Below are 57,267 nucleotides of genomic sequence, written 5' to 3'. Positions count from 1 at the left end.
GGCGCCGATCAGGTCGTGCTTGCGGTCGCCGATCATCAGGGTACTGCCCGGGTCCAGGCCTTCTTCGGCCAGCAGGTGGGCGATCAGCTCGACCTTGTCGGTACGGGTGCCGTCCAGCTCACTGCCATAGATCACCTTGAAGTGACGGGCGAAGTCGAAGTGACGGGCGATTTCCCGGGCGAAGACCCAGGGTTTGGAGGTGGCGATGAACAACTGGCGCCCTTGGCCGCCCAAGGTTTCCAGCAGTGGCATCACGCCGTCGAAGACCCGGTTTTCGTACAACCCGGTCACCTTGAACCGTTCGCGATAGAAATTCACCGCCTCCCAGGCCTTCGCTTCGTCGAAGTCATAAAACTGCATGAACGCCTGCAACAGCGGCGGGCCGATGAAATGCTCGAGGCGGGTCAGGTCGGGTTCGTCGATGCCCAGTTTGCTCAAGGCGAACTGGATCGAACGGGTGATGCCCTCGCGGGGATCGGTGAGGGTGCCGTCGAGGTCGAAGAGTACGGTTTGGTAATGCATGAACATTCCTGGGAGTGTCGGGCGATTCAGGCCTGGTCGTAGCCTTCGGCCAGGTGCAGGTCTTTGAGCTTCACGTAGTTCGCCGCGCTGTAGGTGAAGAACGCGCGTTCCTTGTCGGTCAGTGGCCGGGCCTGTTTCACCGGGCTGCCGACGTACAGGAAGCCGCTCTCCAGCCGCTTGCCCGGCGGTACGAGGCTGCCGGCACCGATGATTACATCGTCCTCGACCACGGCGCCATCCATGACGATGCTGCCCATGCCGATCAGCACCCGGCTGCCCACGCTGCAACCATGGAGCATGACTTTGTGGGCGATGGTCACGTCGTCGCCGACCAGCAACGGGAAGCCGTCGGGGTTGAACGGCCCGGCGTGGGTGATGTGCAGCACGCAGCCATCCTGGACGCTGGTGCGGGCACCGATTCGGATGCGGTGCATGTCGCCGCGAATGACGGTCAGCGGCCAGACGGAGCTGTCTTCACCGATCTCGACGTCGCCGATCACCACCGCGGTGCTGTCGACAAAGGCGCCCGGGGCAAGCCGCGGGCGGTGATTCTGGTACGTGCGAAGGGTCACGATAGGCTCTCTCTTATCGGCTGATAGGTGCTGCTAGCTGCGGTGAGCGTCGATTGTAATTAAGATGGCCCCATGTTTCTTCCAGCCAAGGTGCCAACCGTGAGCGTGAACAACCCTCTTTTGCAACCCTATGACCTGCCGCCATTCTCGGCGATCCGAGCCGAGCATGTGCAACCGGCCATCGAGCAGATCCTGGCTGACAACCGCGCCGCCATCGCGCAAATCCTCAAGAGCCAGGGGCAACAGCCGACCTGGACTGGCCTGGTCCTGGCGATGGACGAACTCAACGACCGCCTAAGCGCCGCCTGGAGCCCGGTCAGCCATTTGAACGCCGTGCGTAACAGCCCCGAGCTGCGTGAAGCCTACGAGGCCTGCCTGCCGGCCTTGAGCGCCTATTCCACCGAACTGGGCCAGAACCGCGAATTGTTCCAGGCCTTCGAAGCGCTGGCCAACAGCCCCGAAGCCGCCGGTTTCGATGTGGCGCAAAAAACCATCCTGGAACATTCCCTGCGTGACTTCCGCCTGTCGGGCATCGACCTGCCGCCCGAGCAGCAGAAGCGCTACGCCGAGGTGCAGAGCAAGCTGTCGGAGCTGGGCAGCCGCTTCTCCAACCAGTTGCTCGACGCGACCCAGGCCTGGACCAAGCATGTCACCGATGAAGCCGCCCTCGCCGGCCTCACCGATTCGGCCAAGGCGCAGATGGCGGCAGCGGCCCAGGCCAAGGGCCTGGACGGCTGGCTGATCAACCTGGAATTCCCCAGCTATTACGCGGTGATGACCTACGCCGAAGACCGCGCCCTGCGCGAAGAAGTCTACGCCGCCTACTGCACCCGCGCATCGGACCAAGGCCCGAATGCCGGCCAGAACGACAACGGCCCGGTGATGGAACAGATCCTCGACCTGCGCCAGGAACTGGCCCAACTGCTGGGCTTCGCCAATTTCGCCGAGTTGAGCCTGGCGACAAAGATGGCCGAGTCCAGCGACCAGGTCCTGAGCTTCCTGCGGGACCTGGCCAAGCGCAGCAAGCCGTTCGCGGCCCAGGACCTGGAACAGCTCAAGGCCTTCGCCGCCGAACAGGGCTGCCCCGACCTGCAAAGCTGGGACAGCGGCTTCTATGGCGAAAAACTGCGCCAGCAGCGCTACAGCGTCGCCCAGGAAGCCCTGCGCGCGTACTTCCCGATCGACAAGGTGCTGGGCGGGCTGTTCGCCATCGTGCAACGCCTCTACGGCATCGAGATCGCCGAGCTGAAGGGCTTCGACGCCTGGCACCCGGACGTGCGCCTGTTCGAGATCAAGGAGAATGGCCAGCACGTCGGCCGCTTCTTCTTCGACCTCTATGCCCGCGCCAACAAGCGCGGCGGTGCCTGGATGGATGGCGCCCGCGACCGTCGGCGCACCGCCGGTGGCGCCTTGCAAAGCCCGGTGGCGAACCTGGTGTGCAACTTCACCCCGGCTGACAGCGGCAAGCCGGCGCTGCTGACCCACGACGAAGTCACCACGCTGTTCCACGAGTTCGGCCATGGCCTGCACCACCTGCTGACCCGCGTCGAGCATGCCGGTGTGTCCGGCATCAATGGCGTGGCCTGGGACGCCGTCGAGCTGCCCAGCCAGTTCATGGAGAACTGGTGCTGGGAGCCCGAGGGCCTGGCGCTGATTTCCGGCCACTACGAAACCGGCGAACCACTGCCCCAGGACCTGCTGGAAAAAATGCTCGCGGCGAAAAACTTCCAGTCCGGCCTGATGATGGTTCGCCAACTGGAGTTCTCGCTGTTCGACTTCGAGCTGCACGCCACCCACGGCGACGGCCGCAGCGTGCTGCAAGTGCTCGAAGGCGTACGCGACGAGGTGTCGGTGATGCGACCGCCAGCCTACAACCGCTTCCCCAACAGCTTTGCCCACATCTTCGCCGGCGGGTACGCGGCGGGCTACTACAGCTACAAGTGGGCGGAAGTGCTGTCCGCCGATGCGTTCTCCAAGTTCGAGGAAGAAGGCGTGCTCAACGCCGACATCGGCCGCGCCTTCCGCGAAGCCATCCTCGCCCGGGGCGGTTCCCAGGCGCCGATGGTGCTGTTCGTCGACTTCCGTGGCCGCGAGCCGTCGATTGACGCACTCTTGCGCCATAGCGGCCTGAGCGAGGACGCGGCAGCATGAGCGAGGGGCCTGTGATCACCAAGCGTCGCTTCATTGCCGGGGCGGTCTGCCCGGCCTGCAGTGAACCGGACAAGCTGATGATGTGGAACGAAGACGGCGTGCCCCATCGTGAATGCGTGGCCTGCGGTTATTCCGACACGCTCAACGAACAAGGCCTGTCGGTGCCCAAGGAACTGGGCACCCGCGTCAACACCTCGGCGCCCAAGGCGGCGGATGCCAAGGTCCAGGCGGTGCAGTTCTTCCCCAACCCCAAGCTGAAGAAGAAACCCACGGAGTAATCCGCTGGCCGCAGGCGCGTCATCCGGCGCGCCTGCGATACCTATGTACCGCAAGACGCAAGGCCTTCCCGCGCAGACTGTCCACCACGACAGACTGACAGGAAGGCCCCATGCCCCTTGCCGACAACCCCCTGCTGCAGGCCTACGACCTGCCCCCGTTTGCCCATATCGAAGCCCGGCATTTTGCCCCGGCCCTCGACCGTATCCTCGCCGACAGCCGCGCCCAGGTGGCCCATGTCATCCAGACCCAGGCGGTGTTTCCCACCTGGGATGACCTGGTGCTGGCCATGGACGAGGTCCATGCGCGCTTGAAGACCTTCGGCTACGTGTTGGACCGCCTGACCTCCACCAGGACGGGAAGCGACTGGGCCCAGGCTTCGCTCGACTGCAGCGACCGCTTGCAGGATTTCCAGCGTTCCCTCGATGAACACCCCGGGCTGTTCCAGCTCTACCAGCGCCTGGCGGACAGCCAGATAGCCCAGCACTTCGCCCCGGCCAGGAAAAGAACCCTGGAAAAGATCCTCCGGCGCTTTCGCCTGGGCGGGTCCGGCCACCCATCACAGGCCGAGGTGAAGGACCTGGCGCTGCGTATCCAGGGCGGCCGGTACTTGTTCATGGAACACTTGCAAGAAGCCAACAAGGCCTGGAGCCAGGTCTTTGACGACGAGACGGCGTTGAACGGCCTGCCGGCGGCTTTCAGGCAGCGCATGGCCGACCTGGCGCGCGAGCAAGGGCACAAAGGCTGGCTGCTGACGCTCGACGAAACCTCGTTTCGCACCGTCACCCGCCATGCCGACGACCGGCTGCTGCGCCAACGCGTGTACATCGCCTACAGCACCCGCGCCTCGGACCAGGGCCCCCAGGCCGGGCAGTTCGACAATGGCGAAGTCCTCCGGCAGTTGCTCAGGGACCGCCACCAGTACGCGAGGTTATTGGGCTACGCCAGCTACGCGCACTTGGCGATCGAGCCGGAGCAGGCGCAGTCACCGGAACAGGTCTTGTCGTTCCTGCGGCGACAGCTCGCGCGGCAGAAAAAAACCTGGCCACAGGACACCGAGCAGCTCAAGGCATTTGCCTCGGCGCAGGGCTACGGCGCCTTGCAGCCATGGGATTATCCGTACCTGGCGGAGAAGCTCCGTCGGCAAGCGACGGGCGTGTCGGAGCAGTCCATCAGCGCCTGGTTTACGCTGGCGACCACCTTTGCCCGGATGAGGCAGATCGCGGGGGAGCTGCTCGGCGTGGAGATCATCGAGCGCCCGGAGGTGGCGAGCTGGGACGCCCAGGTGTGCCTGTTCGAAGTCCGCGAGTGGGGCGAAACCATCGGCTACTTTTATTTCGATCCGTTCGAGGACCCAAGCGAGGAAGGTTTCCCCCAGACCACCACCCTGCGCAACCGCCGCATCACCGCCGAGGGCCGGCCTCGGCACCCCATCGCAGTGCTGCATGGCTGGCTGCCGCGTCCTTCAGGTAAGCAACCGGTTTTGCTGGATCACCGGCAACTGCGGATTCTGTTTCACGAACTCGGCCATTGCCTGCACCACATCCTGACCCGCGCGGAGTATCGCGACGTGTCCGGGATCACGGAGCTTTCCCGGGACACGGCGGAGTTTGCCGGGGTGCTGTTCGAGCAATGGTGTTTTTCCATACCCTGCCTGATTCGACTGTCCAGCCATCACCAGACCGGCGCGCCCTTGCCGGAAAACATCGCCGATCAGTTGCTCGATTACCTCGACACCCAGGCCAGTTGGGAACAGGCGGCGTCCCTGCGCGAGGCTTTATTCGACCTGGAACTGCACCGCAACGACGGCGACGGGCGAAGTGCCCAAGAGATTTTCGACCAGGTCAGCGCACAAGTGGGGCATCTGCCCGCCTTCGCAGACGAACGCTGGCCCAATGGCCTGGATTACATGGTCACCGGCTATGCCGCCGGAATCTACGCCTATGCCTGGTCCAGGCAATTGGCCCACACCGTGTTCGAAGTGTTCAGGCGCAACGGGCTGTTCGACCGGCGAACAGGCCGGGCATTGCGCGAGACGCTATTCGGCCCGGGTGATTCTCGACCGCTCGCCGCCTCCATCGCGGCCTTCAGGCAGGCCTGCGATCAGCGCGGCGGCGTGACCGCCTGAGCGTCGAGGTGATGAAGGTTCGTCGTGCTGTTGACCCAGCTCTCCAGGGAACAGAGCGCGAAGACGCTGGTGCTGCAGTCGCCATTGGCCAATGCCGTGCGCAGTTTTTCCACATCGGCCTGCATCATGTAGCGAACGCCATCCTTGAAGTGATGACTGTCCCCGAAGCCGCCCTCGGTCATTTCGTTCAGCGCGTCTTCTTTGCTCCAGCCCTGTACCACCACGCGGTACATGGCCGCCACCAGGCCGGTGCGATCCGAGCCGTGCTTGCAGTGCATCAGCACCGGCCCCTTGGCTTCGGCGGCCTGGATGGCGCGCAGGGCGCGGAGTATGTCGCTGTCGTCGACGTGATTGGTGCGATAGGGCAACCGTACCTGTTCGATGTCGGGGGCGGAGAGCCAGCGCGCATCCGACGTCGGCAGGAACGTGATGACCGTGCCGATCCGCAGCTTCGCCAACAACGGCAGGGCCCCGCTGTCCGGCAAGGAACTGCGGTAGAGCGTGGGCGACATCTGGTACAGGTTGTAGTCCTTTTCCACAGGCTGGGCCCACTCGGCGGGCCGCGTCTGCACGGCATCCGCCGCCTGGGCGGGTATTTCAGCCAGACCGATCAGCAAGGCCAGGCAACACAGTGAACGGGAGCAGAGCTTGAGCATGCACGGACAACCGGAGACAAGAAGGTTCGAGGGTGCACAGTGTCGGCTCGCTCCGGTTAAAAACCCGTAAGCAGGACGTCAAAGTGTTGTGAATTGGGTTTGACGCCAGGGGCGCTTGCGGCCGGACCGCTGAATGGCACTGGTCCGAACGCAAAGCTCGCGATACTGTATGCACATACAGCATCGGAGTATTCCCCATGTCAGCCTCCCTGCCGCCACGTGGCCGTGGCACCGCTGCCAACCCCCACAATCGCTTCGCCCCGAGTCGCTCGGTGGTCGAGGATGACGGCTGGTATCAGGAAGTACCGCCGACCCAAGGCACCGAAGTGCGCTTCGAAACGGCGAAGACCATCATCACCCGCAACACCTCGCCGGACATTCCCTTCGATCGCTCGATCAACCCCTACCGCGGTTGCGAACACGGTTGCATCTATTGCTACGCCCGCCCCAGCCACGCGTATTGGGACATGTCGCCGGGGCTGGATTTCGAAACCCGGTTGATCGCCAAGAGCAACGCCGCCGACGTGCTGGAAGAACAGCTGTCCAAGCGAGGCTATCAATGCGCGCCGATCAACCTGGGCTCCAACACCGACCCCTACCAGCCCATCGAGCGCGAGCAACGCATCACCCGCAGGATCCTGGAAGTGCTGTTGCGCTACCGCCATCCGGTGACCATCGTGACTAAGGGCTCGCTGATCCTGCGCGACCTGGACCTGCTGGCGGAGCTGGCTCGCCAGCGACTGGTGGCGGTGATGATCAGCCTCACCACCCTGGACGATGAGCTCAAGCGCATCCTCGAACCGCGCGCGGCGGCGCCCAAGGCGCGGTTGCGGGCGATCAAGGTCATGCGCGAGGCCGGCATCCCGGTGGGAGTGCTGTGCGCCCCGATGATCCCGATGATCAACGACAGCGAAATCGAGGCGCTACTGGCCCAAGCCCATGCCGCCGGTGCCCAGACGGCTTCCTACGTCATGTTGCGCCTGCCCCTGGAGGTCGCGCCGCTGTTCGAGCAGTGGCTGCAAGCGCATTACCCGCAGCGGGCCGCCCATGTGCTGAGCCTTGTGCGCCAGAGCCGCGGCGGTGAACTGTACGACAGCCAGTTCGGCAACCGCATGCGCGGCGAAGGCCCCTTCGCCGACCTGCTGGCCCAGCGCTTCACCAAGGCGATCAAGCGGCTGGGGCTGGACCGGCGCGAAGGCTACGCGCTGGATTGCGACGCCTTCTGTCCGCCGGGCCGACAAATGTCCTTGATTTGAATACAGTGGAACCGTGGCACAACGTCCGCACGCCCGCGCCTGGGCGCGTCGAGTTGTGATTCATGCCTTGTAATCTACGTCCTAGAGCCATTGATTCAGTTTGAGTTAAGTTTCGACCGCTACCTTGTTCAACGAGTGACTGACGGGTCGGGCCTTCGACCTGGACGTTTTTTAACCAGCCACTGGCGTCAACCGTCAAAGAGGATGAATCATGAGTGACAAGGATAAACAGCCGTTGGCTGCGTCGGCTTCAGCCCAACCCGAGGCGGAGACCGCCGATGCAGCGCTGCAGCATATTGTTGACGGCTTTTTGCATTTCCATCACGAAGTCTTCCCGCAGCAGGAAGAACTCTTCAAGAAACTCGCCACCGCCCAATCCCCCCGGGCGATGTTCATCACCTGCGCCGACTCGCGCATCGTGCCCGAGTTGATCACCCACAGCTCCCCCGGCGACCTGTTCGTCACCCGTAACGTCGGCAACGTCGTTCCGCCCTACGGGCAGATGAACGGCGGCGTTTCCACGGCCATCGAGTACGCGGTGCTGGCCCTCGGCGTGCAGCACATCATCGTATGCGGCCATTCCGATTGCGGCGCCATGCGCGCGGTACTCAACCCGGAAACGCTGGAAAAGATGCCGACCGTCAAGGCCTGGCTGCGCCACGCCGAGGTGGCCAAGACCATGGTCCATGACAACTGCCCCTGCGGCGACGAAAAACAGACCATGCCCATCCTCACCGAAGAGAACGTGATCGCGCAGTTGCAGCACCTGCGAACGCACCCTTCGGTCGCCTCGCGCATGGCCAGCGGCCAGTTGTTCATCCACGGCTGGGTGTACAACATCGAGACCAGCGAGATCAAAGCCTTCGACGCGGACCGAGGTTGTTTCCTGCCGCTCGATGGTAGCCATCCGATCCCGGTCGCGACGCCCAAAGCGCGCTTCTAACCGCTCCTACCATCCTTGCGTGGAACAAAGCCTGCCTGCCATCCAGGCGGTCGGGCCTTGCCATGCCTGAAGAAACTTCGGGAGAGTCGCCATGCGTGCTGCTCAATTAAAAGCTGTCCTGCCACGGGAGCTGCTGGCTTCGGTGGTTGTGTTCCTGGTGGCGCTGCCCTTGTGCATGGGCATTGCCATCGCCTCCGGCCTGCCACCTGCCAAGGGCTTGGTCACCGGCATCGTCGGTGGCCTGGTGGTCGGCTTCCTCGCCGGCTCGAAATTGCAGGTCAGTGGTCCGGCCGCCGGCTTGGCGGTGTTGGTCTTCGAACTGGTGCGCCAACATGGCGTGGCGATGCTCGGGCCGATCCTGCTGCTGGCAGGGTTGCTGCAACTGCTGGCCGGGCGTTTTCGCCTGGGCTGCTGGTTCCGGGTGACGGCGCCGGCGGTGGTCTATGGCATGCTGGCGGGCATTGGCGTGTTGATCGTGTTGTCCCAGGTCCACGTGATGCTCGACGCGGCGCCCAAGCCGTCCGGGCTGGATAACCTGGTGGCCTTCCCCTCGGCGGTGGCCCAGGCGCTGCCGTCCTTCGGCTGGCAGGCCGGCCTGCTCGGCCTGTCGACGATGGCCGTGATGTGGCTGTGGGAAAAGCTGCGCCCCCACAGCCTGCGCTTCATCCCCGGCGCCTTGCTTGGCGTAGGCCTGGCGACCATCGCCAGCCTGCTGTTGGCCCTGCCGGTCAAGCGCGTGGAAGTCCCGGACAACCTCGCCGACGCCATCGACTGGCTGCGTCCGGCGGACCTGCTGAACCTGGCCGATCCGACGCTGCTGATCGCCGCCTTCGCGGTCGCGTTCATCGCCAGCGCCGAAACCCTGCTGTCGGCCGCGGCGGTGGATCGCATGCACAGCGGTGAACGGGCGGACTTCGACCGGGAGCTGTCGGCCCAAGGCATCGGCAACATGCTGTGCGGCCTGCTCGGCGCCTTGCCGATGACGGGCGTGATCGTGCGCAGCTCAGCCAACGTCCAGGCCGGGGCAACCACCCGGATGTCGACGATTTTCCATGGCCTGTGGCTGTTGTTGTTCGTATTGCTGCTGTCCAGCGTGCTGCAAAGCATTCCGGTGGCGAGCCTGGCGGGGGTTCTGGTGTATACCGGCTTCAAACTGGTGGACCTCAAGGCCTTTCGCAACCTGGGCCGTTATGGCCGGATGCCGATGTTCACCTACGCCGCGACGGCACTGGCGATCATCTTCACTGACCTGCTGACCGGCGTGCTGATCGGTTTCGGCCTGACCCTGGCGAAGTTGGCCTGGAAAGCGTCGCGCTTGAAAATCAGCCTGATCGACCTGCCTCAGGACGGTGAGATGGAACTGCGCCTGGTGGGCGCGGCGACCTTCCTCAAGGTCCCGGCGCTGACCCAGGTGCTGGGCACCCTGCCCGAAGGCGTGACGGTGCATGTGCCGCTCAATAACCTGAGCTACATCGACCACTCGTGCCTGGAATTGCTGGAGGAATGGAGCCGGGCCAACGCCAGCAAGGGCTCGAAACTGCTGATCGAATCCCGCGGGCTCAAGCGTCGCTTGGAAGGACGGTTGCGCACGACAGTGGGCGTGGGTGCAGCGGCGTCCTGAGACCTTGGTCCAAGCCTTGTGGGAGCTTTTCCCACAAGGCGAGCGGTCTCACTCTTCGAATTGGATCGGGCAATGCTCTGCCCCCTCAAGCTTCTTCAGCTCTTCCACCACCTGGGGTCGGGCCCGGCGCAAGGTCAGGCTCCGGCCCTGGCTGCGCAGGCGCCGGGCTTCCTGGTGGAGCATTGCCACGCCGGAATAATCGATGAAGTTGATCTGCTGCGCGTCGATGATCACCCGCGGCGCCTGCAGGCGTTGCAGGCGTACCTGGAGGAAATGACTGGCGCCGAAAAAGATCGACCCGCCGACCCGCAAAATCTCCGCTTCCCCTTCGCGAAAGTGCTGCACCCGCGGTTGCGAGGTGCGCTTGAGGTAGAAGAACAGCGAGGCCAGCACACCCGCGTAGATCGCGGTTTGCAGTTCCAGGAGCAGCGTCGCCAGGCAGGTCAGGCCCATGACCACGAATTCGGCGCGGCTCACCCGGTACAGCGCGCGGATGCCGCGGTGATCCACCAGCCCCCAGGCGATCAACAGGATGCTGCCAGCCATGGCCGGGATCGGAATATGGGCGATCAGCGTGGCCCCGGCGACCGCGAACAGCGCCACCCACAAGGCCGAGAACACCCCGGCCAAGGGGGAGCAGGCACCGGCTTCGTAGCTGAGGCCGGAACGCGTGAAGGAACCGGCCGACAAGGATCCGGAGAAAAATCCTCCGACGATGTTGGAAAGCCCTTGCGCCCTCACCTCCTGGTTCGCATCGAGCAACTGCCCGGAACGCACCGACAACGAGCGGGCGATCGACAGGCTGGTGACCAGCCCGAGCATCCCCACCGCGACGGCACCCGGCAGCAGGCGCAAGATCAGCTCCAGGTCCAGCGGCAGCGGCGAGAGCGGCGGCAGGCGCCCGGTAAAGGCGCTGACCAGTGCCACATGCCCGAACATCGCGGGCCACAGCCAGACCACCAGGCTGCTGATCACCAACGTTATCAACAGGCTTGGCCAGCGAGGCAACGCTCGTTTCAGGGTTATCCCCAGCCCCAGCGTGGCCAGCCCCAAGAGCAAGGACGGTTTATCCACAGCACCGATGTGGTTGACCAGCATCAGCAAGCCTTTCAGGGCCGTGGCTTCGTTCGGCAGGTTCAGCCCCAACAGGTTCGGCAACTGCCCCAAGGCGATCACCACCGCCGCCCCCAGCGTGAAGCCCAGTACTACCGAATGGGAGACGAAATTCACCAGCGCGCCGAAACGCAACAGCCCCAGCAGCCATTGGAAAACGCCCGCCAGCACGGTCAGCAACAGGATCAAGGTGACGTAGTCCTGGCTGGCGGGCACGGCCAGGGGACTGATGCTGGCGTACAGGACAATGGAGATCGCTGCCGTAGGACCGCAGATCAAATGCCAGGAGGAGCCCCACAGACAGGCAATCAGCACCGGCACGATCGCCGCGTACAAGCCATATTCAGGCGGAAGGCCGGCGATCAGCGCGTAGGCAATGGATTGTGGCAACGCGAGAATCGCGCCGCTCAGGCCGACGATCAGATCCCGCCCGACGCTGGCGCGGGTCTGTCGGGGGAGCCAGCTCAGGAACGGAAAGAGTGAATGGCGGGTGGGAATTGCCATGGGGCCTCAAGGATCGGATTTGGCGCAAGAGTAGCAGGACGAGGCTCTGTCTCTTCCTGTGGCGAGGGGATTTATCCCCGTTGGGTCGCGAAGCGACCCCAAAAACCGATCGCAACAGGCCTGACATACCGGGGCGCCGCATTAGGGTTGCTCCGCAACCCGGCGGGGATAAATCCCCTCGCCACAACCTTTTGCTCCGCGTGACTTAAGTGCACGCGGAGCACATCGACCATCAGAGCTTGGCCTTCACCGCCGCCAACGCATCCTTGCCGTCCACGGTCTTTACCCCATCCAGCCATTTATCCAGCACGGCCGGGTTGGCCTTGATCCAGGCCTTGGCCGCGTCGGCGTTGCTGACCTTGTTGTTGACCACCTCGGCCATGATGCTGTTTTCCATGTCCTGGGTGAAACTCAGGTTGGTCAGCAACTTGCCAACGTTCGGGCAGGCCTGTGCATAACCCTTGCGGGTCAGCGTGTAGACGCTGCCGGTGTCGCCGAAGTACTTCTCGCCGCCCTTGAGGTAGTGCATTTTCAGTTGCACGTTCATCGGGTGCGGGGTCCAGCCCAGGAAGGTCACGAACTTCTGTTTCTTCACGGCCCGGGAGACCTCCGCCAACATCGCCTGCTCGCTGGACTCCACCAGTTTCCAATCGCCCATGCCGAAATCGTTGGTCTTGATGATTTCCTTCAGGGACAGGTTCGCCGGGGCGCCCGAGCCGATGCCGTAGATCTTCTTGTCGAACTTGTCGGCGAACTTGTTCAGGTCGGCAAAGTTATGCACACCGGCATCCCAGACATAGTCCGGCACCGCCAGGGTGAATTCGGTCCCGTCCAGGTTCTTGGCCAACTGCGTGACATCGCCGGTGGCGACGAATTTGTCGTAGAAGCCCTGTTGCGCCGGCATCCAGTTACCGAGGAATACGTCGACCTGGCCGTCCTTGAGGCCGCCAAACGTGATCGGCACCGCGAGGGTATCGACCTTGGCCTTGTAGCCCATGCCGTCCAGCAAAAAACCGGCGATGGCGTTGGTCGCCGCGATGTCGCTCCAGCCCGGGTCGGCCATCTTCACGGTGTCGCAGCTTTGCTCGGCCCATGCCGACGCACTGCTCAATGCCAACAGCCCGGCGGCCAGTACTGTGGATAACTTTTGCATGTGCTTCCCCTTACGTTATTGGTTTTGGCAGGGTTGTGGATAACGGGCCTTGCGCTCCAGGTCATCAAGGTCGATGTGGTTACGCATGTACTGCTGGCTGGCATCGACCAGCGGCTGGTGATCCCAGCTCTTGAGTTTGCCCAGGGTCAGCGCCTGGGCGACAAACCGGCGGCGTCGCTGGCTGGCGAGCACCTGTTGGTGAATGACAGGGATGTTCCACTTGGCCCGCGCTTCGGCGAGAAAATCGGCGAACAGGCGCTGATGCTCCGGCGACTGGCTGAGATCCTCCAGCTCCTTGGGGTCGTTGTGGACATCGAACAGCAGGCACGGGTCGTCCTCGCTGTAGATGAATTTCCAGGGGCCGCGACGAATCATCATTAACGGGCTGATGGTGCCTTCGGCCATGTATTCACCGAAGACTTCATCATGCCCACCCTGCCCTTGCAGGTGCGGCACCAACGAGCGCCCGTCCAGGGGCAATCCCGGTTCCAGCGTGCCGCCGGCCAGTTCCACCAGAGTGGGCAGCAAGTCAGCGGTGGACACCGCCGCCTTCACCCGCCCGCTGGCAAATTGTCCCGGAGCGCTGATCAACAGCGGCACCCGCGCGGCCATTTCGTACCAATGCATTTTGTACCAGAGGCCTTTTTCCCCAAGCATGTCGCCATGATCGCCGGAGAAGACAATGATGGTATCGTCGAGCAAGCCGGTGTCTTCGAGGGTTTGCAGGAGTTTCCCGACGTTGCTGTCAATGTAGCTGCACGCGCCGAAGTAGGCCCGGCGTGCGTCGCGAATCTTATCCACAGGCAGCGGCTTGCCCCACAAGTCATACACCTTCAGCAGGCGCTGCGAATGCGGGTCCAGCGCCGTCTGCGCCGGGGTAAGCGGCAGTGGGATGTCGTTATCGTCGTACAGGTCCCAGAACGCCTTGGGAATCGTGTACGGGTCGTGGGGATGGGTCATGGACACGGTGAGGCAGAACGGCTGGTCGCCGTCCTCGCGAATGTGGTCGAACAGGTATTGCTGGGCCTTGAACACCACCTCTTCGTCGAAATCCAGCTGGTTGGTGCGCACGCAAGGGCCGGCCTGCAACACCGACGACATGTTGTGGTACCAGCTCGGCCGCACATCCGGCTCGTCCCAGTTCACGGCCCAACCGTAGTCGGCCGGGTAAATGTCGCTGGTCAGCCGTTCTTCGTAGCCATGCAACTGGTCCGGCCCGCAGAAGTGCATCTTGCCAGACAACGCCGTACGGTAGCCGAGACGGCGCAGGTAATGGGCGTACGTGGGCACGTCCGCCGGGAAATCCGCGGCGTTGTCGTAGGCGCCGATCTTGCTGGGCAACTGGCCGCTCACCAGGGTGAAACGCGACGGCGCGCAGAGCGGGCTGTTGCAGTACGCCGCATCGAACACCACGCCCTCGGCGGCCAGGCGCGAAAGGTGGGGCAGCTTGATCGGCGAAGGACCGTAGATCGGCAACATTCGCGCGGCCATCTGATCGGCCATGATGAAAAGAATGTTCTTGCGCTTCATGTATTCCCGGCATTCCATAGTGAGCAGTTATGCGACATTGCTGCGATTGAGCATGTAGCCCCCGGGTTTTCGGGTAAAGCCCACGTAGGATAATGACTAGGATAAGCACAGCTTATGTATGACGCCTTGGGTGACCTGTCCCTGGAACTGTTCCGCGCCTTTGAAGCCGCGGCCCGCCAGCAAAGCTTCACGGCGGCAGCAATTGAACTGGGCACCACGCAGCCAGCCATCAGCCAGCAGATCAAGCGCCTGGAAGAACAACTGGGCACGCGGCTGTTCGATCGCATCTACCGCGGCATCGAGCTGACCGAAGCCGGGTCGATTCTATTCGAGCAGGTCCAGGCCGGTTTGCAGAGCATCGATGCGGGCCTCAGCGCCATCACCGCCCAACACCAGCATGAGGTGTTGCAAGTGGCGACGGACTTCGCCTTCGCCGCTTATTGGCTGATGCCGCGATTGCACCGGTTTCACGCCGCCAATCCACAGATCGACGTCAGCCTGGTCACCGGCGAACGCAACCACGCCATGCTCCGCACCGATATTGACGTTGCCGTACTGTTCGGCGACGGTCGCTTCAAACAGGGCGAAAGTCGCTGGCTTTTCAGCGAAGAAGTCTTTCCGGTATGCAGCCCGCTGCTGCTCAAGGAGCGACCGACGCCTCTGTCGGCGCAAGCCCTGGCGGAATTGCCATTGCTGCACCTGCGCGCCGGCAACGGCAGCAACTGGTTTGACTGGAACGGCGTATTTCGCGAACTGGGCATCACGTCCCCTCCGGCCCCCGGGCAGTTGCGCTTCGACAACTACACGCTGTTGATCCAGGCGGCCATCGGTGGCCAGGGTGTGGCCATCGGCTGGCGGCACCTTGTGGATAACTTACTGGCCCAAGGCCTTTTGTGTCGGCCGATTGCCGAAACCGTGTTGTCGCGATTGGGCTATTACGTGGTCTTGCCCCAGCGCAAACGGCGTGGGGCATTGATCAGGTTGTTCGTCGACTGGTTGATGGAAGAACAGGCCAACAGCGCCGAATCATTGACCGGGCTGCCGCTGCCTTCCATCGCCGTTTGAGTGCACCGCGTCTAGGAGGCGGCGATGAAACTCACGTGCTGGCCGACGTGCAGGTTCAAGCGCAGCTCATCGGCGATACCGACCGCCACCCGGTTCAGCCGCTCCAGGGCGTCGGCCAGGCCCGGTTCCAGGCTGGTGCTGACCTGGCTGAAGTGCTCGATGCTCAAGCCCGGCGCGGCATAGGGCGAGTTGATCAGGGTCCATTGCAAGGTGCTGTTCTGCAGGGCGTCGAGCACTTCTTCGGCAGCGTGGCGTTGCAGGTCGTCCTCGGCCTGCTCCTCGTCGAGCACGGCGAAATCCCCCACCAGGAACAGCCGGGGGATATTCACCGCTTCCATTCCGGCAATCAGTGCGTCCACCGCCAACACTTGTTCGACGGGGCCGGGGATGAGGTTGCGTTCCACTTGCTCGCTGTTCATCGGCAAGCCGGGCGCGTTCAGCAGGCAGATGACGGCGCTGGCGCCAGCTACGCTTTGCTTGACCCGCTCGGGGTCGAACAGATCACCCGGCTTGGTCCTCAGGCCCGGCCGTGGCGCCAGGGCGGTGAGGTCGTCGAGAATGGCGATCACTTCGTGCTGGCGGCGCAGCATTTCAGCCATCAATGCACTGCCGAGGCTGCTCATGGCACCATAGAGCACCACCTTGATCACCGGGGTTTCTGCATTTTTCATGGCTTGTGTTCCTTTTTTGTTCCACGTGTAAGGCCTCTGACCCGCGACAAACGGCTGGGGTTCGGCCTCTTTTCGAGGAGTGACAGATGCAACGCATCAAGGGCTACCACGCCCACGTGTATTTCGACGCCAATACCCTCGACCAGGCGCGGGCGCTGTGCGAGGAAGCGGCGCAGTTGTTTCCGTTGAAAATGGGCCGCGTCCACCAGCGCCCGGTGGGTCCGCATCCGGACTGGAGCTGCCAGTTGTCATTCGATCCGCAGTACATCGGCGTGGTCTTGCCGTGGCTGGCGCTCTACCGCAAGGGCCTGGTGATTTTCCTGCACCCCAATACCGGCGATGAGCTGGCCGACCACACGGACCATGCGATCTGGATGGGGGCCATGCGGCCGCTAGACCTTTCGGTGTTCTAAGTTAATCGAACAGCTATTCCATTCTGATCTGGATCGCTCAGAGAATCAGCTTCAGTTCGCGCGCTTTGTCATCGTTGATGACGCTAATGGAGCCCGGCTTGAAGCCCATGGTTTTAACCAGTGAGTTCATCTCTTTAGCTAGGGCATTTTGCAACGGAGGCAACCACTCTTTGCGGAAACCGTTGATGATAAGTATGCATCTGAAGATACAGGCACCGAGGTCCAATTCTAAAAAGCGGGTGGGTAATATATCGGCCGCTTGCTGGTGGCGCTTCAAACAAGAGGCAAAGGTCAGTTGAACGGAGTTAGTTAGTTTTTGCCGTATTTCTTCGATGTAGCTTTCAAACACCCTTGGGGCACTCGACTTGGCTTCGATCACCCAGACTTCCTCCGTCCCGCTCGGCCCCGGACGTAAGAGCACGAACTCTGCGATCATCAAGCCTTGCCCTAGACTTTTATAAAGCGGACTCTGCTCAATCGGGAAGACATCGCCTATGGCATAAGGCCCAAAACTCATCCCTGACTCAACGAAAGAAATACTCATCCCAGAGTCAACTCCACTTCCTCTTCGTAAAGCCGGATCGACTCATCGATGATCGGGTTGTCGGGCATTCCGGATAGCAAGTCATCGGCCGCCCACTCTTTCTGGATGAAGGACAGGACCGGCACGGACATATGGTTTTTTTGTGCCGCGATATACAACGCCTTCACTACAAAATACGAATGGCTGGCAATAAAAAATTGAATACCGCTGTCTGCCAGAGACACGATGATGCCAATCAGCTGAGAGATGGCGACGGGATGAAGCGCAGACTCAGGCTCGTCAATGAAGACAACTGAGTCCTTTGACAGATAACGATTGCCCAGCAACGTGTCGAGAATGGCAATTTTCTTCACGCCTTCGGCGGTGGCACCAATCGGAAATTTTTGGTTGCCCTTCTTGAACTGCCAGCGGTTGGTCTTGCTATCGAATTCAACTTTGCCGTCGAACATGTTTTCCAAGCTGCCCCTAGCCCTCGCAAAATGCGCATGATTTTTACCTTTGGTCGGAGCCATGCGCAGCGCTTTAGCCAAGTCGTAATAGGTATCGTCGAAGCCGAACTCCTTATCCAAATCACGGCTTTTCAAAATGATATTTTGAAGAGAAAGAACTTCCTTGGGCGGCAGGAAGATGGAATTACTTTCTTGAGGGAGTATGTGATTTTCCAAGGAGGTTATGTTTTTGGTGGTGTCTCTGCCAAAGCTGTAGCGAAACTCCCGGGAATCGAATTTTATTTTACTAATAAGCGGACCATCGGCATTTTTTGCGACCAAATCCCCAATTTTGTCTGCCTGGAAAGTCCAGTAGAGCTTATCAGCCAGTATCTCAGCCGCTGATCGTTGATCATTTCCGCGCTGATACTCCTCAAGCGTTCGCATGCTGCAATACAAGGCTTTGAGCAGAAACGTCTTGCCGCTGCTGTTGGCGCCGATGATCAGGTTGATGTTTGAAAGCTTGCCCCAGCGTATGTGATGCAGCGGGCCGAAATTGTCTAATTCAACACTATTGAGCATTGGCAGAAGCTCCGTTTAAAACTCGCAATTGATGGCAAGCCTACCATTGTGGCTACCCTGGATACAGCGACGAACGAGAGCCCACATGATATTCAGAATTCGCCGATAGGACTGGCCCTTGAAGCTACCAGTCGGACTGTAGATATCTCGTCCCCCTGCGTCAGACCTTTCGGTTGCGAAAGCTGGCTGAAAGCTTGCGCGATTAGGATCGCCTCACTACCGGCAAAAGACCGGTGGCCGACAATGGCTTTCGTAGCCGGTCCGGCCCCTCTACAACAACAATGGTGATTCTGATGTCCGCAACTACCTGTCCCGCCGCGCCCACTCCATTCGTCCGCCCCGAGCCCCGCATCCTGCGCTGACCTGTCCGGTTCGCCTTTGCCCGCCGCGCCACGCCTGGAGTATTTCCTATGCTGACTTTCCTTGGCTTTGCCATGGTCATCACGTTCATGTTCCTGATCATGACCAAGCGCCTGTCCGCGCTGATCGCCCTGATCATCATCCCGATCCTGTTCGCCCTGTTCGGTGGCTTCGCCCCGAAAATCGGCCCGATGATGCTCGAAGGCATCACCAAGCTCGCCCCGACCGGGGTGATGCTGATGTTCGCAATTCTCTATTTTGCCCTGATGATCGACTCCGGCCTGTTCGACCCGGCCGTGCGCAAGATCCTCAAGCTGGTCAAGGGCGACCCGTTGAAAGTTTCGGTCGGCACCGCCGTTCTGGCGCTCGTCGTTTCCCTCGATGGGGACGGCGCGACCACTTACATGATCTGCGTGGCGGCGATGCTGCCGCTGTACAGCCGCATCGGCATGAGCCCCCGGATCATGGCTGGCCTGATCATCCTCGCCGGCGGCGTGATGAACATGACCCCCTGGGGCGGCCCGACGGCCCGTGCGGCCAGTGCGCTGCACGTGGACCCGTCCGACATCTTCGTCCCGATGATTCCGGCGATGGCGTTCGGCGTGGTGGCTATCCTGCTGATTGCCTATATGTACGGCAAACGCGAACGTGCTCGCCTGGGTGAATTGCACCTGGCCGGCGATGAAATCGACCACAGCGAAATCAGCGTTTCCCAGTTCCCGGACGCCCGCCGTCCGAAGCTGATCTGGTTCAACGGCGCGCTGACCCTGGCCCTGATGTGCACCTTGATTGCTGGCCTGTTGCCGCTGCCCGTGCTGTTCATGGTGGCTTTCAGTATCGCGATGATCGTCAACTACCCTTGCCTGCAACAGCAGAAGGATCGCGTCGCGGCCCACGCCGGCAGCGTATTGGCGGTGGTCGGGCTGATCTTCGCCGCCGGTATCTTTACCGGCATCCTGTCCGGGACCGGCATGGTCGACGCCATGTCCAAGAGCCTGCTGGCGGTGATTCCGGACTTCCTCGGCCCGTACCTGGCGGTGATCACCGCCCTGGCGAGCATGCCGTTCACCTTCTTCATGTCGAACGATGCATTTTATTACGGGGTGTTACCAGTTCTTGCCGAAGCGGCCAGCCATTACGGCATCAGCGCCGTGGAAATGGCCCGTGCCTCGATCGTCGGCCAGCCCGTCCACCTGCTGAGCCCGCTGGTTCCGTCCACTTACCTGCTGGTGGCCCTGGCCGGTATCGAATTCGGTGATCACCAGCGCTTCACCCTGAAGTGGGCAGTGCTGGTATGCCTGTGCATAATGGTTGCCGCCTTGCTGATGGGGATCTTTCCGCTGTTCAGCACTCTATAAAAGCATTGCCCCCCGTGCGGCGCCTCCAGGTCACTGGAGGCGCCGCACGGCCTAACACACGCTAAAGGAACTCACATGGAATGGCTGACCAACCCGGAAATCTGGGTTGCCTTCTTTACCCTGACCGCCCTGGAAATCGTCCTGGGCATCGACAACATCATCATGATCTCGATCCTGGTCAGCCGCATGCCCAAGCACATGCAGGCGCGCACCCGGATCTTCGGCCTGGCGCTGGCCATGGTCACGCGGATCCTGTTGCTGCTGTCCATCACGTGGGTGATGCGCCTGACCGCCGATCTGTTCGAAGTGTTCGGCCAGGGTATCTCCGGTCGCGACCTGATCCTGTTCTTCGGTGGCCTGTTCCTGCTGTGGAAAAGCTCCCAGGAGATGTACCACGCGCTGGAAGGCGAAGATGAGTCCAGCGACGAGCCTTCGGGCAAGGGCGGCAACTTCCTCTACACCATCATCCAGATCGCGATCATCGACATCGTGTTCTCCCTGGACTCGGTCATCACCGCGGTCGGCATGGTCTCCCATGTGCCGGTGATGGTGGCGGCAATCATCGTCGCCGTCCTGGTGATGATGCTCGCCTCGGGCACCATCAGCGCGTTCATCGACAAGCACCCGTCGCTGAAGATGCTGGCGCTGTCGTTCCTCCTGGTGGTGGGTACCGTGCTGATCGCCGAGTCGTTCGACGTCCACGTGCCAAAGGGCTACGTGTACTTCGCCATGGCGTTCTCCCTGGCGGTGGAAGCCATCAACATCAAGATGCGCACGGCGATCGCTCGCAAGCGCAGCCAGCAGGACCCGGTGAAACTGCGCAAGGATGTCCCGGGCCAGTAAGGCTGGAAGCAGCGCATGAAGGGGCTTTCGGGCCCCTTTTTCATGCTTGCAAGAAGCAATCATGCCATTGAGCTGGAATGCAGGCCTGTGGGAGCGGGCTTGCTCGCGAAGGCGGCGGACCCGATGGCATTCATGTGACTGACCTACCGCTTTCGCGGGCAAGCCCGCTCCCACAGGATCGTCGTCATCTTGGATGAACGGTTTTTATGACGGTTTTGTTTCAATCGATTCTTTAGCTGTGCAATGCTGGCGCTCGAACCGTTCGCCAACTACAGCTTAAGTACAACAACGAACCATGTGGCATCGTCTATTGGTCCCTTTGGGACGCTGACAGGGGGCTCGTCATGCTGACCCTGCTGAATTTGCTTTCCGCCGTGGCCTTGCTGATCTGGGGCACGCACATCGTCCGTACCGGCATCCTGCGGGTGTACGGTTCGAACCTGCGCCATGTCATCGGCCAGAACATGTCCCGGCGCTCGTTGGCGTTCCTGGCCGGCATCATGGTCACCGCACTGGTGCAGAGCAGCAACGCCACGGCGATGCTCGTCACCTCCTTCGTCGGCCAAGGCCTGATGGCCCTGACGCCGGCCCTGGCCACCATGCTCGGCGCCGATGTCGGCACTGCCTTGATGGCGCGGGTGCTGACCCTGGACCTGTCATGGCTGTCGCCGCTGTTGATCTTCCTCGGGGTGATTTTCTTCCTCTCGCGCAAGCAGACCCGCGCCGGGCAAATGGGCCGGGTGGGGATCGGCCTGGGCCTGATCATCCTCGCCCTGCAACTGATCGTCGAAGCCGCCGCGCCCATCACCCACGCCCAGGGCGTGAAAGTGATCTTCGCCTCGTTGACCGGCGACATCCTGCTCGATGCGCTGGTGGGTGCATTGTTCGCGATGATTTCCTATTCCAGCCTGGCGGCCGTGCTGCTGACCGCGACCCTGGCCGGCGCCGCTGTGATCAGCCTGCCGGTGGCCATCGGTTTGGTGATCGGTGCCAACATCGGCAGCGGCGTCCTCGCATTCCTCAGCACCAGCATGCAGAACACGGCCGGGCGCCAGGTCGCGCTGGGCAGCCTGTTGTACAAGCTGATCGGCCTGCTGTTGATCATTCCGGTCCTCGATCCGCTGGTGGGATGGCTGGACCGCCTGGATTTCAGTCCCCAGGAAACGGTGATTGGCTTCCACCTGCTCTACAACACCGTGCGTTGCCTGGTGCTGCTGCCCAGCGTCGCGCCGATGGCCAGGCTCTGCGCCTGGCTGCTGCCGGAGCGCCCCGAAACCAATGGCACGGCCAAGCCCCGGCACCTGGATCCCACGGCTCTCGCCACGCCAAGCCTGGCCTTGGCGAATGCCGCCCGGGAAACCTTGCGCATCGGCGACCTGATCGAAAACATGCTCGAAGCCATGTTGGACGTGCTGCGTGGCCAGCAGACGGCGGTCACCCAGGACGTACGGCGCATGGGCGATGACGTCGAGGTGCTGTGCGGCGCCATCAAGTTGTACTTGGCGCAGATGCCCCGCGAAGATCTCAGCGAACAGGACAGCCGTCGCTGGGCGGAAATCATCGAGTTGGCGATCAACCTGAAACTGGCCAGCGACCTCATCGAACGCATGCTGCGCAAGGTCCAGCAACAGAAAACCTCGCAACGCCGCTCGTTTTCCGACGTGGGCCTGGAAGAGTTGGCCGGGCTGCACAGCCAACTGCTGGCCAACCTGCGGCTGGGCATGTCGGTGTTTCTCAGCGCGGACCGGGAAAGCGCTCGCCAGTTGTTGCGTGAGAAACGGCGCTTTCGCGCGCAGGAACGGCGAATGGCCCACGCCCACGTGAGCCGCCTGCAACGCAAGGTTTTGCAAAGCCTGGAAACCAGCGCCCTGCACCTGGAGCTGATCGCCGACATGCGCCGCCTGAACTCGCTGTTCTGCGGCAGTGCCTATGTGGTGTTGGAGACTGCCGAGATCGGCGCGCTGTCGGCGGATGAAATCTCGGACATCACCCATTCGCCTTGAACATCTGACGCATTGACCAGTCAGTAGGAGTGGACTGTCAGTCGCCAGGAAGCCGTTTATGCGTGGTCTGTTATTCGCCCTTTTCTTGCTCGGCGCCTTGCCTGCAGTTGCCCTGGACCGGTTTCAGGTCGAGGGCTACGCCTTGCCCAACGGGATGCAATTGCTGCTCAAGCCCGGGAGCGAGCGCGGGCACGTGGCGATTCGCCTGGTGGTCGGCGTGGGCCTGGACGATTTCAGCTGCGCCGATAAGGAGCTGCCACACCTGCTTGAGCATTTGCTGTTCAGCGGCGTCGACGAAACCGGCGAAGGCGGCCTGGAAGAGCGCATGCAGAGCCTGGGCGGCGAGTGGAATGCCTACACCAGCAACGCCGACACCACGTTTGTCATCGAGGCGCCGGCCAGCAACCAGCGCAAGGTCCTGGACCTGCTGTTGGCCCTGTTGACCCGCACCCGCATCGACGACAAGGCCCTTGAAGCGGCCAAGCGCGTGGTGGAGCGGGAGGACGGCGGCCATTACACCCACCTGCAACGCTGGCTCGATCACCAAGACCTGGGACACAAGGCCAGCAACCAATTGGCGGTGGAGCTGGGCCTGCGTTGCGCCGAACGGGCCGAGGTCGAGCACCTGACCCTCGCCCGCCTCGAACAGGTGCGCGAGGCCTGGTACGCACCGAACAACATGACGCTGATCGTGGTCGGCGATCTCGATCGTTTGTTGCCGGCCTACCTGGAACGCACCTTTGGCCAACTCGAACCGGTGGAGCCCAGCGAACATGAGCCGCTGCCGCAGATCCGCTACAGCGCGGTCACCAAGCGCAACCTGATCCGTGGCCTGGTGGGCAATGGCGCCAAGCTTCACTGGCTGTTCCCCGAACCGGTGCTGGACGAACAACATGACGAAACCTTCGACCTGCTCAAGGATTACCTGGACTGGGCGCTCTATCGCCAGCTGCGCCTGGCCCGCAGCCTGTCCTACGGCCCGTGGACGGAGCGCGAAGTGTTCGGCGGCGTGGGTTTCTTCAGCCTCAATGCGGACCTGGCCCGCGAGGACCTGCCACAAGCCGAGGCGGCGCTCGAAGAGCTGCGCCAGAACCTGCTCAAGGATGGCCTGGACCCCACCAGCTTCGTGCGCATCAAGCGCGCCGCCATCGCGCATCAGTCCTGGGCGGTCCAGGGCAACAGCGCCCTGGCCGATTACTACTGGGGCGCCCTGGGCGACTACGAAGACGGCCGCTTCGCCAACCCGGCATTGCGCCTGCAATCGGTGAGCCTGGAGCAGGCCAACCTGGCCCTGCGCGAATTGCTCAAGGACCCTGGCTACCTGCGCATCGAGAAGCCGTTGCTCAGTGATGATGAGTTGGTAGGGGGGGTGGCCGGTTTGCTGGGGTTGCTGCTGCTCGGACTGGTGGCGTGGCAAGTGCGCCGAAGGGCCCGACCGACCGAGGAATGATCCTTTGGCAGCCACAAGAGTGCTCGTCACATCGGTGCCTTGGCGATACCCTGTCAGGGATATTTCCTACGACTTACTGTGAAACCGCCTAATGCAGAGCCTGCCTCGTTTTATCCAGCGCATCCTTGATCTGATGAAGCGCTATCCCGGGGTCATTGCGCTTGGCGGTTTCATCTCCGGGGTTGGCAGCTTCATGCTGGTGGACCGCCAGCAGGGCCTGGCCACCTGGATCGCCATCATGATGCTGGTGAGCTGGCTCTGGCTGATGGTAGAGAACAGCATGACCCGGCTGTTCACGCGGATTTTCAAGCGGGAAATCCCCCAGCCGCTGTTGCGCTATGCGACCCAGATGATCCACCAGGAAAGCCTGTTTTTCGTCCTGCCGTTTTTCTTCATCACCACCACCTGGAACAGCAGCCAGTTGATTTTCACCGGCCTGCTGGCGGCGGCGGCGCTGATCTCGATCACCGATCCGCTGTATTACAAATGGCTGGCGCCGCGGCGCTGGGCGTTCCTGGCGTTGCACACGCTGACGCTGTTCGCCGCCCTCCTCACCGCGTTGCCGGTCATCCTGCACCTGACCACCGACCAGAGTTTCAAGCTGGCGCTGGGCATCGCCATGCTGTTGTCATTCCCGAGCCTGGCGTCGATTTTTCCGATCCGCACGGTGCGCAACGCCCTGGCGATCCTGTGCATCACCCTGGGCATCGGTGCCGCCGGCTGGGTGCTGCGTTCCTGGGTGCCGCCGGCCACGTTGTGGATGACCGAAGTGGCGATCAGTACCCAGGTGGAGGACCGCACGCCAGGCGACAGCCTCAAGGAAGTCAGCGCGGCGCAGATTCGTGGCAACGGCTTGTACGCCTACACCGCCATCAATGCGCCGCGAGGGCTCGATGAACGGATTTATCACGTCTGGCAGTTCAACGGCAAAGAAGTCGATCGCATTGCCCTGGACATCCACGGTGGGCGCAAGGAAGGCTACCGCGCCTGGACCCACAAGCAGAATTTCCCGGACAACCCGGCCGGCAAGTGGCAGGTGCGGGTGCTGACGGAAAATGGCCAGATGATCGGCGTCCTGCGGTTCAACGTGACGGAGTGAGGCCGCCCGATCACGCGGGCGACCGGGCCTGCGCTCAGCCGAAGAACCAGTAGCAGACGCCGATTGCCGACAAGACCCCGGCCAGCTCGGCCAGCAGCGCGCAACCCACCGCATGGCGCGCCCGCTGGATGCCGACGGCGCCGAAATACACGGCCAGCACGTAGAACGTGGTCTCGGTACTGCCCTGGATGGTCGCCGCTATCAGCGCCGGGAAGCTGTCCACCCCGGAGGTCTTCATGGTTTCGATCAGCATCGCCCGGGCGGCGCTGCCGGAGAACGGCTTGACCATGGCGGTCGGCAGGGCATCGACGAAACGCGTGTCCCAGCCCGCCCATTCCACCAGGTGACGAATGCCGTCCAGGCCGAAATCCAAGGCCCCGGACGCTCGCAGCACACCGACCGCGCAGAGCATCGCCACCAGGTACGGCAGCAGGTTCTTGGCCACGTCGAAGCCCTCCTTCGCCCCTTCGACGAAGGCTTCATACACCTTGACCTTGCGCAGCGCCCCCACCACCAGGAACAGGATGATCAGGCCGAACAGCGTCAGGTTGCCGAGGATCGAGGACAAGCCCGCCAACGCCGTGGCCGACAGCGTCGCCAAAAGCGCCATGAAGCCGCCCAGGGCCAGCGCTCCCGGCACCAGGTAAGCCAGCACCACCGGGTCCCACAGGCGCAGGCGCTGCATGAACGCCACCGACAGCAGCCCCGTCAGGGTCGAGCCGGTGGTGGCGATCAGGATCGGCAGGAACACCAGGGTCGGGTCCGGCGCGCCTTGTTGGGCGCGGTACATGAAGATGGTCACCGGCAGCAGCGTCAACGACGAGGCGTTGAGCACCAGGAACAGGATCTGCGCGTTGCTGGCGATGGTCGGGCTGGGGTTGAGGTCTTGCAGGGCGCGCATGGCCTTGAGGCCGATGGGGGTGGCCGCGTTATCGAGGCCCAGGCCGTTGGCGGCGAAGTTAAGGGTAATCAGGCCGATGGCGGGATGGCCGGCCGGCACTTCCGGCATCAGGCGCAGGAACAGCGGCCCCAGGGCCTTGGCCAGCCAATCGACGATGCCGGCTTTCTCGGCGATCCGCAGGAACCCCAGCCACAGGGTCAAGGTGCCGAACAACAGGACCATCACCTCCACCGACAGCTTGGCCATGGCGAAGATGCTCTCCACCATCGCGGCGAAGATCCCGGCGTTGCCGCCAATCAGCCACTGCCCCAGCGCCGACACGGCTGCCACGATAAAGAAGCCAAGCCACAGGCCATTGAGCATCGGTTAATTCCCCCGGAAGATGCCGCGAATGATAGCGGGGCTGGCAGAAACGACAAACCCCGGATTTCTCCGGGGTCTGCGGTAATGGCCACGACCTTTGCCGGGCCCTTCGCGAGCAGGCTCGCTCTCACAGTGAATCGCATGGACCTGTGGAAGCGAGCCTGCTCGCGAAAGGTTGGCAATCCTCAGCGGCTGGAGGTTTCACCCGCCGGCAACGGTTCCTTGCTGCGCCAGTGCGGCAGGGAGTTCCAGTAGCGCTGGCCCTTGGCGTCGTCGTACATGCCTTCCCAGCGGGCGATCACCAGCACGGCCAAGGCATTGCCGATGACGTTCAGCGCGGTGCGGGCCATGTCCATGATGCGGTCGACGCCGGCGATGAAGGCCAGGCCTTCCAGCGGGATGCCCACGCTGCCCAGGGTCGCCAGCAGTACCACGAAGGACACGCCCGGGACGCCGGCGATGCCTTTGGAGGTCACCATCAAGGTCAGCACCAGCAGCAATTGCTGGCTGATGGACAAGTCGATGCCGTACAGCTGCGCGATGAAAATCGCCGCGATGCTCTGGTACAGCGTCGAACCGTCGAGGTTGAACGAATAGCCGGTAGGCACCACGAAGCTGCAGATCGCCTTCGGCGCGCCATAGGCCTCCATCTTCTCGATCACCCGTGGCAGCACGGTTTCGGAACTGGCGGTGGAGTAGGCCAGCACCAGCTCATCCTTGAAGATGCGCATCAGCTTGAGCACCGAGAAGCCGAACAGGCGGGCGATCAAGCCGAGCACCACGAAGGCGAAGAACGCGATGGCGACGTAAACCAGGATCACCAGTTTCGCCAACGGCAGCAGGGAGGCGAAGCCGAAGTTGGCGACGGTCACTGCGATCAGTGCGAAAACGCCGATCGGGGCGTAGTTCATGATCATGTGGGTGACCTTGAACATGCTTTCCGACACGCCCTGGAACATCTTCACCAGCGGCTCGCGCAGGTCCGATTGCAGGCTGGACAGACCCAGGCCGAACAGGACGGAGAAGAAAATGATCGGCAGCATCTCGCCACGCGCCATGGCGGCAAAGATGTTCGAGGGAATCAGGTTGAGGAGGGTCTCGATGAACGCGTGTTCATGCTGGACTTCCGCCGCCGTGGCCTGGTACTTGGAAATATCCACCGTCCCCAGGGTGCTCATGTCGATGCCATGGCCCGGCTGGAAGAAATTGGCCAGCAGGAGGCCGACCACGATGGCGATGGTAGTGACGATCTCGAAGTAGATGATGGTCTTGAGGCCGATACGCCCCAGCTTCTTCGCGTCACCGACCCCGGCGATGCCGACGATCAGCGAGGAAATCACGATCGGGATCACGATCATCTTGATCAGACGGATAAAGATATCGCCCGCCGGTTGCAGCACATTGCTGATCCACCAGGCCTTCTCGGCACTGAAATGGTTGAGCAGAGCGCCCAGTGCAATCCCGAGGACCAGACCGATGAGGATCTGCCAGGCGAGGCTTAGCTTTGCCTTCTTCATATCATTACCCTTGCTTCAGTTGGACTCGGGCAGTGGCATGGACGATGAACATCCGCGCCGCTGCCCCTGTATAAGGTCACCCGGAGCGCGCTAGCGGCTTACTGGCAGGCGAAAAAAGGCGCAACTATTGCGATGCGGGGTAGGCTCGTCTAATGCCGTAAACGCCTACCCTATGCCGAATCGGCATGAGATTTTCCAAACGAAACTCGCGTCCCAACCGGTTCGAGTCGGACATTTGTGCAGGCATAAGCGCCGTAAGCCGGCCATTTCAGCGTAGCCGGGCTTTCTCCAGAAGGCCTGCGGAACCGATGGGAGGGCAGCGGCCCGACACGTGTTGCAAAAGAAATTCGCCCCGGCGCTTCTCCGATATACGGTCAAGGGCGGGCAATGCGTTGAGTGTCTGGAGACAATATGCCGCAGTCGCGGGCCGGCGATGGGTCTCCATCAGCCAGCCGCTCTGGCACAGGCATTTTAAAAATTGAAGCTCTCCGCAAGTTCGCCAAGCCATCGAGGCTTTGCGAACCTGCGTCGCAGCTTTTTCCTGACCCGGCCCTTTCGCAGACACCCCTTGTGTCCGTAGGTCACTCCGACTCGATCAGCCAGAGCGTCCCAGCCCCCTGGTCATGCATCGGCCCTCTTCGGGCGGTGCAGAAGGGAAAAGCAGGGCTGCTTTTCCCGTTTTCGGAAATCAGTACCAGTTCGGATCTTTCTTGAGTTGTTCCATTAACAGTTTCTGCATACCTTCGTCAGGCTTGCCGAGGAACCGGTAGTCGGCATGGCGGGTCGGCGACTTGTCGGCCGGCAGTCCGGCGGGGACTTCCACCAACATGGCGTAGGCCTCGTCCTTGTCGAAGCTGAACGCGACGATCAGGCGTTTACTGCGGCAGGTCGCCTGGGTCTCGCACAAGGGGCCGACCAGGTATTTATCGCCATCTTCCTCGACAGCGTTCATCTGCTCGGCATCGCCCGACAGGTTCATCACCCATTCCGGCAAGCGTTCTTCTTTCTTGACGACGTGCTGCCAGGTCTCGCGGTATTGCGGGTCGGCCGTCAGCAACTCGTTGGCCCGCATTTGCCCATCATTGGCAGCCATTGCCATGGCACTGCCGCCCAACAGCAGGGCGGCGGCCAGTCCTTTAAAGGAAACGCTCATGGTCAGCCTCGGCCGCGACGGCCAAAGAAGAAGGAAGCGATGAACATCACCAGGAACACGACAAAGAGAATCTTGGCGATGCCCGTGGCGGTGCCTGCGATACCACCGAAGCCCAGTACGGCGGCGATGATGGCAATGATCAGGAAGGTAATTGCCCAGCTCAACATGGTGATTCTCCTTACACTTTTCTATTTAGTTAGGATGTGGCGGTTAATGGTTCCGGGACGACGGACGACCGGTCCATCGGGTTAAAACACCCAGCGCTCCTGACGGGGCGTGTCGGTCACGGGCTGAGCCTGGTCGACGTCCATCATGCGCATCGAAACGGACGCTTCCGTCACGCTGCTGACGGCGCTGAAATGAGTTTGGGGGGCACGTTGAATCGACACGTGTGGCGCTTCTGGCCGCTGGCTTTCTTGCCAGAGCAGCAACTGCTGGCCGGCGAAGAGCGTGATCAGCAACGCCAGCACAGCCCACACGCCCTGTTGGATCTGCAGGGAAGTCATACGGAACGGGGCGGCACTTTGACGATTCATCCTGAAATTCCTCCCAGCCGGGTGTCTTGATCGGTTGAGGCGCTGCAAACGCCAAGTTGACTGGGACATTGCAGTCGCCATGCCAGATTTTTTACTCAAATAAATCTCTTAAAAATCAACTAGTTATGGAATATCCAAAAGACTGGCGAGGCGCATCCTGCACGATGGCCCCGGCGGGAGTCGTGCGTATTGCACGAACGAAGAAGGCGCGGTGTTAGATTCTTTTTGAATTGCCCGTCGGAAACCGCTGTCGGAATGAGCGAGCCGAGCCCTTCGAATGGGGGAAACCTGGAAAAAACGGACGCAAATCAATCTTTTAGCCATCTGACGTCCACAGGGCCCTTTCCGGTGGGTAATATTCCCTCGGAAACGACCATGCAACTTGCCCGATTTTTCTGACACTAACCAACATCATTCATTAAGGAGCGTAGGAAAAATGGAATCCGCCACTGAGCACCAAGGCCGCATTCTGCTGGTAGACGATGAGTCTGCCATCCTGCGTACCTTCCGTTATTGCCTGGAAGACGAGGGCTATACCGTTGCCACCGCCAACAGCGCCGCCCAGGCCGACGCGTTGTTGCAACGCCAGGTGTTCGACCTGTGCTTTCTCGACTTGCGCCTGGGGGAGGACAACGGCCTGGACGTCCTGGCGCAAATGCGTATCCAGGCACCGTGGATGCGCGTGGTGATCGTTACCGCCCATTCGGCGGTGGATACAGCCGTTGACGCCATTCAGGCCGGGGCCGCCGATTATCTGGTCAAGCCGTGCAGCCCGGACCAACTGCGCCTGGCGACCGCCAAGCAGTTGGAAGTCCGCCAGTTGTCGGCCCGCCTCGAAGCGCTCGAAGGGGAAGTGCGCAAACCCAAGGACGGCCTCGACTCCCACAGCCCGGCGATGAAAGTCGTGCTGGAAACCGCTCGCCAGGTGGCCAGCACCGACGCCAACATCCTGATCCTCGGTGAATCCGGCACCGGTAAAGGCGAGTTGGCGCGGGCGATCCACGGTTGGAGCAAGCGTGCGAAAAAATCCTGCGTCACCATCAACTGCCCGTCCCTGACGGCCGAGCTGATGGAAAGCGAGCTGTTCGGCCACAGCCGCGGGGCGTTCACCGGCGCCAGCGAAAGCACCCTGGGGCGGGTCAACCAGGCCGACGGCGGCACGTTGTTTCTCGACGAGATCGGCGACTTTCCGTTGACCTTGCAGCCCAAGTTGTTGCGTTTTATCCAGGACAAGGAATACGAGCGGGTCGGCGATCCGGTGACCCGTCGCGCCGATGTGCGGATCCTGGCAGCCACCAACCTCAACCTCGAAGACATGGTGCGGGACGGGCGCTTCCGTGAAGACCTGCTGTATCGCCTGAACGTCATCACCTTGCACCTGCCGCCGCTGCGCGAGCGCGCCGAAGACATCCTGACCCTGGCCGACCGCTTCCTGGCGCGCTTCGTCAAGGAATATGCGCGCCCGGCCCGCGGCTTCAGCGACGAGGCCCGCGAGGCGCTGCTGGGCTACCGCTGGCCCGGCAACATCCGCGAGCTGCGCAACGTGGTCGAGCGGGCGAGCATTATCTGCCCTCAGGAAAAAGTCGAAATCAGCCATTTGGGCATGGCCGAGCAACCGGTCAACAACGCCCCCCGCATCGGCGCGCCGCTGAGCCTCGATGAATTGGAGAAGGCGCACATCGGCGCGGTGCTGGCCACCGCCGACACCCTGGACCAGGCTGCGAAAACCCTGGGCATCGACGCCTCCACGCTGTACCGCAAACGCAAGCAGTACAACCTGTGAGCGACACCTTATGAAACTGGCGATGAAGCTGCGTACACGGCTGTTCCTCAGCATCTCGGCGCTCATCACCGTGGCGCTGCTGGGCCTGGTGCTTGGCCTCGTCAGCGTGATGCAGATGGCCAACACCCAGGAGCAATCGGTACGCAACAACTTCATCCTGCTGGACCTGGGGCTCAAGCTGCGCCAGACACTGGGCGACCAGTTGATGATCATGCTCGACGACAAGCCCGACATGGCTGCCCTGGAGGTGTCCAAGCAGCAGTACCTGGCCTTGATCGACGAGGGCATCGCCCACGAACGGAGCCTGGACGATACACCGGACAACTTCAGCAAGGCCAAGGCCGACTACATCAGCTTTTTCGAGGCGTTCACCGCGTCTCGCCAGCAACCGACTCATCTCACCGGTATCCAGGACCTCACCGATAAATTCAACGTGTTGCGCAATGGCCTGATCGAGGGCTATCGGCAGGCATTGAACAACATCAGCGAGACCCAGACGCGTGCTCGCGAGCGGGCCCTGTTGATTTCCGGGTTGCTGGGACTGGTGGGGCTGGCGGTCCTGATCATCGGTTTTGTCACCGCCCATGGCATCGCCCGGCGTTTCGGTGCGCCCATCGAGGCGCTGGCGGCGGCGGCGGATGACATCGGCCAGGGCAATTTCGAGGTGACGCTGCCGACGTCTTCCGCCGCCGAGGTCAATTTGCTGACCCGGCGTTTCGGCATCATGGCCCAGGCATTGCGCGAACATCAGGCCACCAATGTCGACGAATTGCTCGCCGGCCAGCAGCGCCTGCAAGCGGTGCTCGACAGCATCGATGACGGCTTGCTGATGATCGACCGGCAAGGCCGGCTGGAACACCTCAACCCGGTCGCCCAGCGGCAATTGGGCTGGGATGAGGAGCGCCTGGGCCAAGGCCTGGGCGAGGCTCTCGGGCGTACCGACCTGGATGACGAGCTGCAACTTGTGCTACGCGGCGGGTCCTTGGAGCGCGCCCCGGAAGACCTGAGTATCGAAGTGGACGGCGAGTCGCGCGTGCTGACCTACAGCCTCACGCCGGTGAGCCACACCCAGGGCCACATCCTGGGCGCGGTGATGGTGTTGCATGACGTCACCGAGCAACGCGCCTTCGAGCGGGTGCGCAGCGAATTCGTCTTGCGCGCCTCCCATGAACTGCGCACCCCGGTGACCGGCATGCACATGGCCTTCGGCCTGTTGCAGGAGCGCTTGCATTTCCCGCCGGAGTCCCGCGAGGCCGACCTGCTCGACACGGTCACGGAAGAAATGCAGCGGCTGATGCAGCTCATCAATGACTTGCTGAACTTCTCCCGCTACCAGAACGGCTTGCAGAAACTGACGCTGGCGCCTTGTTCCGTCGAAGAGCTGTTGGAGGCGGCCCGCCTGCGGTTCGCCGAGCAGGCCAGTGCCAAGGGCATCGAACTGCTCGTGGCGATCCAGGGCCCGCTACCGCGCCTGCATGCCGACGCCGCGCAACTGGAACGGGTGCTGGACAACCTGATCGACAATGCCATGCGGCACACCGGCGACCACGGCCAGATTCGCTTGCAGGCCCGCCGCCACGGCGAGCGGGTGATCATCAGTGTCGAAGACAACGGCGAAGGCATTGCCTACGGCCAACAGGGAAGAATCTTCGAGCCTTTCGTCCAGGTCGGACGCAAGAAGGGCGGTGCCGGCCTCGGCCTGGCGCTATGCAAGGAGATCGTCCAGCTCCATGGCGGACGCATGGGCGTTTACTCGCGGCCAGGGCAGGGCACGCAGTTCTACATGGCGTTGACGGTCTGACGGATCTCAGGCTTCGTCGTCCAGGCGCCGACCGAGCAAGCGTCGGCCGCGGGTAATCAGCTCGATGAGCTGCACCGCGCTGAGGGCATGGGCAAACAGCCAACCCTGGCCGAACTTCACGCCTTCGCTGCTCAGGTACGAGGCTTGGGCTTCGTGTTCGATGCCCTCGGCAATGACCTTGAGCTGCAACGCATGGGCCATGCGGATGATGTGAGGGGCGACCCCACTGCTGGCGGCATCGTGGCCCAAGGCATCGATGAAGGCCTTGTCGATCTTCAGGCAGTCCACCGGCAGGGTCTGCAGGTACGCCAGGCTGCAATACCCGGTGCCGAAATCATCGATCAACACTTGGTGGCCGAGGTCGCGCAACGACTGCAGGTTGTCCCGGGCCACCAGCACATCGATCAACCCGCGCTCGGTCACTTCGAAGGCGATCTGCCGGGCCGAGACCCGGTGCAGCGCCAGCAGGCGGGCGATCACTTCGCCGATGCGCGGCACCATCACGTCGCAGGCCGCCAGGTTGACCGAGATGTACAGCTGCGGATTGGCCCGCAGCAGCTGGCCCAGTTGATCGAACAGCCGTTGCAGCACGAAATCGGTGATCTGGCGGATCTGCCCAGTGTCTTCCGCCATCGGAATGAACAAGTCCGGGCTGGTCAGGGTGCCGTCCGGGCGGCGCCAGCGCAGCAGGGCTTCGGCACCGACGCAGTTGCGGCTGTTGAGGTCGAAGATCGGCTGGTACAGCACCTGTAACTCACCACGCCGAATCGCGCCATGCAGTTCGGCGTCGATGGACTGTCGCTGGCGCGCCAGCAGGAAAACCTGGAAGCCGATGCCCAGGCCCAGCAGCAGGCTGATAGGCAGCATCCACCACGCGTTGGCTGGAATGCTGAAGCCGTGGCGCTGGGCGATCAGCACCAATTGGTATTCCGGGTTGTCGGTGGGCATTCGATAGATCAGGCGGGTTTGCGTCACTTGCAGGGCATTGCGGCTTTTGGGCGGCCAGGGTTCGGTGGGCGGCCAATGCTGGTTGGTCCCCAGCACCGGAATGGCCCGCTTGCCATGATCCAGGACCACCAGCAGGCTGCTGCCCGGCGGCAGATCGACCACGTCGGTCAAATGCCCGCGGGAGGTGGCCACCCGAAAGTTGCCGCGCCCCAGCATCAGGGCCGCACGGTTTTCGTCGGGTTCAGTGGTGGTGTTGAGCCAGTAACTGTAGGTCGGGCCGCGCAGGTCAGGCAGGCGGGTCACGGACAATCCGCTCTGGCGAGGCCGATTGGAACACACACCGCTGCCGTCGACGTACACCGCCTCATAAACGAAACGGTAATTGAAGCTGACCTGCCGCAACGTCGCGATCATCTCATCGTCGCAGCCACGCAGCGGCTGGTTCTGCAAATCGTCGAGGCTTTCGCGCAACTGCCCGAAGAGTTGTTCCAGTCGTTGCAAAAAGCGCTCGCCCTGAGCGTTCATCTGCTCACTTTCACGCTGCTGGATCTGCTGTATGACCACGAACAGGCTTGCGGCCAGCAACAGCAGCGTACTGAAGGCAGCCGCCATCGTCGCCAGGAAAAGAGGGCGATGGAGCCAGCTATGCAAGGTTTCGCGAGCAACCGTCATCTTGGGTAATCCGAAGGGCCCCAATGAGTTATAGCTGCTGTTTTGGATTTGGCCCGTTTCGTCAGACGGACGTCATTATTTTGTCTGGTTGAGCACCTGCAAGATCGCCGCGCTTTGCGCGTCGGGCAGGCCATCGAAACGGGTCGGCCGGTAGTGCATCTGGAATGCCGCCAGCACATGGTGAGTGGCCACGTCCCATTCGCCGGTCTGGGGCGTCGGATAGCCCAGGCGCGCCAGTTCGGTCTGGAACCAGCTGGCACCAGGCAATTGCGCAGCGAAGACGGATTGCTGGCGGGCGACGGCTTGTTCGTCTGGCCAGACTCCCAGGCCCGCTTGCGCCAGGCGCTTCCAGGGGAACAGCGGGCCGGGGTCGAGCTTGCGCAGGGGCGCGATGTCGCTGTGGCCGATGATGGCGCGGGGATTAATGCCGTTGCGCTGGACGATGTCCTTGAGCAGCACGATCAAGGCCTGCACCTGGGCTTCGCTGTAGGGGTACCAGAGCCGGCCGGTAGGGCGATCGACATAACCGGGATTGACGATCTCGATGCCAATGGAACTGGAATTCAGCCAGGTCCTTCCTTCCCACTCGCTTTCCCCGGCGTGCCAGGCCCGGCGGTTCTCATCCACCAGCTTGTAGATCGTCGCGTTCTTGTCGTCGCCCACCAGGTAGTGGGCACTGACTTCGCCATGGGTCAGCAGGGCCAGCGAGCGCTCCAGGGAGGTGGAAGTGTAATGAACCACCACGAACTGGATGCGGCTGTCGTGGTTGGCCGAAGGGTGGCTGGTGTCGAGGCGAGGGCCGCTGGCACAACCGGCCAGCAGGAACAGGGAAATGATGAGCGGGGCGAATTTCATGGCGAAAAGGCGTTACACGTTGAAATTAATGCAACAGTGTAACGTATCGAAGCGCGAGGATCTGGCCAGGGCGGCACATTAAACAAATTGGAACAATTGCCTTCAGCCCAGCTCGACCCGGTTACGCCCTGCACTTTTCGCCCGGTACAACGCCTGATCGGCTCTTTTAAGCACAGAATCGCTATGTTCCCCTGGCTTGAAGGCTGTCAAGCCCATCGACACCGTCACCGTCACCGGCTCGCCCTTGAAGTGGAACGGGCAGGCCTCGATGGCGGCGCGCAGGGCCTCGGCCAACTTGGTTCCGGCCGCCAGGGGCGTGTCGGGCACCAGGAGGACAAACTCCTCGCCACCAAAACGGGCAATGAAATCGCTGCCGCGTAGGCGCTTGCGCAGGACCGAGGCAATCAGTTTCAGCACGCGGTCGCCGGCCAGGTGGCCATAGTTGTCATTGATCCGCTTGAAATGATCGAGGTCGAGCATGGCCAGCAACAGGCTGTTGCCGTGCTGTTGCCACTCGGCGACTTCTTTCTCGAGGCGCTCGCTCCAGGCGGCACGGTTGGGCAGCCCGGTGAGCGGGTCTATCAGCGCCTTGAGGCGCTGTTCCTCCAGGTTCTCGCGAACGATCAGGGCATCCTGTTCCATCAAGGCCACGCGCTCGGCCAGGCTTTTCAGGCGTGCCGAGACCTCCAGTTCGCGCTGCTCGCGTTGTTTCTGGTGCTGGTCCATTGTGCCCAGCAAGCCTTCCAGGTGGTTTTCGAGCACCTGCTTGAGGCCTTCCAGGTCATCGGCCTGCTGGACGCTGCTTTGCAGGCCATCCACCTGCTCGCGAATCTGGATGTCCATGTCCCGGGAGGCCGAGAGGTTGTCGGCATGGTCCTCGCTGGCAGCCAGCAGGCTGTTCTGGAACGCCTCGAGTCGATCGTTGAGGCGCTGCAGGTACGCTTCGAATTCATGCTGGCCGCTGTCGGTGATCGCCAGCATGAGCACGGCCAGATCATCGAGAATCGGCAGCAACTCATACCAGTTCAGGCCATTTTGCAGCTTTTCACGCATCGCCTCGGCTTGTGGGCGATGCCGTTCGGGCAACGTCAGGTCACCCAGCAGGCCCAGCAGGGTGTCTTCGATGTGCTTGGCCACCGAGCTGTAGGACGGTTCGGGAGAGTCGGGCAGGGCGTATTGGGCGTCGACTGCCTCCACCGCAGCCTCGGCTTCGGCTTCGGCTTCGAGTTCGGTTTCACCAGGCGCTGCCACGGGGAGAGGCAACGGGGCTGGCGGTACCCACTCGTCGGGATTCTCCGGCGACGCTTGCGGTGTAGGCAACTTGGCGGCCGCCGGCTCGATGGCGGCGTCCGGCTCGCTGTCCGGTTTTACCTCTTCGGATGCGGGCGCCGGGGCAGGCAGCGTGGGTTCGATCTGCGGCGCGATGTCGACCACCGGCCCGGCTGCTGCCTGCGAGACAGGGGCTGGTTCTGCCAAAGACGCCGGCGCCGGCGCTGGGGCAGGTGCCGGTTCGGGCTGCGGTTCCGGCTCGACGGGCGCCAGGTCAGTCGCACGGCGCTGCGGCATGGCTTGCGCGACGGGCGCCGTGTCCGCCTGGACAGGCGCCTGGGGCGGGTGGGGCGCGTCCTCGTGACCCTGGCCGCCAAACAGCCGTTGCAACAGGCCCGGGCGATGGGCTTCGGCAGGCGTCCCCAGCGCACTCAGGGCCTGGCCTTGCAGGCCGCTCAGTTCGCTCAGCAGCAGTGGGATCTCTCGGGTCTGGTCGACACGGTCCTCCAACCGCTTGGAAAACTTCTTCAGGGGCCGGCTGACTTCCTTCGGCAGCGGCAAGGCCTGCAACTGCGCCACCAGCGCCGTCAATGCGGCGCTCATCTGCTCGACCCGGGTTTCGCGCCGCTGTTCGGAGTCGAGGACGGCTTTCTCCAGGCGCGGCAGCAGGTTGGCCAGGGCCGCGTCCATGTCATCGGTACGAATCGCCTCGCGCATCTCCTTCATGCATTCGTCGACCGCCCGGTCCGAGCCCTCGGCGGCCAGGGTGCTGCGGACCAGGCCGCGACGCAGCAAGTCGAGCCGGGCATCCCAGCGGCGCTCGAGCTTTTCCTGCTGTTCGAGACTCTTGAGGTACTTCTCTCTCCAGCGTTCGGCGTCGTCGCTCATTCATCGGGTCCGCGAGGGGCCGGGCTTAACGCGGGGAATGCATCGGCCGTGAGCGAACCCGGCAAACGAATCTCGACCGCGACCGGCAGGTGATCGGAAATGGGTTGGGCCAGCACCTCGACGCGTTCGAGGGTCAGGGTCGGGCTCAACAGGATGTGGTCCAGGCAGCGCTGGGGGCGCCAACTGGGAAACGTCGCTTGCAGTTGCGGCGCGAGCAGGCCCAGGTCGCGCAGGGGCGACGTTTGCAGCAGGTCGCTGGCGTGGGTATTCATGTCCCCCATCAGCACCTGGTGCTTGTAGCCGCCGATCAGCTCGCGGATGTAGGCCAATTGCATCGTCCGGGTACGTGCACCGAGGGCCAGGTGCATCATCACCACGACCAGCGCCTCCGGCCCCTCCCCGAACCGCGCCAGGATCGCCCCGCGCCCCTTGGGGCCCGGCAACGGATGGTCTTCGATCGCCCACGGCCGCAGGCGACTCAGCACGCCATTGCTGTGCTGGCCGAAACGACCGAGGTTGCGATTGAGTTGCTGGTACCAGTAGGGGAAGGCCCCCAGTTGCGCCAGGTGTTCCACCTGGTTGACGTAGCCGGACCTCAAGCTTCCGCCGTCGGCCTCTTGCAGGGCCACCAGGTCGAAATCCTTGAGCAGGTCGCCGATTTTCTGCAGGTTGCCGGCACGCCCGGTGTGCGGCAGCAGATGCTGCCAGCCTCGGGTCAGGTAATGCCGGTAGCGCTCGGTGCTGATGCCCACCTGGATATTGAAGCTGAGCAGCCGCAGGCGGCTATCGGCGGGCAGGCCCGTGGAGGCGACATGATGCTCGTTGACCCGCGGCTCATGCAGGCCAACGAGGCGTTCGGTACTCCAGCGGGCCATGGGCGTGGGCCGCGCTTAGTTGTGCGCCGCCTTGGTCGTCGCCCGCTCCTTGGCGATCAACTGGTCGGCCAGTTGCAGGGCTTGCTCCGCACCGCCGGCGGAACCGATGTCGAAGCGATACTTGCCGTTGACGACCATGGTCGGTACGCCGGTGATCTGGTACTTCTTGGCCAGTTCCTTGGCCTTGACGATCTGGCCCTTGACGGCGAAGGAGTCGAAGGTCGCCAGGAACTTGTCCTTGTCGACGCCTTGGGTCGCCAGGAAGTCGGCCATGTCGTCCTTGTCGGTGAGCTTCTTGTGTTCTTTCTGGATCGCGTTGAAAACCGCCGCGTGGACTTGGTGCTCGACGCCCATGGCTTCGAGGGTCAGGAACATCTGGCCGTGGGCGTCCCACGGGCCGCCGAACATGGCGGGGATGCGGACGAAGTTGACGTCCTTGGGCAGCTTCTCGACCCAAGGGTTGATGACGGGCTCGAACGCGTAGCAATGCGGGCAGCCGTACCAGAACAGCTCCACCACTTCGATCTTGCCAGGCGCAGACACCGGAACCGGGTTGGTCAATTCAACGTAGGGGGCCTTCGCCTCGTCGGCAGTGGCTTGGGCAGCCATGCCGAACAGGCTGGCGACGACGAGCGCGGCGCTGGTGATCAGATTACGCATGCTTTACTCCTGGACAATAGGGGGGCCTCGCGAGGTGTGTTTTTCAGACAGACCTTGGCGGGTTCAGTTTCGCTAGTGTAACGGCAGCGGCCACAAAAAAGGGCGGCCAAGGCCACCCTTTTGATGCTTGCATCGACAGATTAATCGAGCGTTAACGTTACAAGCAGTGTACACCCCCCGTAACGTTGCCCGAGGACCTCAGTGCAGGCCCTGGATATAACTGGCGACAGCCGCGATATCTTCGTCGCTGAGCTTGCGCGCGATGGTGCGCATGGTCATCGCGTCGCCGTCGTTGGCGCGACCGCCTTCTTCCTTGCGGAAATCGGTCAGCTGCTTGGCAACGTACTGGGCATGCTGGCCACCCAGGTGTGGGAAACCGGCAGCGGCGTTGCCGGCACCGTTAGGCGAATGGCAGCCGGTGCAGGCTGGCAGGCCTTTTTCCAGGTCGCCGCCGCGGAACAGCTTCTCGCCACGGGCCACGAGTTTTGGATCCGCCGCGCCGACGCTGCCTTTCTGGCTGGCGAAATAGGCCGCGATGTCCGCCAGGTCCTGGTCGCTCAGGTTGGTCAGCAGGCCGGTCATCTCCAGCACCGTGCGCTTGCCGGACTTGATGTCGTGCAGTTGCTTGTTCAGGTAACGCTCGCCCTGGCCCGCCAGTTTCGGAAAGTTGGGCGCCATGCTATTGCCATCTGGACCATGGCAGGCCCCGCATACCGCCGCTTTCGCCTGACCGGCAGCGGCATCGCCAGCGGCGTGGGCTACACCGGTCATCCCCAAGGTCAACAGCAGACTCACGATCAGTTTGTTCATCAGCTAATCCAACTACGGCTAAGGGTTAAAGAGTTATGGACCGGGATCACTCGCTCATCAACTGGATGATTGCTCGGTAATCCTCGGCACTGCAGTCCATGCACAAACCACGCGGCGGCATCGCCTTGAAACCCTGGGTCACGTGTTGCACCAGCGTCTCCATACCTTTCGCCAACCTCGGCGTCCAAGCTTCCTGGTCGCCCTTGCGAGGCGCTGTGGGGAGTTGGCCGGAATGACAGGCACCACAAACACGGTTGTACACAGCTTCCGGATCCTGTGTAGCCTGAGCGCTGTAAAGCGGCATCAAGACACCGGCAGCTAGCAGCCATTTCGTCATAAAACGACCTTTTCAGGGTTGGGAGCGAGCTGCGTTCTAGTGCGCAATTTCGGTCGGTCGCTCCCGTGAGCTTCATCCTACGCTGGGACAAAGCGCACACAAAATCTGCGGCATTATATACTGGCGTCACTGAAACGGAAACGACACAGCTTGCCGCGTCCATTCCCGACGCCGCTCACATCGGAAATCCCATGCAACTGAAGAACCCCATCCTCGGCCTGTGCCAACAGTCCACCTTCATGCTCAGCGCCGCCAAAGTCGATCAGTGCCCTGACGACGAAGGTTTCGAAGTGGCGTTTGCCGGGCGTTCCAACGCCGGCAAATCCAGCGCGCTGAACACCCTGACCCATGCGAGCCTGGCACGCACCTCGAAAACCCCCGGCCGCACGCAGCTCTTGAACTTCTTCAAGCTAGACGATGAACGCCGTTTGGTCGACCTGCCCGGCTACGGCTACGCCAAGGTGCCGATCCCGCTCAAGCAACACTGGCAACGCCACCTGGAAGCCTACCTGGGCAGTCGCGAGAGCCTGAAGGGCCTGATTCTGATGATGGACATCCGCCATCCGATGACCGACTTCGACCTGCTGATGCTCGACTGGGCCGTCGCCAGCGGCATGCCGATGCACATCCTGCTGACCAAGGCGGACAAGCTCACCTACGGCGCGGCCAAGAACACCTTGCTCAAGGTGCAGTCCGAGATTCGCAAGGGCTGGGGCGATGCCGTCACCATCCAATTGTTCTCGGCCCCCAAGCGCATGGGCCTGGAAGAGGCCTACACCGTGCTGGCCGATTGGATGGCGTTGGCGGACAAGGGCAGCGAAGCGGCGGAATAAAGCCGAATCGCAGGCAAAAAAAACCCCGGACTTCGTATGGGGAGGGGGAAGTTCGGGGTCCAAGTTCCGGACCGCTAGGGCGGGGTCCAGATATCTGCCAACACTTAACACAACATAGGAGCATTGAAGGGCTTCACCAGCCATTCAAAATCTCTGAGTGCCAATTCACGGGTTTAGTTCAGATTATTTTTGGAAATATCCGTAGGGAATTTCCAGCACTTTCCTACCTATAGGACACTGAAGTCCTTGTGGCGAGGGGATTTATCCCCGCTGGGCTGCAAAGCAGCCCCAACAAGGCTGGATAAGATCAACCTGACGCACCTGGATGACAGGTCTTGGGGCCGCTCCGCGACCCAGCGGGGATAAATCCCCTCGCCACAAGTCCGCGCACTTATCCGGCAATGCCTCAGTGGGCCTCATCCCAATTGTTACCCACGCCCACTTCCACCAGCAGCGGCACATCCAGCGTGGCAGCGGCGCTCATGTGCTGGCGGATGTCCGTGCTGACCTGGTCGACCAGGTCTTCACGCACTTCCAGGACCAATTCATCGTGCACCTGCAGGATGACCCGGGCATCCAGCCCTGAAGTCGACAACCAGCGGTCCACGGCCACCATGGCTTTCTTGATGATATCGGCGGCGGTGCCTTGCATCGGCGCGTTGATCGCCGTGCGCTCGGCGCCTTTGCGCAGGGCGGGGTTCTTGGCATTGATGTCCGGCAGGTACAACCGGCGACCGAAAATGGTTTCGACGAAACCTTGCTCGGCGGCCTGGGTACGGGTGCGCTCCATGTATTGCAGCACCCCGGGGTAGCGGGCGAAGTAGCGGTCGATGTAGGCCTGGGACTGCTTGCGGTCGACGCCGATCTGTTTGGCAAGACCGAACGCGCTCATGCCGTAGATCAAGCCGAAGTTGATCGCCTTGGCGCTGCGACGCTGGTCGTGGCTGACAGCGTCCAGCTCGACGCCGAACACCTCGGCGGCCGTGGCCCGGTGCACATCCAGGTCATTGCGGAACGCGTGGAGCAGGCCTTCGTCCTTGGCCAGGTGCGCCATGATCCGTAGTTCGATCTGCGAATAGTCCGCCGCCAGCAGCTTGTAGCCTTTGGGTGCGACGAACGCCTGGCGAATCCGGCGGCCTTCGGCGGTGCGGATCGGAATGTTCTGCAGGTTCGGGTCGATGGACGACAGGCGCCCGGTCGCGGCGACGGCTTGCTGATAGTTGGTATGGACGCGCCCCGTGCGGCTGTTGATCTGCTCCGGCAGGCGGTCAGTGTAGGTGCTCTTGAGCTTGCTCAACGAACGGTATTGCATCAGCACCTTGGGCAGCGGGTAATCCTGCTCGGCCAGTTCGGCGAGCACCGCCTCGGCGGTGGACGCCTGGCCCTTGGCGGTTTTGCTGAGCACCGGCAAGCCGAGCTTTTCGTACAGAATCACGCCCAATTGCTTCGGCGAACCAAGGTTGAATTCCTCGCCGGCGATGGCAAACGCCTCACGCTCCAGGGCCACCAGCTTCTCGCCCAACTCGACGCTCTGCACGCCCAGCAGGTTGGCATCCACCAACGCACCCTGGCGCTCGATGCGTGCCAGGACCGGCATCAGCGGCATTTCGATTTCGTTCAACACCTTGCCCAGGCTCGGCGTGGCGGCGAGTTTTTCCTGCAAGGCCTGGTGCAGGCGGAAGGTCACATCAGCACCTTCGGCGGCGTATGGGCCGGCCAGCTCCAGGGCGATCTGGTCGAAGCTCAGTTGCTTGACGCCCTTGCCCGCGATGTCCTGGAAATCGGTCTTGCTCTGGCCCAGGTACTTGAGCGCCAGGCTGTCCATGTCGTGACGGGTAGCCGTGGAATCCAGCACGTAGGATTCGAGCATGGTGTCGAAGGCGATGCCCTGGACGAAGATGCCGTTGTCCTGGTCCCCGCCGATGGCGCAGTTGGCCAGGATGTTGGTTTCGAACTTGGCGTGTTGGCCGACCTTGAGCTTGTCCGGGTTTTCCAGCAGCGGCTTGAGAGCCTTGAGCACGGTGTCGCGGTCCAACTGCTCCGGCACGCCCATGTAGGAATGGGTCAACGGAATGTAGGCGGCTTCAAACGGGGCCACGGCGAACGATAGGCCGACCAGCTGCGAATGCTGGGCATCGCCGCCGTTGGTTTCGGTGACGAACGCGAACAGCGGCGCCTTGTTCAGCTTGTCGAGCAACGCCTCGAATTGCGCCTGTTCGAGGATGACCTCGTACTTGGCCTCGGCAGCGCCGGGTTGTTCGTCGTTGACTTCGACGATCTCCTGGCCGGCGCGCTTGGCGTCACGCTGGTTTTCCTCGAACCAGCTCTTGAACTCCAGCAGCGTGTAGAGCTCGGCGAGCTGCTCGTGGTCCGGCTCGCCCATCTTCAGGTCGTCGAGGCCGACGTCCAGCGGCACATCGGTCTTGATGGTCGCCAGCTCGTAGGACAGGAAGGCCATTTCCTTGTGCTCCTCCAGCTTGGCGGCCAGGGTCTTGGCGCCACGGATCGGCAAGGTGGCGACGATGTCCAGCTGCGCGTACAGCTCGGTCAGGCCACCGTTGACGCCCACCAGCAGGCCGGACGCGGTTTTCGGCCCGATACCCGGAACGCCGGGGATGTTGTCGGACGAATCGCCCATCAACGCCAGGTAATCGATGATCTGCTCCGGAGCGACGCCAAATTTCTCCTTAACGCCAGCCACGTCCAACGCACTACCGGTCATCGTATTGACCAAGGTAATGTGCCCGTCGACCAGTTGCGCCATGTCCTTGTCGCCAGTGGAGATCACCACCGGACGGTCGGCCGCCGCGCTGCTGCGGGCCAGGGTGCCGATCACATCATCGGCCTCGACGTTGTCCACGCACAGCAGCGGGAAGCCCAGGGCCTTGACGCTGGCGTGCAGCGGTTCGATCTGCACGCGCATGTCATCGGGCATGCTTGGGCGGTTGGCCTTGTATTCGGCGTACAGCGCATCGCGAAAAGTCCCGCCCTTGGCGTCGAACACCACGGCGAACGGGCTGTCCGGATACTGCTTGCGCAGGCTCTTGAGCATGTTCAGCACGCCCTTGACCGCACCGGTCGGCAGGCCTTTGGAGGTGGTGAGCGGTGGCAGCGCGTGGAAGGCGCGGTACAGGTAAGAAGAACCGTCCACCAGGACGAGGGGGGCTTGGCTCATGAGTACGATCAACCTTTTCGGTGGGTCCGGGGCTAGAATAGCGGGACCGTTGACGACAAAGGGACAAGGTTATCATGCGCACACTCAATCGCCTGTTACTGGCTGGCTTGTTTGCAACCGTTCCATTGGCCGTCATGGCCGCGGACGATGCCCCGACGCCTGAGCCGGAAGTCACGATCCGCACGGAAGGGGACAAAGTCATCCAGGAATACCGCCAGAACGGCTTCCTGTACGCGATCAAGGTCACGCCCAAAGGTGCACCGCCGTATTTCCTGGTGCGCGCCGACGGGACAGATGCAAACTTCATCCGCTCGGACCAGCCGGACATGCTGATTCCGTCCTGGAAGATCTTTGAGTGGAAGTAGTTTTCCTAACTTTAATCGACGCCGCTGCCCACGCGGCGCCAGAACTGAGCAGTTTTTAACCATGTCTGTGTTTACCCCCTTGGCCCGGCCCGAGCTGGAAACCTTTCTCGCCCCTTACGGGCTCGGCCGCCTGCTTGATTTCCAGGGGATCGCCGCCGGTAGCGAAAACACCAATTTCTTTATCAGCCTGGAGCGGGGCGAGTTCGTCCTGACCCTGGTCGAGCGCGGCCCGGTGCAGGAAATGCCGTTCTTCATCGAACTGCTCGACGTGCTGCACGATGCCGACCTGCCGGTGCCGTATGCCCTGCGCACCACCGATGGCGTCGCGCTGCGGGAACTGGCGGGCAAGCCGGCGCTGCTGCAACCGCGCCTGGCGGGCAAGCACATCAAGCAGGCCAATGCCCAGCATTGCGCCCAAGTCGGGGAATTGCTGGCGCACCTGCACCTGGCCACCCGCGACAACATGATCAAGCGCAAGACCGATCGCGGCCTGGACTGGATGCAGGAGGAGGGCGCGAAACTGCTCTCGCACCTCGACGCCGAGCCCCGTGGGCTGCTGGAAGCGGCACTGGAAGAAATCGCCCGGCAAAAGGTCGGCATCCTGGCGCTGCCTCGCGCCAACATCCACGCCGACCTGTTCCGCGACAACGCGATGTTCGAAGGCACGCACCTGACCGGCTTGATCGACTTCTACAACGCCTGCTCCGGGCCGATGCTGTATGACGTCGCCATCGCCCTGAACGACTGGTGTTCGAACGACGACGGCGTGCTGGACGGCGCACGGGCCCGGGCCTTGCTGGGCGCCTATGCGGCACTGCGGCCGTTTACCGCCGCCGAGGCCGAACTGTGGCCGACCCTGCTGCGCGTGGCCTGCGTGCGGTTCTGGCTGTCGCGCTTGATCGCCGCCGAATCCTTCGCCGGGCAGGACGTGCTGATCCACGACCCGATGGAGTTCCAGCAGCGCCTGGCCCAGCGGCAGGCTGTTCACACGAAGTTGCCGTTTGCCCTGTAAGTTCGGGGACCTGCTGTCATCGACGGGGGCTTGGGTAGCCAAGGCCCGTCGATGAATGCCTGCGGTCAGATCATCGAATCGACGTCCAGCGCATAGGGTTTGCCGATGGCATAGCCATGGGTCACGTCCGCCCAATCGCTTTCGACTTTCCCGGTCGGTGTCGCTGCCCACTGCACCACCAGTCGATTCTGCGGATGCGCCTGCCAACGGGCCAAGCCTTGTGCCAGTTGTTCGGGTCGCTCCGACAAGCTGCCATAAACGTCTCTCTCGCTGACCGACGCGGTACGTAAAGCCGCCAGGCGAGCATGGGTACTGCGTAATTTGTCGATCTCCAGGACAAGCGCCTCGTTGATGGCGGTGTGGCTACGCCCGTTGGGCGCCCCGCGCCCCATCACACGGGTCTTGTCGCGTAGCTGGTGGGTAATCCGCGCCAATGCGTTGGCTACCCATTCATATTCGCGCTTGGTAACCAGGGTGTCCCCGGACGCCAGCGCTTGCTGCCAGCGACGCAACGTCGCCCAGCACGCCGGAATATAGCCGGGGAGCATGAAATGATTGCCGGTGTTGACCAGTTGAGCCAGCAACGACGGGCGGTCCGGCAAGCCGTGTTTATGCTGTAGGGCCACCTCGCAAGCGGCGTGCTGGGTGATGGTGTCGCAACTGGGGGCCCACAGGATCGAGGACTTTTCCTGACGGCCGAATTCCACCGGCAGGAAATGTCGCAAGGTGCCATGGTGCGCGTAGCGCTCGCCTGTCCAGTGGGTGATGCCCGCCACGAACACTGAAAGCCCCACCGGTACATTGATGAAGGTCAGTGCTGCCCCTGTGCCATAAACGCCAGCCCGGGTGTTCATCCAGCTGCCGGGAACGCTGGGGATCGGGTCGTTGTGGTTGACCATGCGGTGGTGCACGAGGGACTCGGCGTTTTTTGTGAAGGTGGCATCAGCCGCACGGGGTGCGCCATAGGTGTAGAGCTGGATGTTGTAGTTGAAGCCTGCCCGGCGACGCAACATTTCAGAAAGCAGCAGGGCGACGGCGCCGCCCAGGCTATGGCCACAGATCAACAGCTGCTGCCCGGCGTGAAACCGGTCCAGATAGGTCGTCACGAAGGCCGCCGCTTTTTTGGCGGCCCCGTAGAATCCGCGATGCACCAGGCCTTCACCTTCCTCAAACGGCACCTGGAGGGCATCGGCATCGCGCAGGCCGTCGGCGAGCATTTCCGATGTGCCGCGTACGGCAATCAGGATCACTTCATCATGGTGGGTAATGAACGCCTGGGTATCAGTCGATTCCGTGCCGAGCGTACGGTCATCCAGAAAGTGGACGTTGGCAGGATGTTCCTGTTCTTCACCCAATTTCGGGTTGTTGGCCGCATAGAGCGTGGTGTCGAACGGCACGATTTCCAAGCGTTTGGAGTAGGGCACCTCTTCGTACAACGGGAAGTAGCGGGGGCCTGGCTGCTTGGCGTCGAGCTTCCAGAGCTCCTCGGATTTGGCCAACGCATCCGCGAACCAGTTGCCGATGCTGGGTTGCTGGTCGAAGCTGACTGGCGTGCTTATCGGAGGGCGGTCGGGTTTCTGGCCGAAAGGGCAATAGCTCAAGGTCGACATGAGGGCCAGCTGATACAGGTTGAGCGCACAGAATCCAGGCGTCGTCGACAGCATGGGCCGCAGGGCTCGCAACGGGCGCACCTCCAACACCGTGTGCTTTTCCGGCATCAAGGCCACACCGAGCTTGCCATGCTCGCCCAGCAGCCGTGCGGGGCCGCCACGCGGTGGATAATGACGGTGCACCTCGGGAGGCAAGTGGGCGGCGTGTTTGACCAGGTGGCGTACTTCTACTTGAAAGAAATCGTCCGCACCGACCTGTGCCGGGTTTTCACGGGTACGGGTGGCGTTGTCGTTCATGTAGCGGGTTTGCTCGGCACGAACCTGGAGTTCGGTGATTTCCAAGGGGTAGTGATCCCTACCTTGAAGCGCCAGGTAGAGTGCTTCCGGGCCCTGGTATTTTTGCTCGAACATTAGCGCAACCGGCCCCGCGTGGTGGTCATTGACCCTACCTGCGCCGTTGGAATCCAGGCTGCCAGTATGTCTTTGCCCTTCCGAATCGATTGCGACGTAGGCCAACCCGGCATAGGGCTCGCCAGAGCCCCACTCATCGACGAGTTGAAAACCGGTCCACTTTCCCCTCACGGGACAGCCAAGAATGCGCCGGCTCAGCCGGGACTCCAGCTCTAATTGCATTGATGTCATCGTTGACTTCCTTATTCCTTGCACCCTGGATAGAGGGTGCACTTCTGTCCATCCGGCATCTGGAAGCCACTGAAATCCCTGTGGTTTCCCAAGCAAAATGCGTATGGATCCTCAAAACTCTTCCCCAGGCAGCGTTTCCAGCCGTTAGGAACCTTTACCCAGGTGTCGCGCATGTAAGGTCGTTCTTCTTCCGCCAACGTGATCGTCATCCTGAGCGTCTTGCCCGGCAGTTGATCCAGGGTATACGCAGAGAATGGGCGGCCAATTTGCAGCTCGCCTTGCGCATTGGTTTCCTTGCAGTCGAGGATTTTCACGATGCGGCGCTTGGGTCCTGCCGTGCGGAACAGCCACTGGCATTGCCCATAAAAGACACTCTCGCCCGCTTCGCTGAAAATGCCTTTGTATTGCGGCTCCAGCTCGTCACGTATCGCAACGATTGCGGCATCTCCGCTGATATCACCCCAGTCGTCGCCATAGGCCGAGTTGATTTCGAGTTTGATCCTGTGGATCACCAAGCGGCAGCCGCTTACCGTTCGATACAAGGCTATTTTCGAGTCCGCCTGGTAGTGCTTGCGCCAGTGCAGGTTGTATCCAACCTCAGTGTTCCTCCCGCCGGGTACGGTGCAGGTTTGTCCCTTGGCAGGGACGTATACGGCGATGGCCTGATAGGCAAAGTCCGGCGGTAGGTCGGCAGTGAACGTGAAGGTGTCCGGTGGCTTGTAGATGCAGCCCGCCGTAATCGCCAGGTTCAAACCCAGGCTCGTCATCCGGAGGATGGTCTTCATGACGGTGCGCCCTCTTGCCAAATGTCCACCATCGATCGCACCCGATCAAAATGCTCGTCGGGATTCTCGCCAGGGCGAGCGTTCCAGTACTGCGGCATCGAATCGGGTGCTCGCAGGCGTTGAGTCAGCAAGAACGCCAACTGCCAGGGCGACTGCCAGCGCCATGCCTCTGCCTGGTCGATGACGGCCTGCAACCATGTATCGGGGGCCTGTCGTTCGGCGAGTTCGGCGTAGGCCTGGAGATGCTCGGCCAAGAGAAAGCGCCAGGCGTTGAGTCGGCGGGTCTGCCTCGCTTGCGATCGGGGAACAGGTACCCCTAGCCAATGGGGTGAGCCTGGCACCGGGTACTTACCCGGGGCCGGGTTATCCGTGTTCGTCCAGCGCGAGCCCTGCCAGTAACACACGCTGATGGCCGGTCCGAGATAGGCGGGGTAGGCCTCAACGGGCAAGTGTTCAAGTGCGCGGCTCAATACCCGATTGTCGTAGAAGCGATACAACGCCCGATGAGGTCGTACCCCGACAATCATTCGTTCATGCCAATGTTCGACCAGGCTGGAGAGGCTTCCCTTGGGCACGCTGGCGAGCCATCCCCAATGACTTTCCGGCCGCTTCAGCAATTCGCCTAGGTTCGGGTCGTCGGGTTGATCGAGGTCGAAGACAAATGGGCCGATATCGTTGAGGTCTGCGACCACGGACTGGCCGTAGACGCTTCGGTACTGCTCGGGTCGTCCGCTGTTTAGAAACGCCTGGCGTACCTGGTGCTCATTTTCCGAGTCCAGAACGAGACACAAGCCGTGGCCAAGGCGCTGGTGCTCGGTCAACCACCGATGGGGACAGGTCTGGGTCATGCGGCGACAGCCTCCGCAACGCAAATTCCTTCGCGGCAGGCCTCGCAGATCGGGCAGAAGTCCGCTCCCATGGCTTTACTGACACTCATCAGGGCACGCTGAGTGGGGGCGAGCGATGGAGGCGAATCCATCGGCGCCGCCGGTGGCGGCGTTGTGCCGGACGTGAATGTTGCGGCAGCGACCAGCGGCGCTCCGCCAATCCGGATTTCACTGCTGCTGTAGATACCGCCAGGACCGATAACGATGTGTTGGCCCCCGGCGTTCAAGCTCAACGTCGTGCCTGCCTGCAGAACCAGGTGAGCGCCGGCCTTTACATGCACCTGCTGCCCGGCCTCGACGACCAATGCCTGGTCGACGCGGGTATGGCGGTTGGCGACATGCAGGTGGTCATCCCCTTCCACCTGGATCCTGCGGTCAGCGGCCGTGGTCCGGTGTTCCTCGGCATGCAGTACCGTGATGCTGTTGCCCATGACGATTTCCCGCCGCTCGTTGCCCACCTCCAACCGGCTGTCGTGTTCTATCTTCTGCTCCATGTCACGCTGGGCCCGCAAGTAGATCAGTTCCTGTCCTGCCCGGTCCTCCAGGTGCAACTCATTGAATCCCGCGCCTGCTGGCGAGCTGCTGGAGCGAAGCACCGTGCGAGTCTTGAGTTCGGGCAGGGGGTAGGGCAAAGGGTTGGCGCTGTTGGTCAGGCATCCACTGATCAACGGTTTGTCGGGGTCGCCTTCCAGGAAGGTCACCAACACTTCCATGCCCACCCTTGGAATCGTCACGATGCCGTAGCCGTTACCGGCCCAATTGGACGCGACTCGCAACCAGCAACTGGTGCCGTCATCCGGACGGCCCGCGCGATCCCAGAAAAACCTGACCTTGACCCGGCCGTATTGGTCGCAGTGGATCTCTTCGCCCTTGGGGCCAGTGACGACCGCCGTCTGACTACCCGCCATGCGTGGCTTTTGACGGACCCGTGGCGCACGAAAGATCATGTCCCAGGGGGTAGCAGCAAAGCGATTGTGGTAACCCTGATCCAGTGCTCCTGGCGCGATGTGTGGGGTGCTCCCGGCGCCCTCTTCCAACACCTGCGGTTGCTTGCCCTCGTGATGGACCTCCGTCAGCAGCCAGAGGTCATTCCATTCCCGACGAGGGTGTTCGTTCAACGTCAGGAAGTGCCCCGCCCTCAGCGTTGACTGATTACCCTGGCCTTCAGCCTGTCGGTAATCGGCGCGATGGCGCTCCAGGTTTCGCCTCAGCAGCCGTTCACGTTTTCCATGGCTGAAATCGCCGGGATAATCGTAGTCCTCCAAATTCGGGTGGTCGTTTTCGTCGTCTGCCCGCCAGGTTTTTTCCAGGAGGAAGGTGGCCTTTTCGAAATCGTATTCTCGACGCCTGACTTGGGTGGTCCGGGTTTCCAGCCTCAAGCCAAACCTTCGAATGACTGGCTCATCGGCGACCATACCGTCGCACTGTTTGTAGACACTCGGGTGGTCGAGCCGAGGAAATACGGTCTGGTCATCGCCAAATACCAGATGGTGACCCGACTCAGTGTGTCGGAAATGGTAATGCAGGCCTTCTTCCTGGCAGAGGCGCTCGATGAAGTGCAAGTCCGACTCTCGGTACTGAACGCAATAGTCGCGAGGCCCATAGCTTTCCCCCAGGTGAAAGTGGTGGGCGTCAGCAAGAATGCCATGATCCTTGAGAATTGACGTGATGATTTGCGGAACGCTGAGGTGTTGGAAAATGCGTTGATTAGTGCGGTGCGCCAAGTAGGCCAGTTGTGGGACCAGTCTTATCTTGTAATGAGTCAGGCGCTTGACAGGGTCGCCCAGCACGACGCTGTAGATAAGCCCATGCACCCCGCATGTTTGCCTGGCTAGTTTGTCGAATGTAAGAAATGCCTGCCTGTGAAGCAGCTTTTCCAAGTCCGGGCTTTTACGCTCGCTGACGAGTTCAACTTCGAATGAGTAGGGCTGGCTGATGGCTTCATGACCTTTGAACGCGAGGACCTGAAAATCATGTTCAAGTCCGGTGACAGCGATTCCAAATGTTGAATGGGCATGGGCGTGAGGCATCGATTCGTCCTTGGCTGTGCGGTGGCTCCTAAGGACATTGAAGCAGTCTTGAGGGACAAAAATCGCTGAAAATTAAAAAAAGGAATTATATGTAAGAAATTTCTCAGAAGCTGAGATCTTGTTAATTCGTGTAATGCTTTAAGTTGTTTTTTGGTTGACCCGAGGCAAAAAAATATATCGGACATATCGAGCAAACGTTAAAACCCCGTTTTGCAACTTCAATGTCCACTTGACTCCGAGAAAAAGCGAAATTTCCTACTTTTTTATGGATTGATCCTTGGCATTCTCTACGGCGCTTGGACGGAGCAAGCTCGCTGGATAGTGGTCGCTCTATTGCCATTATCGAACGCTTGTCCACGCGCTGATCAAATGACCCTGAACACTCAGGCCATAACTGAATTCATCCGAAAGAATCGAGAATGTCGTACTCGGGGAAACTCACCGCCCATTACCTGGCCCTCGCCAAGTCTCCTGTCTCCAAGGACAGTTTTGCGGGCGCGGACGTGCGCTTTTCCAATGAGTTCGAGTCCCTGGAAAGCGAGCTGATCAAGTCCCGATCGATGTACGAACATGATCAGGTGGATTGGTTGAAGGTTCTCGAACAGAGCGAATCGCTGTTGCGCCTTCAGTCGAAGGATGTGCGCGTAGCCGTCTGGCTAACCTGGGCGCTGTATCAGCGCGAGTCTTTCCAAGGGTTGCTGGCCGGTCTTTGCCTCTTGCATCACCTATGCAAAGACCATTGGGCCGAGATTCATCCAGCCAAGTCTCGAACACGCGCTGCCAGTGTCAACTGGCTGGTCACGCGCCTGGATCAGGTGCTGGGCGACCACGTCGCGGTCAAGGATCAATTGCCTTTATTCCGTCGTCTGGGGGCTCAAGTGGAGGGCCTCGATGGGGTTTTCAGCGCTCACATGGGCGACGAGGCGCCCTTGCTGTTGCCGCTTTGTCGACGAATCGAACACATGATCCAGCGTGCCAGCGAGCACCCGCCGCAACTCGGCGTCATCCACGCGGCAGTTGCCCAGGTGAAACAGACGGCTGCCCAGCTGCTCAACACCGAGGCTGCCATTGAAAACGAAAAAGACGCACACAGGACCCTACGCGTCCAGCAGGAAGGCGCTCGATCATTGTGTGCCTGGTGGCTCAAGCAAAATGCTACCGACATTCGTGCCCTGCGGCTGAATCGGGCCCTGCTCTGGCTGGGGATCGATGTAATGCCTGAACGGAATGCAGAACAGGTTACCCAGTTGCGTGGGTTGCCGATGGACAGGCTCAAGACCTATCAGGATTCCTTCCTGCAGGGTCGATACGCGGACCTGCTCGTGCAAGTCGAAGCCAGCCTGGCCAAGGCGCCGTTCTGGTTCGATGGGCAAAGGCTCGCCTGGGAATGTCTGCAAGGGTTGAACGCCGACCAGGCCATGCGGGAAGTGGAAGTCCATTTTGCGCAGTTCATCCAGCGTTTTCCGGGTGTATTGGAACTGCGCTGGCATGACGGCGCGCCGTTTGCCGACCCGGCTACCCGTGCCTGGATTGCTGCGCATGTCATGCCTCACCTGCAGTGCTCCAGCGCCCCAATCAGCGTCGATACCGTCAACAGTGATGCGCCGTGGGAGCTCGCACTTGAAGAAGCTCGGTCGATTCTGCATGAGGACGGGCTCAGGCCAGCCGTCCAGTCACTCCGGCAGGGCATGCAAGGCGCCCTGGGCGCCCGTGAGCGCTTTCTCTGGCAGTTCGCGATGGCCCGCCTGTGTATATCGGCCAAGAAATACGAGCTCGCCAAGATCCAGCTCGAAGCACTTGATCAGGGTCTGCAACGCGCGGACTTGAATAGTTGGGAGCCCGATCTCGGGCTTCAGGTACTGCACCAACTGCATAACTGCTGTGAGCTTCTACCTCAGAACCATGCCGTACGTGAGTGCAGGGAAGAGACCTATCGCAGATTGTGTCACCTCGACCTGGAGCGGGTCATTGAATAGGCCTGCGGGTCAAGAAATCTCAAGGAAAAAACCATGGCCAAAGACGGCTCTATAGCTCCCAAGGAGCGTATCAACATTACGTTCAAGCCTGCGACCGGTGGGGCTCAGGAACAGATCGAGCTACCGCTGAAACTGGTAGCGATCGGTGATTACACCCACCGTAAGGACGAGCGCAAGGTTGAGGATCGCAAGCCGATCAGCATCGACAAGATGACGTTCGATGACGTACTGGCCAAGCAAGAGTTGAAACTGACACTGAGCGTACCGAATCGCCTGCGGGAAGAAAGCGAGGCAGAAGCGCTAGTCGTGCAACTGAGCGTTAATTCGATGAAAGACTTCAATCCGGCCAGCCTGGTCGAGCAAGTGCCTGAGCTCAAGAAACTCATGGAGTTGCGCGACGCGCTGGTGGCCCTCAAAGGTCCCCTGGGTAACGCACCGGCATTCCGAAAAGCGATTGAAGGCGTGCTCGCCGTCGACGAGTCTCGTACTCGCGTACTGGGCGAGTTGGGCCTGGAAGTCGATCCCATTGGCCAAGGAGACTAACCCCGTGAGCAGAAGCGTAGCGCAACAAAAAAATATTGAAGCGGGCGAGTACAGCCTTCTCGACAGCATCATCGCTGAAACCCACTTGTCTGCGGACGACGAGGCCTACGAGATCGCCAAGCGCGGTGTCTCTGCGTTCATCGAGGAGCTGCTCAAACCGCACAACAGCGGCGAGCCGGTCAAGAAAGCCATGGTTGATCGCATGATCGCCGAGATCGACGCCAAGCTGGGTCGTCAGATGGATGAGATTCTGCACAACCCGGATTTCCAAGCCCTGGAGTCCTCCTGGCGCGGACTCCAGCTGCTGGTGGAGCGCACCAATTTCCGCGAGAACATCAAGATTGAAATGCTCAACGTCTCCAAGAGCGATCTGTTGGACGACTTCGAAGATTCGCCGGAGGTCATGCAATCCGGCCTGTACAAACATATCTACACCGCCGAGTACGGCCAGTTCGGCGGGCAGCCCGTAGGGGCAATCATCGCCAACTATTTCATGTCGCCAAGCCCGCCGGACGTGAAGCTCATGCAATACGTATCCAGTGTCGCCTGCATGTCCCACGCGCCATTCATCGCCGCTGCCGGTCCCAGATTCTTCGGCCTGGACAGCTTCACTGGCCTGCCGGACCTCAAGGACCTGAAAGATCACTTCGAAGGCCCGCAGTTTGCCAAATGGCAAAGTTTTCGCCAGTCGGAAGATGCACGCTACATCGGCCTGACGGTACCGCGCTTCCTGTTGCGCCCCCCCTATGACCCGGAGGAGAACCCGGTCAGGTCGTTTGTGTACAAGGAGACTGTTGCCAACAGCCACGAGCACTACTTGTGGGGTAACACCGCATACGCGTTCGGCTCACGCCTGACCGACAGCTTCGCCAGATTTCGCTGGTGCCCCAACATCGTTGGCCCACAGAGCGGCGGTGTGGTTGAGGATCTGCCTTTGCATCATTTCGCAAGCATGGGTGAGATCGAAACCAAGATACCGACCGAAGTCCTGGTTTCCGACCGGCGCGAATACGAATTGGCCGAAGAGGGCTTCATTTCCCTCACCATGCGCAAGGGCAGCGATAACGCCGCGTTCTTCTCTGCCAATTCCGTCCAGAAGCCCAAGCTCTTCGGCACCAGCGCCGAGGACAAGCAGGCCGAGCTGAATTACAAATTGGGCACCCAGCTGCCCTACATGATGGTCATCAATCGTCTTGCCCATTACCTGAAGGTCCTGCAGCGAGAGCAGTTGGGATCGTGGAAAGAACGCATGGATCTGGAGCGTGAGCTCAACAATTGGATTCGCCAGTATGTGGCTGACCAGGAAAATCCGAGCGCGGAGGTCCGTGGCCGTCGTCCATTGCGCGCGGCGAAGATCGTTGTCAGCGATGTGGAAGGCGAACCGGGCTGGTATCGCGTCAGCCTGAACGTGCGCCCGCACTTCAAATACATGGGCGCTGATTTCACCCTGTCGCTGGTTGGCAAGCTGGACAAGGCGTAAGCGCGGACATGGCCTACGGCAGTCTTTTCGAGCGTCTGGCCGGCGAAACCCGGATGCGCAGCGGTCTGGGTGTCGAGGCTTGCATCTTGGCATCCGTGGCCGCCCATCTGGCCAGGATGCTCAGCGTCCGCGCGGGCAGCGTGCGGACGCTAGCCGACTACGGACTGCCGGACCTCAATGACATGTGTTTGAGCCTGCATGACGCAAAAAACCAGGTTCGCAATGCGATTGAAGCCTTCATCGAGGCGTACGAACCTCGCCTCGACAATGTTTGCGTCACTTGCATACAGGATCCTGCCGACCCGCTCAGATTGTCCTTCAGCATCGACGGCTTGCTGGACGTCAAGGGGCTCAAGCGGCAGGTCAGTTTCTTCGCATGCCTGGATGGCAGCGGTCGGGTCAAGGTCAGACAAGGATAGCGACACATGGCGTTCAACCATTATTACCAGGCCGAGCTGACGGCGCTCCGTCAACTGGGTCGGCGTTTTGCCGATCGAAATCCGGCGTTGGCTCCTTTTCTGGGACAGGCTGGACAGGATCCGGATGTGGAGCGGCTGCTGGAGGGCTTTGCCTTCTTGACCGGGCGGCTTCGCGAGAAGCTCGATGACCAGTTGCCGGAGTTGAGCCATTCACTGATGCAACTGTTGTGGCCGAACTACATGAGGCCCTTGCCAGCCTTCAGCATCTTGCAATTCGATCCGTTGCCGCGGTCCGGGCCTGTCCTGCGGGTAGAGCGCGACACGCCAGTTGAAAGCAAGCCGATCCAGGGTGTGCGATGCCATTTCCGGACGTGCTACCCAACCGATGTCCTGGCGCTGGACCTTACCGGATTGAGTTATTCGGTGAAGGGCGTCGGGTCATGGCTGAACCTGCGCTTGGAAATGCCTTGCGACGGCCATTTGGGGGAAGTGCAGCTAAGCCGCTTGCGCCTGCATTTCACGGGCGAGCGCTATCTCAGCCAGATGCTCTACCTCAGCCTGCTACGTCATCTTGAAGGCATCGAGTTGATCCCGTTGGACGGTGACGGAGCATCCTTCAGCGCGGCAGATGGCAATCCGATGTCGTTCAGGATTCCGGCTGAGCGTGTCCAGCCGGTGGGATTTGCCGAAGAGGAAGCGCTGATCCCCTACCCGCTGAATACCTTCCGCGGCTATCGCTACCTGCAGGAATATTTCGCTTTCCAGGACAAGTTTCTGTTCGTCGACGTCAACGGCCTGGACGTGATCAATACCTTGCCGTTGGAGCGCCTGAAACAAGTGCGTGGTCTGGACCTGCGTTTCGATATCCGCAAAAGCGGCGTCGAGCGGATGCGGCCCACGC

At 61.6% G+C, this 57,267-nt stretch carries 49 protein-coding genes (2 of these 49 cut by a window edge); 23 read left to right on the top strand and 26 right to left on the bottom strand.

Translation table 11 applies throughout. The features are described from left to right. Nucleotides 1-522, bottom strand: the 5' portion of a protein-coding gene (locus Q6A48_RS07275; protein WP_304553017.1) for an HAD family hydrolase. Its footprint begins 129 nt before the window's first position; the window shows 522 of its 651 coding nt (coding positions 1-522); the start codon lies at nt 520-522; its stop codon lies beyond the left edge, outside the window. A 26-nt stretch (nt 523-548) separates the two neighbouring features. After that, nucleotides 549-1,094 carry a gamma carbonic anhydrase family protein gene (locus Q6A48_RS07270; RefSeq protein ID WP_304553016.1) on the bottom strand — a complete coding sequence of 182 codons (546 nt, stop codon included), beginning with the start codon at nt 1,092-1,094 and terminating at the stop codon, nt 549-551. A gap of 99 nt (nt 1,095-1,193) precedes the next feature. Here Q6A48_RS07270 and prlC point away from each other — a divergent pair, with 99 nt between their 5' ends. From prlC to Q6A48_RS07255, 3 genes are all read left to right on the top strand, one after another. Further along, complete coding sequence (gene prlC, locus Q6A48_RS07265; RefSeq protein WP_304553015.1) at nt 1,194-3,245, top strand: oligopeptidase A; 2,052 nt, start codon at nt 1,194-1,196, stop codon at nt 3,243-3,245. Then, a complete protein-coding gene (locus tag Q6A48_RS07260) occupies nt 3,242-3,523 on the top strand; it encodes a YheV family putative zinc ribbon protein (protein WP_304553014.1) in 282 nt (93 codons plus the stop codon). Before prlC ends, Q6A48_RS07260 begins: the two co-directional genes overlap by 4 nt. A 110-nt stretch (nt 3,524-3,633) precedes the next feature. Then, nucleotides 3,634-5,649, top strand: a complete 2,016-nt coding sequence (locus Q6A48_RS07255; RefSeq protein WP_304553013.1) for a M3 family metallopeptidase — start codon at nt 3,634-3,636, stop codon at nt 5,647-5,649. Here the strand turns inward: Q6A48_RS07255 and Q6A48_RS07250 are convergent. Further along, the gene (locus Q6A48_RS07250) at nt 5,625-6,305 is read right to left on the bottom strand and encodes a phosphatase domain-containing protein (RefSeq protein WP_304553012.1); all 681 of its coding nucleotides are present in this window, start codon (nt 6,303-6,305) and stop codon (nt 5,625-5,627) included. The genes Q6A48_RS07255 and Q6A48_RS07250 overlap by 25 nt on opposite strands. A 197-nt stretch (nt 6,306-6,502) precedes the next feature. Here Q6A48_RS07250 and Q6A48_RS07245 point away from each other — a divergent pair, with 197 nt between their 5' ends. From Q6A48_RS07245 to Q6A48_RS07235, 3 genes are all read left to right on the top strand, one after another. Next, nucleotides 6,503-7,561, top strand: a complete 1,059-nt coding sequence (locus tag Q6A48_RS07245) for a PA0069 family radical SAM protein (protein WP_304553010.1) — start codon at nt 6,503-6,505, stop codon at nt 7,559-7,561. A 211-nt stretch (nt 7,562-7,772) separates the two neighbouring features. Beyond that, the gene (locus Q6A48_RS07240) at nt 7,773-8,504 is read left to right on the top strand and encodes a carbonic anhydrase (RefSeq protein WP_304553009.1); all 732 of its coding nucleotides are present in this window, start codon (nt 7,773-7,775) and stop codon (nt 8,502-8,504) included. 91 nt (nt 8,505-8,595) lie between these two features. Beyond that, nucleotides 8,596-10,125 carry a SulP family inorganic anion transporter gene (locus Q6A48_RS07235; protein WP_304553008.1) on the top strand — a complete coding sequence of 510 codons (1,530 nt, stop codon included), beginning with the start codon at nt 8,596-8,598 and terminating at the stop codon, nt 10,123-10,125. A gap of 48 nt (nt 10,126-10,173) precedes the next feature. On the opposite strand, the gene Q6A48_RS07230 is transcribed toward Q6A48_RS07235, so the two are convergent. The 3 genes from Q6A48_RS07230 to betC form a co-directional block, all read right to left on the bottom strand. Further along, on the bottom strand, nt 10,174-11,742 hold the full coding sequence (locus Q6A48_RS07230) for a SulP family inorganic anion transporter (protein ID WP_304553007.1): 1,569 nt from the start codon (nt 11,740-11,742) through the stop codon (nt 10,174-10,176). A gap of 232 nt (nt 11,743-11,974) precedes the next feature. Then, the gene (choX, locus tag Q6A48_RS07225) at nt 11,975-12,895 is read right to left on the bottom strand and encodes a choline ABC transporter substrate-binding protein (protein WP_304553006.1); all 921 of its coding nucleotides are present in this window, start codon (nt 12,893-12,895) and stop codon (nt 11,975-11,977) included. A gap of 15 nt (nt 12,896-12,910) precedes the next feature. Then, a complete protein-coding gene (gene betC, locus Q6A48_RS07220; RefSeq protein WP_304553005.1) occupies nt 12,911-14,425 on the bottom strand; it encodes a choline-sulfatase in 1,515 nt (504 codons plus the stop codon). A 114-nt stretch (nt 14,426-14,539) separates the two neighbouring features. On the opposite strand from betC, the gene Q6A48_RS07215 reads away from it, so the two are divergent. Next, complete coding sequence (locus Q6A48_RS07215; RefSeq protein WP_304553003.1) at nt 14,540-15,490, top strand: choline sulfate utilization transcriptional regulator; 951 nt, start codon at nt 14,540-14,542, stop codon at nt 15,488-15,490. A gap of 11 nt (nt 15,491-15,501) precedes the next feature. On the opposite strand, the gene Q6A48_RS07210 is transcribed toward Q6A48_RS07215, so the two are convergent. Then, nucleotides 15,502-16,161 carry an NAD(P)-dependent oxidoreductase gene (locus tag Q6A48_RS07210; RefSeq protein ID WP_304553002.1) on the bottom strand — a complete coding sequence of 220 codons (660 nt, stop codon included), beginning with the start codon at nt 16,159-16,161 and terminating at the stop codon, nt 15,502-15,504. 86 nt (nt 16,162-16,247) lie between these two features. Here Q6A48_RS07210 and Q6A48_RS07205 point away from each other — a divergent pair, with 86 nt between their 5' ends. Then, the gene (locus Q6A48_RS07205) at nt 16,248-16,574 is read left to right on the top strand and encodes a DOPA 4,5-dioxygenase family protein (protein WP_304553000.1); all 327 of its coding nucleotides are present in this window, start codon (nt 16,248-16,250) and stop codon (nt 16,572-16,574) included. Nucleotides 16,575-16,611: 37 nt separating this feature from the next. Here the strand turns inward: Q6A48_RS07205 and Q6A48_RS07200 are convergent, their stop codons facing one another. Both Q6A48_RS07200 and Q6A48_RS07195 read right to left on the bottom strand, forming a co-directional pair. Then, nucleotides 16,612-17,118 carry a hypothetical protein gene (locus tag Q6A48_RS07200; protein WP_304552999.1) on the bottom strand — a complete coding sequence of 169 codons (507 nt, stop codon included), beginning with the start codon at nt 17,116-17,118 and terminating at the stop codon, nt 16,612-16,614. Beyond that, nucleotides 17,115-18,128, bottom strand: a complete 1,014-nt coding sequence (locus Q6A48_RS07195) for an ATP-binding protein (RefSeq protein WP_304552998.1) — start codon at nt 18,126-18,128, stop codon at nt 17,115-17,117. Before Q6A48_RS07195 ends, Q6A48_RS07200 begins: the two co-directional genes overlap by 4 nt. 410 nt (nt 18,129-18,538) lie before the next feature. Between Q6A48_RS07195 and Q6A48_RS07190 the strand changes: the two genes are divergently transcribed. From Q6A48_RS07190 to Q6A48_RS07170, 5 genes are all read left to right on the top strand, one after another. Next, complete coding sequence (locus tag Q6A48_RS07190; RefSeq protein ID WP_304552997.1) at nt 18,539-19,846, top strand: CitMHS family transporter; 1,308 nt, start codon at nt 18,539-18,541, stop codon at nt 19,844-19,846. Between the two features lie 75 nt (nt 19,847-19,921). Further along, entirely contained in the window at nt 19,922-20,689 is a 768-nt protein-coding gene (locus Q6A48_RS07185) for a TerC family protein (RefSeq protein ID WP_304552996.1), read from the top strand. Between the two features lie 344 nt (nt 20,690-21,033). Further along, nucleotides 21,034-22,692: a Na/Pi cotransporter family protein gene (locus Q6A48_RS07180; RefSeq protein ID WP_304552994.1), complete on the top strand. Its 1,659-nt coding sequence runs from the start codon at nt 21,034-21,036 to the stop codon at nt 22,690-22,692. Nucleotides 22,693-22,750: 58 nt separating this feature from the next. Next, nucleotides 22,751-24,142: a M16 family metallopeptidase gene (locus Q6A48_RS07175; RefSeq protein ID WP_304552993.1), complete on the top strand. Its 1,392-nt coding sequence runs from the start codon at nt 22,751-22,753 to the stop codon at nt 24,140-24,142. 91 nt (nt 24,143-24,233) lie between these two features. Further along, entirely contained in the window at nt 24,234-25,241 is a 1,008-nt protein-coding gene (locus Q6A48_RS07170; RefSeq protein ID WP_304552991.1) for a DUF5924 family protein, read from the top strand. A gap of 34 nt (nt 25,242-25,275) precedes the next feature. On the opposite strand, the gene Q6A48_RS07165 is transcribed toward Q6A48_RS07170, so the two are convergent. From Q6A48_RS07165 to Q6A48_RS07145, 5 genes are all read right to left on the bottom strand, one after another. Further along, a complete protein-coding gene (locus tag Q6A48_RS07165; protein ID WP_304552990.1) occupies nt 25,276-26,505 on the bottom strand; it encodes a nucleoside recognition domain-containing protein in 1,230 nt (409 codons plus the stop codon). Between the two features lie 185 nt (nt 26,506-26,690). Continuing rightward, entirely contained in the window at nt 26,691-28,022 is a 1,332-nt protein-coding gene (gene gltP / locus Q6A48_RS07160) for a glutamate/aspartate:proton symporter GltP (RefSeq protein WP_304552989.1), read from the bottom strand. Nucleotides 28,023-28,710: 688 nt separating this feature from the next. Continuing rightward, nucleotides 28,711-29,175, bottom strand: coding sequence for an inhibitor of vertebrate lysozyme family protein (locus Q6A48_RS07155; RefSeq protein WP_304552987.1), 465 nt, complete (start codon nt 29,173-29,175; stop codon nt 28,711-28,713). Nucleotides 29,176-29,177: 2 nt separating this feature from the next. Then, on the bottom strand, nt 29,178-29,342 hold the full coding sequence (locus Q6A48_RS07150; protein WP_003177151.1) for a DUF1328 domain-containing protein: 165 nt from the start codon (nt 29,340-29,342) through the stop codon (nt 29,178-29,180). Between the two features lie 81 nt (nt 29,343-29,423). Beyond that, complete coding sequence (locus tag Q6A48_RS07145; RefSeq protein ID WP_304552963.1) at nt 29,424-29,711, bottom strand: hypothetical protein; 288 nt, start codon at nt 29,709-29,711, stop codon at nt 29,424-29,426. Between the two features lie 436 nt (nt 29,712-30,147). Here Q6A48_RS07145 and algB point away from each other — a divergent pair, with 436 nt between their 5' ends. Continuing rightward, nucleotides 30,148-31,494, top strand: a complete 1,347-nt coding sequence (gene algB, locus Q6A48_RS07140) for a sigma-54-dependent response regulator transcription factor AlgB (protein ID WP_042728897.1) — start codon at nt 30,148-30,150, stop codon at nt 31,492-31,494. A 10-nt stretch (nt 31,495-31,504) separates the two neighbouring features. Then, nucleotides 31,505-33,295, top strand: a complete 1,791-nt coding sequence (locus Q6A48_RS07135; protein WP_304552962.1) for an ATP-binding protein — start codon at nt 31,505-31,507, stop codon at nt 33,293-33,295. Nucleotides 33,296-33,301: 6 nt separating this feature from the next. Here Q6A48_RS07135 and Q6A48_RS07130 read toward each other — a convergent pair whose 3' ends face one another. The 7 genes from Q6A48_RS07130 to Q6A48_RS07100 all read right to left on the bottom strand — a co-directional run bounded on the left by Q6A48_RS07130 (nt 33,302) and on the right by Q6A48_RS07100 (nt 40,609). Then, a complete protein-coding gene (locus Q6A48_RS07130) occupies nt 33,302-34,915 on the bottom strand; it encodes an EAL domain-containing protein (RefSeq protein ID WP_304552961.1) in 1,614 nt (537 codons plus the stop codon). Nucleotides 34,916-34,990: 75 nt separating this feature from the next. Next, on the bottom strand, nt 34,991-35,770 hold the full coding sequence (locus tag Q6A48_RS07125; RefSeq protein ID WP_304552960.1) for an N-acetylmuramoyl-L-alanine amidase: 780 nt from the start codon (nt 35,768-35,770) through the stop codon (nt 34,991-34,993). Nucleotides 35,771-35,872: 102 nt separating this feature from the next. Further along, on the bottom strand, nt 35,873-37,927 hold the full coding sequence (locus tag Q6A48_RS07120; RefSeq protein ID WP_304552958.1) for a GGDEF domain-containing protein: 2,055 nt from the start codon (nt 37,925-37,927) through the stop codon (nt 35,873-35,875). After that, the gene (locus Q6A48_RS07115; RefSeq protein ID WP_304552957.1) at nt 37,924-38,802 is read right to left on the bottom strand and encodes an endonuclease/exonuclease/phosphatase family protein; all 879 of its coding nucleotides are present in this window, start codon (nt 38,800-38,802) and stop codon (nt 37,924-37,926) included. The genes Q6A48_RS07120 and Q6A48_RS07115 overlap by 4 nt, the downstream gene beginning before the upstream one ends. Nucleotides 38,803-38,817: 15 nt before the next feature. Then, nucleotides 38,818-39,462, bottom strand: a complete 645-nt coding sequence (locus tag Q6A48_RS07110) for a thiol:disulfide interchange protein DsbA/DsbL (RefSeq protein ID WP_304552954.1) — start codon at nt 39,460-39,462, stop codon at nt 38,818-38,820. A 198-nt stretch (nt 39,463-39,660) separates the two neighbouring features. Beyond that, nucleotides 39,661-40,272: a c-type cytochrome gene (locus Q6A48_RS07105; RefSeq protein ID WP_304552952.1), complete on the bottom strand. Its 612-nt coding sequence runs from the start codon at nt 40,270-40,272 to the stop codon at nt 39,661-39,663. A 46-nt stretch (nt 40,273-40,318) separates the two neighbouring features. Further along, complete coding sequence (locus Q6A48_RS07100; RefSeq protein ID WP_304552951.1) at nt 40,319-40,609, bottom strand: c-type cytochrome; 291 nt, start codon at nt 40,607-40,609, stop codon at nt 40,319-40,321. Between the two features lie 191 nt (nt 40,610-40,800). On the opposite strand from Q6A48_RS07100, the gene yihA reads away from it, so the two are divergent. After that, a complete protein-coding gene (yihA, locus tag Q6A48_RS07095; protein ID WP_304552949.1) occupies nt 40,801-41,442 on the top strand; it encodes a ribosome biogenesis GTP-binding protein YihA/YsxC in 642 nt (213 codons plus the stop codon). 406 nt (nt 41,443-41,848) lie between these two features. Here the strand turns inward: yihA and polA are convergent, their stop codons facing one another. Then, the gene (gene polA / locus Q6A48_RS07090) at nt 41,849-44,617 is read right to left on the bottom strand and encodes a DNA polymerase I (protein WP_304552947.1); all 2,769 of its coding nucleotides are present in this window, start codon (nt 44,615-44,617) and stop codon (nt 41,849-41,851) included. 74 nt (nt 44,618-44,691) lie between these two features. On the opposite strand from polA, the gene Q6A48_RS07085 reads away from it, so the two are divergent. Both Q6A48_RS07085 and Q6A48_RS07080 read left to right on the top strand, forming a co-directional pair. Further along, nucleotides 44,692-44,982: a DUF2782 domain-containing protein gene (locus tag Q6A48_RS07085; protein WP_034149452.1), complete on the top strand. Its 291-nt coding sequence runs from the start codon at nt 44,692-44,694 to the stop codon at nt 44,980-44,982. 61 nt (nt 44,983-45,043) lie between these two features. Further along, nucleotides 45,044-45,994, top strand: coding sequence for a homoserine kinase (locus Q6A48_RS07080; protein WP_304552940.1), 951 nt, complete (start codon nt 45,044-45,046; stop codon nt 45,992-45,994). A gap of 65 nt (nt 45,995-46,059) precedes the next feature. On the opposite strand, the gene Q6A48_RS07075 is transcribed toward Q6A48_RS07080, so the two are convergent. The 4 genes from Q6A48_RS07075 to Q6A48_RS07060 are packed head-to-tail and all read right to left on the bottom strand — an operon-like array spanning nt 46,060 to nt 51,948. After that, entirely contained in the window at nt 46,060-48,246 is a 2,187-nt protein-coding gene (locus Q6A48_RS07075) for a lipase family protein (RefSeq protein WP_304552938.1), read from the bottom strand. Between the two features lie 11 nt (nt 48,247-48,257). Next, on the bottom strand, nt 48,258-49,031 hold the full coding sequence (locus Q6A48_RS07070; protein ID WP_304552936.1) for a hypothetical protein: 774 nt from the start codon (nt 49,029-49,031) through the stop codon (nt 48,258-48,260). Then, complete coding sequence (locus Q6A48_RS07065; protein ID WP_304552934.1) at nt 49,028-49,879, bottom strand: DUF4123 domain-containing protein; 852 nt, start codon at nt 49,877-49,879, stop codon at nt 49,028-49,030. The genes Q6A48_RS07070 and Q6A48_RS07065 overlap by 4 nt, the downstream gene beginning before the upstream one ends. Then, nucleotides 49,876-51,948, bottom strand: coding sequence for a type VI secretion system Vgr family protein (locus Q6A48_RS07060; protein ID WP_304552932.1), 2,073 nt, complete (start codon nt 51,946-51,948; stop codon nt 49,876-49,878). The genes Q6A48_RS07065 and Q6A48_RS07060 overlap by 4 nt, the downstream gene beginning before the upstream one ends. A gap of 419 nt (nt 51,949-52,367) precedes the next feature. On the opposite strand from Q6A48_RS07060, the gene tssA reads away from it, so the two are divergent. The 5 genes in view from tssA to tssF are tightly spaced (at most 33 nt apart) and all read left to right on the top strand, a layout consistent with a single transcriptional unit that may run on beyond the window. Next, nucleotides 52,368-53,924, top strand: a complete 1,557-nt coding sequence (gene tssA, locus Q6A48_RS07055) for a type VI secretion system protein TssA (protein WP_304552930.1) — start codon at nt 52,368-52,370, stop codon at nt 53,922-53,924. A 33-nt stretch (nt 53,925-53,957) separates the two neighbouring features. Beyond that, a complete protein-coding gene (gene tssB / locus Q6A48_RS07050) occupies nt 53,958-54,467 on the top strand; it encodes a type VI secretion system contractile sheath small subunit (RefSeq protein ID WP_304552928.1) in 510 nt (169 codons plus the stop codon). A gap of 4 nt (nt 54,468-54,471) precedes the next feature. Then, nucleotides 54,472-55,947 (top strand): type VI secretion system contractile sheath large subunit, encoded by a 1,476-nt coding sequence (tssC, locus tag Q6A48_RS07045; protein ID WP_304553077.1) that lies wholly within the window; start codon nt 54,472-54,474, stop codon nt 55,945-55,947. 8 nt (nt 55,948-55,955) lie between these two features. Next, nucleotides 55,956-56,366, top strand: a complete 411-nt coding sequence (tssE, locus tag Q6A48_RS07040) for a type VI secretion system baseplate subunit TssE (protein WP_304552926.1) — start codon at nt 55,956-55,958, stop codon at nt 56,364-56,366. 6 nt (nt 56,367-56,372) lie between these two features. Further along, on the top strand, nt 56,373-57,267 hold the 5' portion of the coding sequence (tssF, locus tag Q6A48_RS07035; RefSeq protein ID WP_304552923.1) for a type VI secretion system baseplate subunit TssF. It continues 893 nt past the right edge of the window; the window shows 895 of its 1,788 coding nt (coding positions 1-895); it begins with the start codon at nt 56,373-56,375; its stop codon lies off the right edge, out of view.

Origin of the sequence: Pseudomonas citrullilanati, assembly GCF_030580855.1 — a bacterium.
Lineage (GTDB): Bacteria > Pseudomonadota > Gammaproteobacteria > Pseudomonadales > Pseudomonadaceae > Aquipseudomonas > Aquipseudomonas citrulli.
Note: the sequence above shows the minus strand (reverse complement) of the source record. Positions and strands in the feature narration are given on the sequence as shown.

Bases quoted from the DNA above. Each gene is read 5' to 3' on its own strand.
- Q6A48_RS07110 (WP_304552954.1), bottom strand. From the start codon at position 39,462: ATGCGTAATCTGATCACCAGCGCCGCGCTCGTCGTCGCCAGCCTGTTC.
- gltP (WP_304552989.1), bottom strand. From the start codon at position 28,022: ATGAAGAAGGCAAAGCTAAGCCTCGCCTGGCAGATCCTCATCGGTCTG.
- Q6A48_RS07230 (WP_304553007.1), bottom strand. From the start codon at position 11,742: ATGGCAATTCCCACCCGCCATTCACTCTTTCCGTTCCTGAGCTGGCTC.
- Q6A48_RS07165 (WP_304552990.1), bottom strand. From the start codon at position 26,505: ATGCTCAATGGCCTGTGGCTTGGCTTCTTTATCGTGGCAGCCGTGTCG.
- Q6A48_RS07060 (WP_304552932.1), bottom strand. From the start codon at position 51,948: ATGCCTCACGCCCATGCCCATTCAACATTTGGAATCGCTGTCACCGGA.
- Q6A48_RS07200 (WP_304552999.1), bottom strand. From the start codon at position 17,118: ATGAGTATTTCTTTCGTTGAGTCAGGGATGAGTTTTGGGCCTTATGCC.
- Q6A48_RS07120 (WP_304552958.1), bottom strand. From the start codon at position 37,927: ATGAGCGACGACGCCGAACGCTGGAGAGAGAAGTACCTCAAGAGTCTC.
- Q6A48_RS07235 (WP_304553008.1), top strand. From the start codon at position 8,596: ATGCGTGCTGCTCAATTAAAAGCTGTCCTGCCACGGGAGCTGCTGGCT.
- tssA (WP_304552930.1), top strand. From the start codon at position 52,368: ATGTCGTACTCGGGGAAACTCACCGCCCATTACCTGGCCCTCGCCAAG.
- Q6A48_RS07115 (WP_304552957.1), bottom strand. From the start codon at position 38,802: ATGGCCCGCTGGAGTACCGAACGCCTCGTTGGCCTGCATGAGCCGCGG.
- Q6A48_RS07080 (WP_304552940.1), top strand. From the start codon at position 45,044: ATGTCTGTGTTTACCCCCTTGGCCCGGCCCGAGCTGGAAACCTTTCTC.
- choX (WP_304553006.1), bottom strand. From the start codon at position 12,895: ATGCAAAAGTTATCCACAGTACTGGCCGCCGGGCTGTTGGCATTGAGC.
- Q6A48_RS07065 (WP_304552934.1), bottom strand. From the start codon at position 49,879: ATGACCCAGACCTGTCCCCATCGGTGGTTGACCGAGCACCAGCGCCTT.
- Q6A48_RS07150 (WP_003177151.1), bottom strand. From the start codon at position 29,342: ATGTTGAGCTGGGCAATTACCTTCCTGATCATTGCCATCATCGCCGCC.
- Q6A48_RS07175 (WP_304552993.1), top strand. From the start codon at position 22,751: ATGCGTGGTCTGTTATTCGCCCTTTTCTTGCTCGGCGCCTTGCCTGCA.
- Q6A48_RS07125 (WP_304552960.1), bottom strand. From the start codon at position 35,770: ATGAAATTCGCCCCGCTCATCATTTCCCTGTTCCTGCTGGCCGGTTGT.
- Q6A48_RS07205 (WP_304553000.1), top strand. From the start codon at position 16,248: ATGCAACGCATCAAGGGCTACCACGCCCACGTGTATTTCGACGCCAAT.
- Q6A48_RS07105 (WP_304552952.1), bottom strand. From the start codon at position 40,272: ATGAACAAACTGATCGTGAGTCTGCTGTTGACCTTGGGGATGACCGGT.
- Q6A48_RS07085 (WP_034149452.1), top strand. From the start codon at position 44,692: ATGCGCACACTCAATCGCCTGTTACTGGCTGGCTTGTTTGCAACCGTT.
- Q6A48_RS07210 (WP_304553002.1), bottom strand. From the start codon at position 16,161: ATGAAAAATGCAGAAACCCCGGTGATCAAGGTGGTGCTCTATGGTGCC.
- Q6A48_RS07190 (WP_304552997.1), top strand. From the start codon at position 18,539: ATGCTGACTTTCCTTGGCTTTGCCATGGTCATCACGTTCATGTTCCTG.
- Q6A48_RS07195 (WP_304552998.1), bottom strand. From the start codon at position 18,128: ATGCTCAATAGTGTTGAATTAGACAATTTCGGCCCGCTGCATCACATA.
- Q6A48_RS07130 (WP_304552961.1), bottom strand. From the start codon at position 34,915: ATGACGGTTGCTCGCGAAACCTTGCATAGCTGGCTCCATCGCCCTCTT.
- Q6A48_RS07260 (WP_304553014.1), top strand. From the start codon at position 3,242: ATGAGCGAGGGGCCTGTGATCACCAAGCGTCGCTTCATTGCCGGGGCG.
- Q6A48_RS07215 (WP_304553003.1), top strand. From the start codon at position 14,540: ATGTATGACGCCTTGGGTGACCTGTCCCTGGAACTGTTCCGCGCCTTT.
- Q6A48_RS07250 (WP_304553012.1), bottom strand. From the start codon at position 6,305: ATGCTCAAGCTCTGCTCCCGTTCACTGTGTTGCCTGGCCTTGCTGATC.
- Q6A48_RS07185 (WP_304552996.1), top strand. From the start codon at position 19,922: ATGGAATGGCTGACCAACCCGGAAATCTGGGTTGCCTTCTTTACCCTG.
- Q6A48_RS07145 (WP_304552963.1), bottom strand. From the start codon at position 29,711: ATGAATCGTCAAAGTGCCGCCCCGTTCCGTATGACTTCCCTGCAGATC.
- tssB (WP_304552928.1), top strand. From the start codon at position 53,958: ATGGCCAAAGACGGCTCTATAGCTCCCAAGGAGCGTATCAACATTACG.
- Q6A48_RS07100 (WP_304552951.1), bottom strand. From the start codon at position 40,609: ATGACGAAATGGCTGCTAGCTGCCGGTGTCTTGATGCCGCTTTACAGC.
- polA (WP_304552947.1), bottom strand. From the start codon at position 44,617: ATGAGCCAAGCCCCCCTCGTCCTGGTGGACGGTTCTTCTTACCTGTAC.
- Q6A48_RS07170 (WP_304552991.1), top strand. From the start codon at position 24,234: ATGCAGAGCCTGCCTCGTTTTATCCAGCGCATCCTTGATCTGATGAAG.
- Q6A48_RS07245 (WP_304553010.1), top strand. From the start codon at position 6,503: ATGTCAGCCTCCCTGCCGCCACGTGGCCGTGGCACCGCTGCCAACCCC.
- Q6A48_RS07255 (WP_304553013.1), top strand. From the start codon at position 3,634: ATGCCCCTTGCCGACAACCCCCTGCTGCAGGCCTACGACCTGCCCCCG.
- algB (WP_042728897.1), top strand. From the start codon at position 30,148: ATGGAATCCGCCACTGAGCACCAAGGCCGCATTCTGCTGGTAGACGAT.
- tssE (WP_304552926.1), top strand. From the start codon at position 55,956: ATGGCCTACGGCAGTCTTTTCGAGCGTCTGGCCGGCGAAACCCGGATG.
- betC (WP_304553005.1), bottom strand. From the start codon at position 14,425: ATGAAGCGCAAGAACATTCTTTTCATCATGGCCGATCAGATGGCCGCG.
- Q6A48_RS07075 (WP_304552938.1), bottom strand. From the start codon at position 48,246: ATGACATCAATGCAATTAGAGCTGGAGTCCCGGCTGAGCCGGCGCATT.
- Q6A48_RS07155 (WP_304552987.1), bottom strand. From the start codon at position 29,175: ATGAGCGTTTCCTTTAAAGGACTGGCCGCCGCCCTGCTGTTGGGCGGC.
- Q6A48_RS07240 (WP_304553009.1), top strand. From the start codon at position 7,773: ATGAGTGACAAGGATAAACAGCCGTTGGCTGCGTCGGCTTCAGCCCAA.
- Q6A48_RS07135 (WP_304552962.1), top strand. From the start codon at position 31,505: ATGAAACTGGCGATGAAGCTGCGTACACGGCTGTTCCTCAGCATCTCG.
- Q6A48_RS07180 (WP_304552994.1), top strand. From the start codon at position 21,034: ATGCTGACCCTGCTGAATTTGCTTTCCGCCGTGGCCTTGCTGATCTGG.
- Q6A48_RS07070 (WP_304552936.1), bottom strand. From the start codon at position 49,031: ATGAAGACCATCCTCCGGATGACGAGCCTGGGTTTGAACCTGGCGATT.
- yihA (WP_304552949.1), top strand. From the start codon at position 40,801: ATGCAACTGAAGAACCCCATCCTCGGCCTGTGCCAACAGTCCACCTTC.